This is a genomic window from Lentilitoribacter sp. JB5-8, from assembly GCF_055693385.1.
Window position 1 is genome coordinate 410353 of sequence record NZ_CM146332.1, and the last position, 57671, is coordinate 468023.

Annotated in this window: 51 protein-coding genes and 2 pseudogenes (2 of these 53 only partly in view); 24 read left to right on the plus strand and 29 right to left on the minus strand. The window is 43.9% G+C overall.

Annotated elements, in window-relative coordinates:
- Nucleotides 1–440 carry the 3' end of an agmatinase gene (speB, locus tag ACZ1GZ_RS01980; protein WP_472666747.1) on the plus strand. 535 nt of this gene lie to the left of the window's left edge, so only the last 440 of its 975 coding nucleotides appear in the window; its start codon lies off the left edge, out of view; the stop codon is at nucleotides 438–440.
- 35 nt (nucleotides 441–475) lie between these two features.
- Here speB and ACZ1GZ_RS01985 read toward each other — a convergent pair whose 3' ends face one another.
- The 9 genes from ACZ1GZ_RS01985 to ACZ1GZ_RS02025 form a co-directional block, all read right to left on the minus strand.
- The gene (locus ACZ1GZ_RS01985) at nucleotides 476–1414 is read right to left on the minus strand and encodes a polysaccharide deacetylase family protein (RefSeq protein ID WP_472666748.1); all 939 of its coding nucleotides are present in this window, start codon (nucleotides 1412–1414) and stop codon (nucleotides 476–478) included.
- A complete protein-coding gene (locus ACZ1GZ_RS01990) occupies nucleotides 1411–2499 on the minus strand; it encodes a hypothetical protein (protein ID WP_472666749.1) in 1089 nt (362 codons plus the stop codon). Before ACZ1GZ_RS01990 ends, ACZ1GZ_RS01985 begins: the two co-directional genes overlap by 4 nt.
- Nucleotides 2496–3212, minus strand: coding sequence for an SDR family NAD(P)-dependent oxidoreductase (locus ACZ1GZ_RS01995; RefSeq protein ID WP_472666750.1), 717 nt, complete (start codon nucleotides 3210–3212; stop codon nucleotides 2496–2498). The genes ACZ1GZ_RS01990 and ACZ1GZ_RS01995 overlap by 4 nt, the downstream gene beginning before the upstream one ends.
- Nucleotides 3209–4546 carry an ANL family adenylate-forming protein gene (locus ACZ1GZ_RS02000; protein WP_472666751.1) on the minus strand — a complete coding sequence of 446 codons (1338 nt, stop codon included), beginning with the start codon at nucleotides 4544–4546 and terminating at the stop codon, nucleotides 3209–3211. Before ACZ1GZ_RS02000 ends, ACZ1GZ_RS01995 begins: the two co-directional genes overlap by 4 nt.
- Before the next feature lie 20 nt (nucleotides 4547–4566).
- A complete protein-coding gene (locus tag ACZ1GZ_RS02005) occupies nucleotides 4567–4839 on the minus strand; it encodes an acyl carrier protein (protein ID WP_472666752.1) in 273 nt (90 codons plus the stop codon).
- Between the two features lie 235 nt (nucleotides 4840–5074).
- Nucleotides 5075–5914: an FHA domain-containing protein gene (locus tag ACZ1GZ_RS02010; RefSeq protein ID WP_472666753.1), complete on the minus strand. Its 840-nt coding sequence runs from the start codon at nucleotides 5912–5914 to the stop codon at nucleotides 5075–5077.
- Nucleotides 5915–6619, minus strand: a complete 705-nt coding sequence (locus ACZ1GZ_RS02015) for a hypothetical protein (RefSeq protein ID WP_472666754.1) — start codon at nucleotides 6617–6619, stop codon at nucleotides 5915–5917.
- 20 nt (nucleotides 6620–6639) lie between these two features.
- A complete protein-coding gene (locus ACZ1GZ_RS02020; protein WP_472666755.1) occupies nucleotides 6640–8370 on the minus strand; it encodes a peptidoglycan-binding domain-containing protein in 1731 nt (576 codons plus the stop codon).
- 24 nt (nucleotides 8371–8394) lie between these two features.
- Nucleotides 8395–10074, minus strand: a complete 1680-nt coding sequence (locus ACZ1GZ_RS02025; RefSeq protein WP_472666756.1) for an FHA domain-containing protein — start codon at nucleotides 10072–10074, stop codon at nucleotides 8395–8397.
- A 210-nt stretch (nucleotides 10075–10284) separates the two neighbouring features.
- On the opposite strand from ACZ1GZ_RS02025, the gene ACZ1GZ_RS02030 reads away from it, so the two are divergent.
- The 6 genes from ACZ1GZ_RS02030 to ACZ1GZ_RS02055 all read left to right on the plus strand — a co-directional run bounded on the left by ACZ1GZ_RS02030 (nucleotide 10285) and on the right by ACZ1GZ_RS02055 (nucleotide 19605).
- Nucleotides 10285–12783, plus strand: a complete 2499-nt coding sequence (locus ACZ1GZ_RS02030) for a serine/threonine protein kinase (protein ID WP_472666757.1) — start codon at nucleotides 10285–10287, stop codon at nucleotides 12781–12783.
- 20 nt (nucleotides 12784–12803) lie between these two features.
- A complete protein-coding gene (locus ACZ1GZ_RS02035; protein WP_472666758.1) occupies nucleotides 12804–14366 on the plus strand; it encodes an FHA domain-containing protein in 1563 nt (520 codons plus the stop codon).
- A 45-nt stretch (nucleotides 14367–14411) separates the two neighbouring features.
- Nucleotides 14412–14948, plus strand: a complete 537-nt coding sequence (locus tag ACZ1GZ_RS02040; protein WP_472666759.1) for an FHA domain-containing protein — start codon at nucleotides 14412–14414, stop codon at nucleotides 14946–14948.
- Nucleotides 14945–15751: a PP2C family protein-serine/threonine phosphatase gene (locus ACZ1GZ_RS02045; RefSeq protein WP_472666760.1), complete on the plus strand. Its 807-nt coding sequence runs from the start codon at nucleotides 14945–14947 to the stop codon at nucleotides 15749–15751. Before ACZ1GZ_RS02040 ends, ACZ1GZ_RS02045 begins: the two co-directional genes overlap by 4 nt.
- Nucleotides 15752–16013: 262 nt before the next feature.
- Entirely contained in the window at nucleotides 16014–18641 is a 2628-nt protein-coding gene (locus tag ACZ1GZ_RS02050; RefSeq protein WP_472666761.1) for an ATP-binding protein, read from the plus strand.
- Between the two features lie 211 nt (nucleotides 18642–18852).
- A complete protein-coding gene (locus tag ACZ1GZ_RS02055) occupies nucleotides 18853–19605 on the plus strand; it encodes a hypothetical protein (RefSeq protein WP_472666762.1) in 753 nt (250 codons plus the stop codon).
- Nucleotides 19606–19751: 146 nt separating this feature from the next.
- Here ACZ1GZ_RS02055 and ACZ1GZ_RS02060 read toward each other — a convergent pair whose 3' ends face one another.
- The 4 genes from ACZ1GZ_RS02060 to ACZ1GZ_RS02075 all read right to left on the minus strand — a co-directional run bounded on the left by ACZ1GZ_RS02060 (nucleotide 19752) and on the right by ACZ1GZ_RS02075 (nucleotide 25858).
- Nucleotides 19752–22544 carry a bifunctional aconitate hydratase 2/2-methylisocitrate dehydratase gene (locus ACZ1GZ_RS02060; RefSeq protein ID WP_472666763.1) on the minus strand — a complete coding sequence of 931 codons (2793 nt, stop codon included), beginning with the start codon at nucleotides 22542–22544 and terminating at the stop codon, nucleotides 19752–19754.
- 213 nt (nucleotides 22545–22757) lie between these two features.
- Complete coding sequence (locus ACZ1GZ_RS02065) at nucleotides 22758–23261, minus strand: hypothetical protein (protein ID WP_472666764.1); 504 nt, start codon at nucleotides 23259–23261, stop codon at nucleotides 22758–22760.
- Nucleotides 23262–23280: 19 nt separating this feature from the next.
- Nucleotides 23281–23703, minus strand: a complete 423-nt coding sequence (locus tag ACZ1GZ_RS02070) for a hypothetical protein (RefSeq protein WP_472666765.1) — start codon at nucleotides 23701–23703, stop codon at nucleotides 23281–23283.
- Between the two features lie 205 nt (nucleotides 23704–23908).
- A complete protein-coding gene (locus ACZ1GZ_RS02075; protein WP_472666766.1) occupies nucleotides 23909–25858 on the minus strand; it encodes a putative bifunctional diguanylate cyclase/phosphodiesterase in 1950 nt (649 codons plus the stop codon).
- Between the two features lie 380 nt (nucleotides 25859–26238).
- Here ACZ1GZ_RS02075 and ACZ1GZ_RS02080 point away from each other — a divergent pair, with 380 nt between their 5' ends.
- Nucleotides 26239–27750: a malonate--CoA ligase gene (locus ACZ1GZ_RS02080; protein WP_472666767.1), complete on the plus strand. Its 1512-nt coding sequence runs from the start codon at nucleotides 26239–26241 to the stop codon at nucleotides 27748–27750.
- Nucleotides 27751–27785: 35 nt separating this feature from the next.
- Here the strand turns inward: ACZ1GZ_RS02080 and ACZ1GZ_RS02085 are convergent, their stop codons facing one another.
- The 16 genes and pseudogenes from ACZ1GZ_RS02085 to ACZ1GZ_RS02160 form a co-directional block, all read right to left on the minus strand.
- Nucleotides 27786–28193: a WYL domain-containing protein gene (locus ACZ1GZ_RS02085; protein WP_472666768.1), complete on the minus strand. Its 408-nt coding sequence runs from the start codon at nucleotides 28191–28193 to the stop codon at nucleotides 27786–27788.
- A gap of 131 nt (nucleotides 28194–28324) precedes the next feature.
- On the minus strand, nucleotides 28325–29617 hold the full coding sequence (locus ACZ1GZ_RS02090; RefSeq protein ID WP_472666769.1) for an amidohydrolase family protein: 1293 nt from the start codon (nucleotides 29615–29617) through the stop codon (nucleotides 28325–28327).
- 31 nt (nucleotides 29618–29648) lie between these two features.
- Nucleotides 29649–30593, minus strand: coding sequence for an ABC transporter permease (locus ACZ1GZ_RS02095; protein ID WP_472666770.1), 945 nt, complete (start codon nucleotides 30591–30593; stop codon nucleotides 29649–29651).
- On the minus strand, nucleotides 30590–31639 hold the full coding sequence (locus tag ACZ1GZ_RS02100; protein WP_472666771.1) for an ABC transporter permease: 1050 nt from the start codon (nucleotides 31637–31639) through the stop codon (nucleotides 30590–30592). Before ACZ1GZ_RS02100 ends, ACZ1GZ_RS02095 begins: the two co-directional genes overlap by 4 nt.
- The gene (locus ACZ1GZ_RS02105; protein WP_472666772.1) at nucleotides 31629–33152 is read right to left on the minus strand and encodes an ABC transporter ATP-binding protein; all 1524 of its coding nucleotides are present in this window, start codon (nucleotides 33150–33152) and stop codon (nucleotides 31629–31631) included. The genes ACZ1GZ_RS02100 and ACZ1GZ_RS02105 overlap by 11 nt, the downstream gene beginning before the upstream one ends.
- Complete coding sequence (locus ACZ1GZ_RS02110; protein WP_472666773.1) at nucleotides 33149–34555, minus strand: amidase; 1407 nt, start codon at nucleotides 34553–34555, stop codon at nucleotides 33149–33151. The genes ACZ1GZ_RS02105 and ACZ1GZ_RS02110 overlap by 4 nt, the downstream gene beginning before the upstream one ends.
- Nucleotides 34556–34560: 5 nt before the next feature.
- Complete coding sequence (locus ACZ1GZ_RS02115) at nucleotides 34561–35556, minus strand: BMP family protein (RefSeq protein ID WP_472666774.1); 996 nt, start codon at nucleotides 35554–35556, stop codon at nucleotides 34561–34563.
- A 128-nt stretch (nucleotides 35557–35684) separates the two neighbouring features.
- Nucleotides 35685–36551: a GNAT family N-acetyltransferase gene (locus ACZ1GZ_RS02120; RefSeq protein ID WP_472666775.1), complete on the minus strand. Its 867-nt coding sequence runs from the start codon at nucleotides 36549–36551 to the stop codon at nucleotides 35685–35687.
- A gap of 53 nt (nucleotides 36552–36604) precedes the next feature.
- The gene (locus ACZ1GZ_RS02125; protein ID WP_472666776.1) at nucleotides 36605–37393 is read right to left on the minus strand and encodes a transporter substrate-binding domain-containing protein; all 789 of its coding nucleotides are present in this window, start codon (nucleotides 37391–37393) and stop codon (nucleotides 36605–36607) included.
- A 21-nt stretch (nucleotides 37394–37414) separates the two neighbouring features.
- Complete coding sequence (locus ACZ1GZ_RS02130; protein ID WP_472666777.1) at nucleotides 37415–38119, minus strand: amino acid ABC transporter permease; 705 nt, start codon at nucleotides 38117–38119, stop codon at nucleotides 37415–37417.
- Nucleotides 38116–38793 carry an amino acid ABC transporter permease gene (locus ACZ1GZ_RS02135; RefSeq protein WP_472666778.1) on the minus strand — a complete coding sequence of 226 codons (678 nt, stop codon included), beginning with the start codon at nucleotides 38791–38793 and terminating at the stop codon, nucleotides 38116–38118. Before ACZ1GZ_RS02135 ends, ACZ1GZ_RS02130 begins: the two co-directional genes overlap by 4 nt.
- A complete protein-coding gene (locus ACZ1GZ_RS02140; protein WP_472666779.1) occupies nucleotides 38793–39482 on the minus strand; it encodes an aspartate/glutamate racemase family protein in 690 nt (229 codons plus the stop codon). Before ACZ1GZ_RS02140 ends, ACZ1GZ_RS02135 begins: the two co-directional genes overlap by 1 nt.
- A 3-nt stretch (nucleotides 39483–39485) precedes the next feature.
- On the minus strand, nucleotides 39486–40325 hold the full coding sequence (locus ACZ1GZ_RS02145) for an ABC transporter permease (protein WP_472666780.1): 840 nt from the start codon (nucleotides 40323–40325) through the stop codon (nucleotides 39486–39488).
- Nucleotide 40326: 1 nt separating this feature from the next.
- The gene (locus ACZ1GZ_RS02150; RefSeq protein WP_472666781.1) at nucleotides 40327–41193 is read right to left on the minus strand and encodes an ABC transporter permease; all 867 of its coding nucleotides are present in this window, start codon (nucleotides 41191–41193) and stop codon (nucleotides 40327–40329) included.
- 77 nt (nucleotides 41194–41270) lie between these two features.
- Nucleotides 41271–42563 carry an ABC transporter substrate-binding protein gene (locus ACZ1GZ_RS02155; RefSeq protein ID WP_472666782.1) on the minus strand — a complete coding sequence of 431 codons (1293 nt, stop codon included), beginning with the start codon at nucleotides 42561–42563 and terminating at the stop codon, nucleotides 41271–41273.
- A gap of 57 nt (nucleotides 42564–42620) precedes the next feature.
- Nucleotides 42621–43621: pseudogene (locus tag ACZ1GZ_RS02160) on the minus strand (ABC transporter ATP-binding protein).
- A gap of 253 nt (nucleotides 43622–43874) precedes the next feature.
- Between ACZ1GZ_RS02160 and ACZ1GZ_RS02165 the strand changes: the two are divergent.
- From ACZ1GZ_RS02165 to ACZ1GZ_RS02240, 16 genes and pseudogenes are all read left to right on the plus strand, one after another.
- A complete protein-coding gene (locus tag ACZ1GZ_RS02165) occupies nucleotides 43875–44585 on the plus strand; it encodes a GntR family transcriptional regulator (RefSeq protein ID WP_472666783.1) in 711 nt (236 codons plus the stop codon).
- Between the two features lie 121 nt (nucleotides 44586–44706).
- Nucleotides 44707–44943 (plus strand): acylphosphatase, encoded by a 237-nt coding sequence (locus ACZ1GZ_RS02170; protein WP_472666784.1) that lies wholly within the window; start codon nucleotides 44707–44709, stop codon nucleotides 44941–44943.
- 189 nt (nucleotides 44944–45132) lie between these two features.
- A complete protein-coding gene (locus ACZ1GZ_RS02175) occupies nucleotides 45133–45816 on the plus strand; it encodes a Rieske 2Fe-2S domain-containing protein (RefSeq protein WP_472666785.1) in 684 nt (227 codons plus the stop codon).
- Nucleotides 45813–46702, plus strand: a pseudogene (locus tag ACZ1GZ_RS02180) (aromatic ring-hydroxylating dioxygenase subunit alpha). Before ACZ1GZ_RS02175 ends, ACZ1GZ_RS02180 begins: the two are co-directional and overlap by 4 nt.
- Nucleotides 46699–47406: a glutathione S-transferase family protein gene (locus tag ACZ1GZ_RS02185; RefSeq protein WP_472666786.1), complete on the plus strand. Its 708-nt coding sequence runs from the start codon at nucleotides 46699–46701 to the stop codon at nucleotides 47404–47406. The pseudogene ACZ1GZ_RS02180 and the gene ACZ1GZ_RS02185 overlap by 4 nt, the downstream one beginning before the upstream one ends.
- The gene (locus ACZ1GZ_RS02190; RefSeq protein WP_472666787.1) at nucleotides 47403–48785 is read left to right on the plus strand and encodes an amidohydrolase; all 1383 of its coding nucleotides are present in this window, start codon (nucleotides 47403–47405) and stop codon (nucleotides 48783–48785) included. The genes ACZ1GZ_RS02185 and ACZ1GZ_RS02190 overlap by 4 nt, the downstream gene beginning before the upstream one ends.
- Nucleotides 48786–48809: 24 nt before the next feature.
- On the plus strand, nucleotides 48810–49892 hold the full coding sequence (locus ACZ1GZ_RS02195) for a BMP family ABC transporter substrate-binding protein (RefSeq protein WP_472666788.1): 1083 nt from the start codon (nucleotides 48810–48812) through the stop codon (nucleotides 49890–49892).
- Between the two features lie 67 nt (nucleotides 49893–49959).
- Entirely contained in the window at nucleotides 49960–51495 is a 1536-nt protein-coding gene (locus ACZ1GZ_RS02200) for an ABC transporter ATP-binding protein (protein ID WP_472666789.1), read from the plus strand.
- On the plus strand, nucleotides 51485–52570 hold the full coding sequence (locus ACZ1GZ_RS02205) for an ABC transporter permease (protein WP_472666790.1): 1086 nt from the start codon (nucleotides 51485–51487) through the stop codon (nucleotides 52568–52570). Before ACZ1GZ_RS02200 ends, ACZ1GZ_RS02205 begins: the two co-directional genes overlap by 11 nt.
- A 2-nt stretch (nucleotides 52571–52572) precedes the next feature.
- Nucleotides 52573–53499 carry an ABC transporter permease gene (locus ACZ1GZ_RS02210; RefSeq protein WP_472666791.1) on the plus strand — a complete coding sequence of 309 codons (927 nt, stop codon included), beginning with the start codon at nucleotides 52573–52575 and terminating at the stop codon, nucleotides 53497–53499.
- 210 nt (nucleotides 53500–53709) lie between these two features.
- Nucleotides 53710–54873, plus strand: coding sequence for an ABC transporter substrate-binding protein (locus tag ACZ1GZ_RS02215; protein WP_472666792.1), 1164 nt, complete (start codon nucleotides 53710–53712; stop codon nucleotides 54871–54873).
- 67 nt (nucleotides 54874–54940) lie between these two features.
- The gene (locus ACZ1GZ_RS02220; protein WP_472666793.1) at nucleotides 54941–55141 is read left to right on the plus strand and encodes a transposase; all 201 of its coding nucleotides are present in this window, start codon (nucleotides 54941–54943) and stop codon (nucleotides 55139–55141) included.
- Between the two features lie 34 nt (nucleotides 55142–55175).
- Nucleotides 55176–56252, plus strand: coding sequence for a FecCD family ABC transporter permease (locus tag ACZ1GZ_RS02225; RefSeq protein ID WP_472666794.1), 1077 nt, complete (start codon nucleotides 55176–55178; stop codon nucleotides 56250–56252).
- Nucleotides 56249–57016, plus strand: a complete 768-nt coding sequence (locus tag ACZ1GZ_RS02230; protein WP_472666795.1) for an ABC transporter ATP-binding protein — start codon at nucleotides 56249–56251, stop codon at nucleotides 57014–57016. The genes ACZ1GZ_RS02225 and ACZ1GZ_RS02230 overlap by 4 nt, the downstream gene beginning before the upstream one ends.
- 117 nt (nucleotides 57017–57133) lie before the next feature.
- Entirely contained in the window at nucleotides 57134–57511 is a 378-nt protein-coding gene (locus ACZ1GZ_RS02235) for a hypothetical protein (RefSeq protein ID WP_472666796.1), read from the plus strand.
- A 119-nt stretch (nucleotides 57512–57630) separates the two neighbouring features.
- Nucleotides 57631–57671: the beginning of a DUF1775 domain-containing protein gene (locus tag ACZ1GZ_RS02240; protein WP_472666797.1), read on the plus strand. The gene runs 946 nt beyond the window's last position; the window shows 41 of its 987 coding nt (coding positions 1–41); its start codon is at nucleotides 57631–57633; its stop codon lies beyond the right edge, outside the window.

Consider the following 57671-nt stretch of genomic DNA (forward strand, 5'->3'; position numbering starts at 1 on the left):
TTGAAGATGGGTTTTTAGACCCAAAAAGGACCATCCAAATCGGTATCCGTGGCGTGAAATACGATGCCTCTGATTTTGATTGGGCTCTAAATCAAGGTGTTAGAATTATCGAAATAGAAGAATTTTTCGAGCGGGGCGTTGAATCTGTCATGACAGAGGCTCGAGAAATAGTTGGCGACAACAAGACTTATGTCAGCTTTGATATCGATTCAATTGACCCTGCTTTTGCACCCGGCACAGGAACGCCGGAAATTGGCGGCTTTAATTCGTTTCAAGCCCAGCAATTGGTTCGAAAATTAGCAGGTTTAAATTTGGTCGGCGCGGATTTGGTTGAAGTGTCACCACCTTTTGACCCATCGGGTGGAACAGCATGGGTGGGCATATCAATCATGTTTGAATTGCTATGTGTGCTGGCACCAGTTGTTGACGCTAAGTCATAAGATTTTAACGTAAAACTTGGTTCCACATATCGTTACTAGCTAAGCGGAATATCATTTGTATCATAGCGAGGTAGCGTTAAGGGCTCATCTTCTAATAGATTGGCAGCACGCACTTCGGTGGTAAGCCCCAAAGAGCATTTATATTCTTGCAAAACTGATAAAAGACTTTCATTCCAGCCGCCATATGGAAAACACATCACCCAAAAATCATCGACTGGACTACCGATTTTACGCAAAAATTCCAAAGAGCCTTCAACCTCTTGACGCTGATCTGTCTTGCTTATGCGGTTGAGCCATCTATGTGTTTCACCATGCGAGCCTATATACATCCCAGATGACTGCATGAGGCGGCATTGCGCCTCTGTCATATAAAGTTCTGCAGCAAACGTTGTCTCGTCTACGCTGACATATTTCGAAAACAGATCCTTTGCGATTTTAGTGCGCAATTCATCAGGTAACGCGGTTTGCAGCATACGTTTGACATAGATGGTATCAGCGGTATCAAAACGGTTGGGCTTGGCCCATTCTGCCCGATATGTGTCAACTGTATGAAGATCGTAAGTGTCGCGATGGGCAGAAACCGCTTTGTCAATTTCCATACCCAGTGCAGATGCTTCGGTGACAGATAAAACAAAATGCAAACGGTTCACATCCAAAAGCTCACCCCCTACGACTGAGCTCACCGGTGGGAAAAACGATCCCTCAATCCCCGCATCGAACAATATGGGAAAACAACTCGAATAGTGCTCAATATATCCGTCATCAAATGTTAAAAGCACTGCTTTTGGTGGAAGCTGATCCCCGGTTCGAACACAGTGCACCACTTCTGCCATGGTAACAGGTGTATAGTTTTTCTGAAGATAGGCCACCTGTGATTTAAATTCGTCGGTCCGGCGCGCTTTAATATTTGGATAACGTGTTTGTTCAAGCTGACGAACATAGTGATACATCACAATGGTAAGATCATTGCTCAATTCAAAAGATCCTCTGGCGTTGCGGGTCGGTCCTGATCTGAATCCCCACGGTAGAGCCGAACTTTTTCGCCCTTCGTTTCACCCGCAATTTTTACAGCGATTTCTATTTGAATATTTTTTCTCACAAATGGTGAAAAGTAATTAGGCAAGATTAAATCTTGATGATCTTGCGGATTAACAAAGCCACCCTTGCACAACAACGCAACGTCAACGCCCCAAGACATAAGATCAATATAATCACAATCTTCGGCGATCAACTCAGCACGCAATGCACCGCCACAACGTGACAGACATTCCGCCTCACCAATAACATCGACAATTCTCAACAATGCGCCAAATGGAGTTTCAACACGCCGCCAAACCAAAACTGCAGCTAATGTTCCATCCACAATAACCGATTTGAGAGTATAGCTATAATAGGGATGTTTGAAATATCGGTTTTTAAGATACGTCCAGGATTTTCGCGGCAAGCCCGACTTGGCCAATGCATCAATTTTATCTATTGCAGCCCTCTTGGATCCACTTCCTATCGTTATATCTTCCAGCGTAATGCCATTATCTTCCTCAATCGCTGCTCTTGCGATTTGAGGCACCCCACTGGCTACCGTCTGACCTTCAGGTACTGCTTGCGCAAAAAGCGCAACATGGTCGAACGTACCAAGTTTATAGCCCAATGCTTGATACATAGGGCGCACGATGTTTGAAATACCGATGGCACAGATCATATCTGGCTTTGCACGTTGAAGTAATTTCAACATTTGAATACCAAGACCAGGTGTCTTTGCATCCTCGCGCACTTTCCAAATAGCAAGCGCCATCCCGTTCCAACTTGCGCTCGTATCAAAGCGTCGAAACGGAATAAACCCAAGCACAGCCATGATTTCAGGTGATGTATCTCCGTCATGCATTTCAGCAATCACAAATGTTAAATCTGTTTCGGATGCATCGGGGTGTTCATGTTGCCAACGCAAAACATTAGGGTGAGTGACGAAGATGTGATCCGCACGCCAGTGATTTTTTAAAAACACCACCAAACGTTCTTCGTCAGTCTTTTTCGCAAAACGGATTTGCGTCCGATTACTCATGCAGTGCTTCCACCATCAACGGTAATGACCGATCCTGTAATGGCTGCGGCATCGTCTGAAAGAAGATATAAAACCGCGCCCGCTGCGTCTTCTACACTAGGCAAACCAAGTGGCGCACGACGACGGATCGAATTGAGTTTAACTTCATCAAGACCTGCTGTCATATCGGTTTCCATATATCCAGGCGCAACGCAGTTTACCGTGATTTTTGCTCGACCGAGTTCTCGCGATAAAGAACGTGTAAAACCCTCAAGTCCCGCCTTAGATGCCGCATAAACCGCCAAACCGCTAAACCCGGTGGACGCGATGATCGATGATATATTAACAACACGACCTTGTTGCTGTATCAGCATTGATCGACAACCATATTTGGTCATTAATATCGCAGCTTCGAGATTGATGCGTAACACGTTTGAAATCTCACTGGAATGCTGGGTCGCAATAACACCATCAAGGCCGATACCTGCATTGTTGACAAGCCCATATAATGGACCGTATTCGCGGGTGATCGATAAGATAAGCTTTTGTATCCCATCCAGATCATTAAGGTCATATGCAATGAAATGCACATTCTCAGAAGCTTTCATCAGCGCTTCGTAATCAGCCGTTATTGTTCGCCCAACACCGATAACGCGATACCCTTGAGCTGTAAGTTTTTGAGCAATCGCAAGACCAAGGCCACGCGCTGGACCTGTTAGAAGAACTGTTTTCAACTCTTTTTCCTTATGAGCTTGCCAGCTGAATTTGTTTTAAATTCAGAAACGACCTTCAGCATAACAGGCACTTTATGGCGTTCAAGATTTTTAACGGCGTAAGCTTTAACTTCATCGCAAATCGTATCGGCATTTGTATTACTGTCCACAAGAACTATATCGGCGGCCACCAACGCACCAGTAATGGGATTATTTTTTGCATATACGCGCGCTGCAGCGATTTGCGGGTGGGTTAGTAAGACATGTTCCACTTCTTCAGGATGCACCTTATCGCCACCCACATTAATAATCCCGCTCGCCCGGCCGAGAAAATAAACTCGACCCTGACGAACGCTAACCGCATCACCAGTTTCAACCCATCCATTCTCATCTGAAAAGCATGTATCCTCTCCGAGATAATTAGGCATCACATGGGCATTTCGAAGATATAACCTGCCATCATCAACGCGAATATCAACGCCTTTAGGAGGCTTATCAAGGTAGCTTTCAGGAAAACCTTCCCGACCATCACTAACTGAAAATCCAACACCTGCTTCTGTTGACGCAAAAATATGCACGACCCGCGCACTTGGATAGTGTGACGCCACACCCTTTAGAATGCGGCTGTCGGCAATTTCACCACCCAGGGTGGCTTGCACCAAATTTAATTGTTGACTGCCCGGTGTCATAATAATCTTTCGCCACAGAGTTGGGGTCGCGCTCAAATGTGTGCAACCTTCCTTCACCAAGCGCTTAAGTTTTTCATCAAATGATGCATCGGAATTCGGTGCGATAAGCAACGCACCGGAAAGAACCGACTGAAGAAAAACCTGCATCCCGGCAAAACGGGTATAATCATACAGCATACCCCAGCGCTGGCTCTGTCCGCGCTCAAAGTTAGCATTTGATGTTCGACTAAGGCTTATCAGGCTGTGGCTTACAAGCTTTGGTGCTCCCGTTGTCCCGGATGTTGTCATGATCCAGCGCGTATCGCATGAAGCGCTATTATGCTCCCGATCATGCGCTCTGACCAGTGCATCCAATGTGCTAAATACCGCAGGAGACGCCTCAATATCATCAAACTCAGCAGGTGCATCACATAAGATTGTATGACACTGCGCTTTAAGCGCCAAATTTACCTTGAGCGATGTTTCAAGCGACGGAGAAATTAACAATATGCTATCTGCTACACCATCGAGTGCTGTGAGTATTTGAAGTGCTTGTCCAGCATCTGAAATACTCAGCGCAATCTTGATACCTTTGAGCTCACCTGCTTTTGGAAGAAAACCTATCACTGCATCGCGCGTTAATACGCCATGGGGCGATGAAATCAGCGCACGGTCATCAGGCAGCAAAGCAAGCCGGTCTCTTAGCCTCATGCGGGTTGATTTTCAAAATAGAATTGAACGAATTCACCAAATGTCTGAGGATAAAACGCCTCCTCAGAAAGACTAAAAGGATCATAATCAAGGGTTTCTTCTAACTTTGTTACAAGAATGGCAAAACCTAATGAATCCAGCCCGGTTTCAAGCAACACGGTTTCATCAGAAATTTGAGGCAATTTCGCACCATTGTTCTGCTGTTCGTGGATCTCTTGAATGTGCTTGATAATGTCCTCTGTGAGCGAGGTTTTATCGATGGTTCCCATCTGAAAAGTCTCCACAAATATTTCCAAGGAAAGGTGCAAACTTACCTATCAGAAATAAAACGCTTGTCAAAGAAACGTCGTATAAGAACCTGTCTTAAAGCTCGAATTCATGTGCGAAGCCGAACGTCGCGCAAAACAATCACGAACCAAATCAAAGCAATCAGTATGATTTTAGCAATTGGTGACTAATATAAGCGGCAGAACTTGATTTCCAATTTTGTCATTTCAGCACAGCTTAATTCAATATGAATTGAATCTTGCTACCACCAATACTGAATCTATCGCCATTATTCAGTTGAGCACCTACGCCAATTTTCAGCCTAGTACCATTTAAAAAAGTACCACCAGTCGATCCCTTTGAAGTGTTCTCTCCATCGGCTAGAAAATATTTCTCTTCTTTTTTGACTATTCGACAATGGGTTCTTGAAACAGATTTATCGTTTGATAACACCAAATCACAACTTTCCGGATCACGTCCAAAATAAAAGATACCTTTTGTTTTAAAATGGCGACCTGACTGAAGGTTGACTAGCTTACTAGACGAAGGATCTGTCAGGTTTTTCACAAAAGCGCCTTTAACTTTAGTCGAGACAGGCGTACTTTTTTCACGGGGACGTTTTGTTTGGGGCGATAAGGTGGAAATATCAAAATCAACCCAATCCGAACACAAAGCACCATTAACCCGCTTATTGTGTGCAGGCACTTTTTTAAGGTGCAGAGATGTAAATCCCATCTTTATCAAAATCTCAGATAATCTGCGAAACCTGTAGAGCACAGAGGGCGGTGAATTTGTCGTACTATCCTTAATCTTAAGGCCACAACAGAGCCTACCAATTGTTAGCCCACCCAATATAATCTCTGTTAAAAAAAGATAGACAATCACCACAATAAAAATGGCAAGTATGGCCGCGAGAAAACCATAACTACTATCTAAAAGACCAAATAAATTTTCAACATTTTTTGGAAGATGATCGGATAAAATTATACCAATCACGAATACCAACAATGCGTCTATTGCCAATGCGGCAACGGACAGACGAGCAAGTGCACATTCGCAACATTCTTCGTGATTCATTTATTGCCCCACGAAAAAGATTAAAAGAGCTGTCGCGAGCGTTGCTGCATTAAAAAACACTAATAACCCGGCTCGTTCAGCAACAATTTCAGAAACGGGATTACGCGTATAACGAAAGCTCGTTTTCGTTAAAAAAGTAGCGATCGCAATTCCTATGACGGCAAATAAGAAAAACCCTTGTTTATCCAACGGTTTTCCACCAACAACTCCAAAACAAAAATCCACCGCAAATACAGTCATTATTGCGGCAAAAATTATAAAAGTTCGCGCCAACATAAAACGAATGTAATCGACACGCAGTGTTAAAAACACACAAATGATAGACGTCATCCAAGAAATACTAGCGATCATCAAGGCGAAAATTATTAATTTGATTGAAATGTGGGCATCATCAACAAATGCACCCAAATCCATAGACATGCCTCTATCTGGAGAACTGTTGCTACCAAATGGAAATACAGAATAAATGGAGCAAAAACTGCCAATCAAGGAAAACAAGGCAAAAAACGCATGACCTGGGTTTTCAAATAAAGTTTTTGCGTAATCTAAGACATCCGCACCAAAATTCTTATGAAACCCACCCACCTTCATTGCAGCACGAACGTCAGAAAACTTTTTCCCGAGATCTTTACCTGAGGAAATTCTATTCGTAGCCTTCCCATTTTGCTGCCGGGTTCTAGACTGATTTCTGTTTCTCGTTTGCATTATTTAGCTATCAACGTTGACTATTGAAAACACCGAATGCCCGCAGAGCCGGTTGGATCATCAAGACTGATTGAGCAGCTTTCAGCATTACTTGCAATTTGGAATTCCCCGGTAAACTTGGTGTCCTTCCAATCTTTTGCTGTTTCACCTTTAGTAATACTCACATACTCATATTTATAGGTACCTTGAACACATTCACCCATAATGTTTGACGTTGTATCACCACGATCAAACCAAATCGCACCATCTGGAGGTGTGATGTTAAAATGGCTGATGTTTTCGTCTTCAACAGGGAAGTCAAAATTCACAAATAGATTTTGCTGACATATCTGTGCCTCTTGTGGGGTGCTGACACTGATAGTCGTCGGTTCTGGAGCAGCTTCTATTTTAACCTCTTCCACCACATTCGTTGGTATATCAACCTTTGCAATCTCTTTTTGTTGATCACCCGGTTGGGCAATTTTTATCGGCGATTCTGTCGCAATTTTTGGCGCTTTAGCCGCAGTTTTTGGCTCAGGCTTTGATTCTGCAATCTCAACATTTTTCGGCGCCGATGGGACTTTTATTGTTGGAGTTTCAGGCTCCTTACCAGCAATTTTTATAGGCTTTTGCTCCGGCTCTTTCGGTCCATCCGCAATAAGAATTTCATCTTTAGGCTGTTCGACGTCTATCTCGGTCAATTCTGCCAGGATATTGAGTTGGTTTTTAGCTTTATTCATCCAGGCGGTAGCAGCTTCAATTGTATCAAAATCATCTCGCGTATTTAAACTAACCGGATCACCAGCTTTATCATCTTCATATGTTACCCGGATCCAAAGATCAGACACGCGGTGTGGCGCAAGTTCAATGCCCGCTACTGTGCCAATGAGTTCTGTCGATTGGTTTGATAAATCATCTTCAATTTGAAGCTTAACACGACCATCTGGAAGTAACTCAGCACTTTTGACAACGGATTGATCTCCACTTTGTAGAAAGTCTTTTGAGAACTTGTCGAACTGGGACTTTGCAAGACGAAACTCTGCAATAGTCGGCGTGACAATAACCGGCGCCTTTTTTTCCATTTTTGGCTGCTGAATAGCCGCAGGAATGACCTTGGCATCATATTGCAAGGCTCTCGCTTCGCGCACATATCCAAGTTCAGCGGCTTGTGTGAACAATAAATAACGCTCTTCAGCATTTAAAATTCCAGTTTGACTGGTACCAATTTTTGCCTGAAACTTTTTAGCTGCACGGCGCGAACCTGGACCATAATCACCGTCAATCCGGCTTGTATAATAGCCAAATTTTGCCAAAGCGCGCTGCACATCTTTAATATCCTCTTTGACCTCTGCCCGGATAGCTTTTTCACGTTCGGACGTGATAGTTTGACCTGGGCGGAGAACAACACGTTTGTTACCGCAGCTTGTACAGCCGGAATATTGCATCTCCTGACCATATTTTTTGGCCATATCTTTTTGGAAGGTTTGAGGAGCGGCAACCAAAGCTGCCCCGAAAATAATCGCAGCCGGTGAACCATCTGCAATCCCGTTTGCAATAAGAATAGTCCCGACAACTGGTAAAATTTGTTTTAGCGGTCCCTTCTTAAGTTCTTTGCGAATTCCTTTTCTGGCCTTTCGCAAATCTTTGCCGATTTTTTTAAAAATATTCTGAGATAATGCCGGCGAGCTATCCGGAACGACAATCACGGATGTCGACAATGCCGACGTTGCAAGAATTGCACTTAACAGCGCGCGCGCGATTAACTTCTTCATTTAATTCTCCCCTATGACCAAGGACTAAATTTGTTGCGATAAATTTAGTTCCGTGTCTCCAAATTTTATTTTTCGTGTTCGTTCAATTGATTGCGGCACCTGGCCCACTTGGTTTGAATCCGCGTAAGTACCATTTGCAGAATTCAGATCTTTTAGGCACAGCATTCCATCGTTGTTAAAACCAATTACCGCATGATGTCGCGAAACAGCGTCATCGGTAATGACAAAATCATTACGGATATCTCGACCAATTCGGCAAATTTCAAAAAAATCATCGGAAAAGTCTGCATGCTCGTTGCTAATTGATTGCTGCAGTGTTTGGCCCCGCTGATCAAAACCAGATAACAACCATTTTCGAATTGGGTAATGCTGCGCGGCTTGCTTGGATGAAAGCTTCCTGTTTTCAAACTTGAACTCAAGATTACCTAGTTGAATTTCATCACCATGATGAAGAACAACACCATGAGTTTGAGACGCTTTTCTACCATTCACTTTTGTACCATTTGTCGAATTCAAATCGTGTAAAACCCAGTCTCCCGTTACCAAAGCGATACGCGCATGTTTTCGCGATATAGACGGGTCCTTTATAACAATATCCGCCTCGTTGGATCCGCGCCCGATATTGAGCATAGTTTGTCCCATTTCAACAAAATCTGAGAGTTCAAATTTATCGCTCGTTGTTATGCCCGAGAGTGAAACGATCTGCCTTTCGACCACCTCATCAGCATGATCTGCAGTGAGGTCAATTTCTGTAAGTGGAACATGAATATTTTCAACATCGATATCGCTGAACGAGTTTCGTGTTCTAAAAAACGCGATTGCAAAACCAGAAAATGCAACAAGGGTTGTCAAACCTAATCCAGAAATCTCCAAAAGATCATAGCCAGCATGACAAGCGCCGCTTCTAGAAGAATACGGAATACTTTTTTCGTGAAGAGCTAACAGTACTTCTTTAATGTGAACTGCAAATTCTAGATCACCCGTTTCATTAAATAGTAGATCTCGATCATTGCGAATAGAACTAATAAGATCTTTGCCAGAAATACGAGACCTCGTACCTAAAGTGTTAACACCAATAACGCGGGCACAATTATCAAATAATGGACCTCCGGAATTCCCCGGATTGATATTGGCGCTATGCTGAATGGTTAGCCTTTGAACCGTTGGCACCAATCTTTGCAATGTTCCGCGGGAAATGGTTGGATCGAGATAGGTTTTCACCATCTGCTCATTATCAATAACGTTCTCAGTTAAAGCTTTGGCGACATCATCTGCAACACCAGGGAAACCGATCGCGGTGACGTCTTCAGATTTTGTCAATTCCGTTTCAGCGATTGAAGCTAATTTTACACTGGCGCCTTCAAGTGGAGAAGTTGTTTTCAGTAACGCAAGATCTTTATCCGAATTGAACCAAATTATTCGCGCATCAACGCGCGTAAGTGCACCATCTTTCATGAAAGGAATTCTAATTCGACTAGCATTGTCGATCACATGATGATTGGTAATCAAATATCCCGGATTGGCAACTTTAAAGCCTGAACCATGACCAGTTGAGGTCTCGATACGATAGACGCCTTGCTCGACATCACCATTGCCAGCAAACATGATCGCAAGCAAAATTGTGAGCAGAAGAACAACAGCAGATACTGCCACCCAATGAAATGGCTTACCTTTATTTAACAAAGCTAAATTTGAAACCGTCAACCCATGCCCCAAAATGTAAAAAGTTACGCTTCTTATCTAGCAATGTTTCTCGCCAAGGTGCAATAAAAAAGTTAGTTTCATTTTATGTACTTGCTGAAGTTGTGCGAGCAAAAATTGCATAAATTAGGCATAATGTACTTAATGCTTGATTTTCACATATTACAAATTTAACTTCATCTAGGTGTTGTTGGGGAATTATAAGCGGAACAGATGGATAATCGTAATGCGTTAGAAGCGGGTACAATGCTCCGGCACTACCGCATAGATTCTGTGATCGGTCAGGGTGGTTTCGGCATTACCTACGCCGCCTATGACACTGAATTGCATAGAAAAGTTGCCATTAAAGAGTGTTATCCTAAAGACTTTGTATCCAGAGATGGAACAACTGTTGTACCAACAAGCAGCACGGAAGAAGTTGATTTCAATTGGGCGCTGGGAAAGTTTGTTGATGAAGCAACAACGCTCGCCCTTTTCAAAAACAACGGCATCGTGCAAGTTCTGCAAATCCTAAAAGAAGAGAACAATACTGCTTATATGGTATTGGAATTCATCGACGGCAAACCATTCAACACTTGGCTGAAGGAATTCCCAGGAAAACCGAGTGAACAGCAGCTTAAAAGGGTAATCACACCTCTACTAGATGCACTTGAAGTCGTCCATGAAAATCAAATCGCCCACCGGGACATTGCGCCAGACAATATTTTCATTCGCGGCGATGGCGATGCGGTACTTTTAGATTTTGGCGCGGCACGACAAACCTTCACCCAACAAAGCCGCACAATGAATTTAATTGTGAAGGATGGCTATTCTGCACCAGAGCAATATTATGCGGAAGGAAAGCAAGGCCCTTGGACTGATATTTATGCGTTTGCAGCAACTCTTTATCGGGCTATATCTGGTAAGAAACCAGTTGATGCCATGGCACGTCTGGACGCATTTAATAATGGTGAAGACGACCCACTTGAGCCACTGCAAAAATATGCCGGTGATCTATATTCTGAAGCATTTTTGTCAGCGGTTACAAAAGGTATGACCCCGCAAACTAAGTTGCGCCCTCAAAACTTGTCAGAGTGGCGCGCACTCTTAATGGCCGATTATATCGAGGATGATGATAAAACTGTACTGTTTAATCCCGGCACCTATCAACCAACAAAGGAAAATGATGGGTCAAACTCAAAAACTCCCTTGGGTAAGTTTGCTATTGTTTTCGCACTTTTGATCGCGGCCATTTTAGGTGGTGGTTATTGGTATAACGATCAACAGAATAAAAAGGCAGAAGCCATAGCTCAAAAAGAGCGTAATGAAAGACTTGCAGTTCAAGCAGAAGCTGAAAGACAAGAACAATTACGACGAGAAGCCGCGGCGGCAGCACAAGCTGTTGCACAAAGGGAAGCAGAGGAACGTGAAGCTCGAAAAAGGGCCGAGCAAGCCGCTGCAATTGAAGCAGAAAAACGCCGACAAGAACAAGAAAAAATTCAACTTGCAAAAGCTGCTCAACATGCTTGGGAAACCGTTTCACAACTTGATACACGCCAAGGATATCGGGATTATTTAGCTAAATATAGCTTATCTGCAAACGCAGACAGCGCAGAAGAAGCTTTGCGCGCGCTATCTAACCCGTGGACGCATTTGGTTGACGACAATGGTGCGGCAGAAAGAGGGCGCGCCGTTGCGGCCAACGAAGAGTTTATTGCCGTAGCTGTTGAGGCCCATCATCAAAACAATAACGGAACCCAAGGGGTAATTTACAAATACTCCTGGGGTGGAAAACTAATCTGGAAACAAGAGTTTGGCGATCAAAAGGACGAAGTTTTAGAGGATCTTACAATCTTAGACGATGGATCAATCGTTGTTGTTGGACACTCCAGCAAAGGTGTTTCTAGCCCAAAAACCGGGATCATCCGCAGCTATAGTTCAGATGGAAACCTAAATTGGGAAAATGAATTTTCACGTGATTTCAGTATAAAACTTAATGCAATTACTCAATTGCCAGAAGGCGGCTTAGCACTGGCTGGCACCAAAGAAGATTCTCAAAATAATGCTGAATATGGCTGGCTGGTAAAGCTAAATGATTTTGGTGATTTCCTACTTGAGAAGACATTTGGTGAAGGTGGTAGAAATGGGTTTTCAGATATTCGCTCATTTGCAAATGGCAATCTGGCAGTAATTGGCAACGCGCAACCTGAAACTGAACCCAAAAGCAAATTTTGGCTCTTAAAATTGGATTCAAGCTTTAATGTAATCATGGATCACTCCCCTTCATATGGGGAAATGAGTTCTTTAGAAATCAGCAATGATGGCACATTTTTCGCAGTTGGTAACATTAAACTATCAGAAACTGCGCAATTAAGTATGGCCTCTAAAGTGACACGAGATAATAAGATACAGCCAATTGTCAGCACAAATAAAATGGACACAAAATCCAGTGCAATTGCGATATCACGGTCGAATGAAGTCTTCATTACGGGTCAAACCCTGCAGAAAAATTCCGGCCAGAATGATGGACTAATTACCAAATACAGCTCGGATTTTAAAGAAGTGCTCTGGGAGCGTGTTTTAGGTGGAACCGGGCAAGATATCATCACCGATATAACCGTACTTTCTGATGGAACGGCAGTTGTTGTCGGCAGCAGCGAAGTTCAAAAAAACAGCGGCAGTGATTTCTGGATTATGAGACTTGGCCCATCAGGCCAATATAAATTGAATTAGATTGAATGAGAGTGGACGAAATGGGCAACATTAAATTAACATATGATTTGGGTGGCAAAAGCATACATAGATTGACTTATCTCATGTCTGTTTTTGCGTTGGTTGTTGGTGGATTTTTGACATCCTCACCACTTACTAATGCTGCTGAACTTATTATGCAGTGTGACCACACCCAAGATCAGGAAACATCAGAAAACACATCGTTAAGCTGTGACTTTCGTCTAACTGAACCACGACAATTAGAAGAACTCGCCTTCACCGCAAATGGTGAAGTATTAAAAGGTACTGAATTTCAATCATTTTCCGATGGAGATGAAAAGAGCGCCTGGCTTTTCCTGATCGACCGATCAAACCCTCGTCGCGCACAAACTGTTGCAAGAAATGTTGATCTTGTTAGAGGCCAATTGCGAAATATTTCACCGAAAAGATACATAGGTGTTGCAACATTTGCCAGTGATCTGACAATTGTTATGCCTCCCGCTTCAAATCACGACGGCATGGAAGCAAAGCTTTCAAGCATTATAGCCGATGGGGCAGCAACGGAATACTTTGCAAACGCTCTGGAAGCGATCGAAATTTTGGATAACGTAGACGCCGAACGCAAAGTACTAATCATTATGTCAGACGGCAAAGCGGAAGACACCGCATATTCGCGCGATGACGTTGTAAAGGCTGCAAAAGAAAATGGCGTAACAATAATTGGCCTTGGATTTGCTGAAAGTGCAACGGAAACGCCTGCATTGCAGGAAATAGAAAGACTTGCAGAAGAAACAAACGGTTACTATGCCTCCGTGGTCGGCGCAGAAGCATTCTCTTCTGAATTCCTATCAAGTTTGCCTCGCTACATTGAAAATGGTGGAACCATCAAAGCACCGGTCCAAGCACTTTCTGGCATGGTAGAAGCAGGTCTGTCTGTAACCGTTGCGGGTGGACAAGTATTTTCCACAAAACAAACTGTCGATCTTGGGGAACCTGCACCTGTTGAAGAAGCAGAACCGGAACCAATGCCTTTGTCATTGATTGCAAAAATTTACGCGATTGCGGGAGGTGAAGACGGCAAAGCTGCGTTGTGGGCAGAAGCAAACAAACCTCTTGCCTGGGCCTTATTGATCGCATTAGCCGCTATTATTCTTGCCATCATTTATGTTTTAGCTTTCCGCAAAAATAATGAGGACACTGACTATATTGATTTAACTGATGATGAAAATCAAGACGACTTTCACACAGATGAAAGTGGCGAAAGCGCCTTGGATGATGACGATTCAACACGTGTGGTAGACGCTGTTGATACCGCAACCAGCTATTTTGAAGTCGTTGGAAGTGAAGACACCAAGTTCGAAATTACAGCACAATCATTATCCATTGGCCGTCATTCAGACAATGACATTCAACTCAGTAATGATTCCGTTCACCGACATCACGCGCATTTTCATGTATCGCCTCAAGGGACACCAACAATCCATGATTTAAACACAACAAACGGAGTTTATATCAATGGCGAAAAGAAAGACAAAGCGGAGATAAAATCAGGTGATGTTGTAGAATTTGGCGAAGTCCGTTTGCGCTTCGTGTCAGAAAATTAAAATTATGACCGGCAGCTAAATAGCACTGCCAAGGGAGAAATTAAAATGAGTGATGAAAACGAAACAAGAATTATCAAACCAAGAAGGGATCCTTCAGCAGACGCAAACGAAGCGGCAACAAAACTGCACAATGAAGCGGATAAAATCCAAGAGGATGAACAAGTTACCACACGCGTAATTTCAAGCTCACAGACACTTCAACCGACACATTCTGACGCCCAAGATGAGTATGAACTCACTGCTGGCTGGCTTGTTGTGGTGGAAGGACCGGGCCGCGGTTGCTCCCGTGAGGTCTATTTCGGAATGAACAGTATCGGCCGTAATAACAGCGAACGAATCCCGTTAGATTATGGAGATTCATCGATCTCTCGCGAAGCACATGCCTATATTGTTTTCGATGACAAACAAGGGGACTTTTACATTCAACACGGCGGAAAATCTAATCTTATCCGCTTAAATGATCGTCCTGTTCTTGCACCCGAAAGCCTTAAACGTGGCGACATTATTGAGATGGGAAATACAAAACTGTTATTTGTTCCCCTCTGTGATGAGAACTTTAGCTGGAAAGAAGATGCGGTTTGAGCAAAGTACGCATTGACTTTGCAGGCGCCCAGTCAATAGGCGCTAGAAAAAATCAAGAGGATGCGTATGCCCTGCATCCTTCGCCAGAATGCGATCACCTCATTTGTCTGCTTGCCGACGGCATGGGCGGTCACGAGGCTGGGGAAGTTGCATCAGAATTAGCTGTGAGTACCTTTGCAAATGGAATCACAGTAAATGGTGCACCCGAGCAGGTGTCGTTTATGCCTTTATTGGATAGCGCAAACCGAGCGATCGCGAGCGAAGTTAATGAAAACCCAGACCGAGCCGGCATGGGTTGCACATTTGTTGCATTAGAAATAATTGGCAATGCTTATAGCTGGATCAGTGTAGGCGATTCACCATTATTTTTAATGCGCGATGGCAAAATCAAGCGAAAAAATGCTGATCATTCCATGGCAAGCCGTTTGGATGCAGCCGCAGCGATGGGAGAAATCACCTGGGAAGAAGCTAAGCAATCACCAGATCGAAATGCGCTTTTGTCAGCTCTAACCGGAGATAAAATTTCCCGATTAGACATCACGAAAGAACCGCAAACTTTAAAAGAAAACGACTGGCTGATCCTCGCAAGTGATGGACTTGAAACTCTGGATAACGAGTTCATTGCAACGACTATTGGTAACGTTGCCAGCCAATATGCCAAAGATGTCGTTGATGCATTAATGCAAGCCATTACTGATAAAGCTGCGCCCAAGCAAGACAACACAACTGTTATTGTCGCAAGGCTAACGACACAGGATTTGGTAGAACCCGACGATGTGATCACGCGACCGATCCGCCAATAATATAATCGAAGATCATCCCAACTGCAGCTATTGCTATGTAAGAGAAACCTAACCAACATGCATTGGTTGTATCAAGCTGACCATCACCAACATTCACAACTATAAGTAATATTATCTTAATCGTTCAATATTAACCTAAAAGCATGTTTTTATAACAGCTTAACCTAATGGCCCAACGTGGAGCATTAAGATAAACCCAATCAAGTTCAAATACAGCGCAAGCTTAATCTGCTCGATTTTAATCTCACTTGTTCTCATTTTAATGAGCACAATGTTGAGCCATGCTCAGCAAGTTGAAGGTGGAGAATTAATAGCAGCACTTGCCACTGATAGAACCATCTGGATGCTTTCATGCGCAGTCCTAGTTTTATTTATGCAGGCAGGATTTTTGCTGTTGGAAGCTGGTTCTGTCCGAACAAAAAACGCGATCAATGTCGCACAGAAAAACATCGCAGATTTTATTCTATGCAGTGCGGTTTTTTCACTGATTGGCTATCAGCTTGCATTTGGCACCAGCAATTCATCCTTTTTTGGGTTCGGTGGATTAGATTTAGTGGCAAGCAACGGCAGCATAATGGTGATGCTGATTTATCAGCTTGGTTTTTGTGCAACGACAGCAACGATTGTCTCCGGAGCTGTTGCTGAGCGCATGACTTTCTTGGGTTATTTGCTGTTCACAGCAATAATTGCCGGCATCATATACCCGATATTTGCCCATCAAGTTTGGGGAAATACACTTATAACCAACAACCCAGCTTATTTGGCAGACAAAGGCTTTATTGATTTCGCAGGCTCCTCAGTTGTTCACGGTACAGCTGCTTGGGTGGCACTCGCTGCCATACTCATCATCGGCCCTCGTATCGGTAAGTTTAGCGATGATGGCAAACCTCAAAATATTCATGGTTCATCCTCAGTGCTCGCTCTACTTGGCGCAATTATATTGCTAATTGGCTGGATTGGCTTTAATGCGGGCGCTGTTGAGTTGGATGGGGTGTTACTACCCACCGTCATATTATGCACTATTCTTGCGGCGGTGTTTGGCGCCCTTGCCGGCATGCTTGTTGGGTTTATTAAAGACAATAAGCGATTTGTACCGAGTGCGACGATAAATGGTATGCTAGGTGGACTAGTTGCCATTACAGGTGGAGTGTCAACCGTATCACTGGATGGTGCAGTCATGATCGGAACAATCGGTGGTCTGGTTGCGCTTGTAGGTTCAATCATAATCGAACGAAAACTGAAGCTTGATGACCCACTTTGTGTTGTTGCAGTGCACGGTTTAGCCGGTGTTGCCGGCATTTTAATGATTGCATTTGTTGGCGATATTGCCGCGATGAAGAATGGATCAAGGTTTGCGCAATTCATGGTTCAGATTGAAGGGGCTGCGATAAACTTTATATTCTCATTTGGTATTGCCTTTATTGCTCTTAAAATCATCAGTTTGTTCACGCCATTAAGGGTGAGCCAAGACAGCGAAATAGCTGGATTGAACAGTTCCGAACATGGTGTTTCACTCGGTATTGATGCGCTTAGATCAGCCATTACAGATGGGTTTGCAATAAAAGACGGGAATCCATCAGCGCTTCAAGACTTTAGATTAGATGTAAAAGACGGTGAAGATAACGCGGAAGTCTCTGTCGCATTCAACACCGTGCTCGATAAATATTCCAACACAATCGAAGAACTTGATGGCATGAGATTAAAAGCGGAGATCGCAGATAAGACCAAATCTGAATTTTTAGCAAATATGAGCCACGAAATCAGAACGCCTATGAACGGCATTATTGGAATGGCTGAATTATTAAATTCTACTACACTCGATTCAAAACAAAAAATGTTCACGGATGTTATTATCAAATCCGGCAGCTCTTTGGTCAGCATTATCAACGATATACTGGACTTTTCAAAGTTAAATGCCGGGCAAATGGAACTCGATTGCGAACCATTCCACTTGATCGACACAGTGAGTGATGTCGCAACACTGTTGCAAACAAAAGCCAATGAAAAGAACATTGATATTCATGTTCGCATTAACCCGGAAATTCCGACCATGTTGATTGGAGATTCAGGGCGGTTGCGCCAGATACTGATGAACCTTGTGGGAAACGCGGTTAAATTCACCGACAATGGCCATATTTATATCAATGTGTGCGGCAAGACCGACGATGCTAAAATGGTGAAATTGGAGTTCACTGTCACAGATACAGGTGTTGGGATAAGTGAAGATCAATGCGCTGATGTGTTTAAACAATTCTCGCAGGTCGATACATCAAGTACCCGTAAACATGATGGAACAGGTTTGGGTTTATCAATTGTGTCATCAATTGTTGAGTTGATGGCAGGTAAGGTTGGCGTGATCAGTCAGAAAGGCGAAGGTTCAACTTTCTGGTTCAACATTGATTTACCCAGTGTTGAGAACACAAACCAATCACAAGATATGAGCAGTGTCATCCAGGGTGCGCGCGCTGTTGTTATCGAAGAGAATGCGTTAGACAGCGCAATTTTAGATGAGCAGCTTAAACACTGGCATCTCGATAGTGCCGTTTGTGACAACGCACGTGAAGGCTTGGAGCTTTTACGCACGACCCAGGCCAATGACCTCAACGTGGATGTCATAATTTGGGGATTAGATACACATCCAAATTCAAATTCAAATACAACACTCATTCAAGAGCTGATCTGCGATCCCAAATTACAACAAATACCACTTATCCTACTAGCCCCAATGGGCAGCTCTTTGCCAATGCATTTAATAAGACGCCATCCTTGCACAATACAGCTGGCAAAGCCTTTGCGACCTCATATATTGAAAGCGCAAATAACCGAAACGATGATAAAACAAAACCAATTGTCATCAGATAAATTTGGTAACGAAAGTTTATCGGCTTAGATTATCGGCCAGATACGACGAGCACGATGCTAGCATAAGCGCTCTTAAACAGCACAAGGCTTATATTACGCACAGCTTCTATAATGCATTCCCGTCAAAGCCCCTTCCCAAGCCTGGAAAGTGACAGTATTGTGACACTATAACTTCTCACATAAATAGACCGATCGCATGTGAGACGAAGTGTTGGCCGGAATTGAAATTGTAAACTGCAATGTTAGCTGAAATATGTAAAAAGTTGATCGCTGAGAATGTCGCTGGCGCTGTTCGCTTTCAAGCGATGGATCACATATATTGGCTAAAATCGTCCGGTGAGGAAAAAGACAATCTTGTCCGGCGGGTATCCGTTTTTTTGGCAAAATATAAAGCCTTATCTTTTTTCGACACCAAAGCGATTTGGAGCAGCACCGAACGGATACAGCACGAGAAAAAAATACTCCATTATCTTAATGGAAAAGGGTTCGCGGCTCCAAAAATTGAATATGAAGGCACCGGATTTTTTGTCACGTTAGACGAAGGTGTACCGCTCAACATTATTGATCATACGCGGATCAACCAAGGCATCATTGACGATCTTTTTACGCTTGTACATGAACTCCACAGCCACAACATAGCTCACGGCCGTCCAACGCTAAGGGATATCGTTCTTGATGAAGATAACCAGCTTTTTCTTTTGGACTTTGAAGAAGCCATCATTGATCCGACAGATCAGCAAATGGCGCGTGACATTTTCATTCTGCTAATGGAATTAAGTGACATTGAAAGCATCACCGAAGAGCAGAAAACGAAATCCCTGTTGGCATGGAAGGACAAGACTTCACAACAAGTATGGGAGCAGTTCCTCAAAATTACCCGCTTCCTGCAAACCTTTGTATTCTTGGCGCATTTAGTCCGGTTCTTTAAAAGAAGAAATCGATTAAGCCGACAGATGATCACGACATTAAGGATGTTGAAGAAGATCACTTAACAATTGCACCAAAGCTTTGTCATTTAATTTCTATTCGGTTCAAATCATCCCGTTGCATAAAAATACCTCGCCCATAATGAGCGAGGCATGATTAATCTATCAAATTCACATCCCTTTACCAAAACTTGATCGGGATGATCATAATCTTAGTAATGTGCTGATAATGTATCTGGTGACTTCTGCGCAGGTGGTGCAAACTTCGTTAGATCAATACCCTCAACAGCAGTCTTATATTCTTCAAGCGTTGGCGTACGCCCTAGAATTGCAGACAACACCACAACAGGCGTTGATGCGAGCAGTGATTCACCAGCTTTTTCCGCTGAATCTTCAACAACACGACCTTTGAAGAGACGTGTAGATGTTGCAAGAACCGTATCACCTTTTGCAGCTTTTTCCTGGTTACCCATGCAAAGGTTACAGCCCGGACGCTCAAGATAAAGAATATTTTCATATTCGGTTCGCGCCTCACCTTTAGGCGCATTATCATTAAACTCAAAGCCCGAATATTTCTGAAGAACGGCCCAATCGCCTTCTTCCTTTAACTCATCAATGATGTTGTAAGTTGGAGCGGCGAGAACCAATGGCGCATTGAATTCAACTTTGCCATATTTCGCCTCAAGATTACGCAACATCTGCGCTACAATCTTCACGTCGCCTTTGTGGACCATACAAGAACCAACAAAACCAAGGTCAACTTCTTTTTCTGCTTTATAGAATGAGATTGGTCTGATCGTATCATGGGTATAACGCTTTGAGACATCGATGTTGTTCACATCAGGGTCAGCAATCATAGGCTCATTAATTTCATCAAGATCAACAACAACCTCGGCAAAATACTTCGCATTCGCATCTGGTGTTAATGCTGGTTTTTCACCTGATTTGATCTCGTTAATGCGCTTATCTGCAATATCGATCAAGCCCTGTAACATTTGAGCATCGTTATCCATGCCCTTCTCGATCATGATTTTAATGCGGCTTTTCGCAATTTCCAAAGACTGGATCAAAGTGTCATCTTCTGAAATACAGATCGAAGCTTTCGCTTTCATTTCCGCAGTCCAGTCGGTAAATGTGAATGCCTGGTCGGCAAGCAAAGTGCCGATGTGAACTTCAATGATACGACCCTGGAAAACGTTATCTCCAAATTGCTGAAGCATTTGTGCTTGCGTTGCATGCACAACATCACGGAAATCCATGTGTGATGCCATTTCACCTTTAAATGTCACCTTTACTGATTCAGGGATCGGCATATTAGCTTCACCTGTGGCCAGCGCCAACGCAACAGTCCCAGAATCCGCACCAAACGCTACACCTTTTGACATGCGCGTATGGGAATCACCACCGATAATAATTGCCCAATCATCAACAGTGATGTCATTTAAAACCTTGTGAATAACATCCGTCATAGAATGATAAACACCTTTAGGATCACGTGCAGTGATAAGACCAAATTTATGCATAAATGCCATAAGTTTTGGCGTATTTGCTTGTGCTTTTAAATCCCAAACAGATGCCGTGTGGCAACCAGACTGGTAAGCACCGTCAACAGTTGGCGATAGTACAGTTGCCGCCATCGCCTCAAGTTCCTGCGACGTCATCAAGCCTGTTGTATCTTGCGAACCAACAATATTCACTTTAACGCGAACATCAGACCCAGCATGAAGTTTCACGCCTGGAGTTGTACCAATCGCATTTTTATTAAAGATCTTTTCAACCGCTGTTAGGCCTTGACCTTCATGAGAAATTTCTTTTGAAGGCGCAAACGCTGATTTGTACTCAACACCAAGTGCATCACATGCAAAGCTCTGCAATTTCTTACCAAACACAATTGCATAAGATCCACCAGCTTTCATGAACTCAACTTTTTGCGGAGTGAATGATGCTGACATATCAACTAGCTCTTCATCACCATCCGCTGAATAAAGTTTTTTCTCTTTTGTATTGATGGTCAATACTGTTCCTGTTTCAACGGAATATTTTTGTTCCAAAACAGGGCTGTCATCATTGTTCAAAATAGGCTTGCCATCAGCATCCAGTTTCTTAACCCAGTTTTTAAGATCAACACCGATACCGCCTGTCACACCAACAGTTGTAAGGAAAATTGGTGAAATGCCGTTAGTTCCGGCAACAATTGGCGCAATATTTACAAACGGAACATATGGGCTTGCTTGTCTACCAGTCCAAAGTGCAACATTGTTGACACCAGACATGCGAGAAGATCCCACACCCATCGTACCTTTTTCAGCAATCAACATAACTTGCTTATCAGGATGCTGAAGTTTTAATGCTTGAATTTCCTTTTGAGCGCTCTCAGAAATCATACATTTACCGTGCAATTCACGGTCAGAACGCGAGTGCGCCTGATTACCAGGCGACAAAAGGTCCGTTGAGATATCACCTTCCGCAGCAATATATGTGACAACTTTTACTTCGTCGTCAATGTCAGGAAGCTTTGTGAAAAATTCAGCGGCGGCATAACTCTTAAGTACATCTTCAGCAACTTTATTGCCAGCATCATATGCTTCTTTAAGACGGCTTGTATCAGCGTCATACAAGAATACCTGCGTTTTTAAAACTTCTGAGGCTTGTTCAGCAATGTCAGCATCATCACCCAAAGAAAGATCAAGCAATACTTCAACAGAAGGGCCACCTTTCATGTGAGTTAGAAGCTCAAACGCGAAAGTTTGTGAAATTTCTTCAACTTCCGCCTGTCCTAGAATAATTTCTTTTAAAAATTTAGCCTTTGAACCCGCAGCAGCTGTTGTGCCTGGCAAAGTGTTATAGATGAAAAATTCCAGTGAATCTTTTCTATGCTCATGATCAACATCTTTGATTTGAGCGATGATTTCTTCAAGAAGCGCACTGTCCTCAATTGGTTTAGGATGAAGTCCTTGTTCTTTTCTCGCGTCAATTTCGTTCAAATAATCTGTATATAAGCTCATGAGTATCCTGCTAAATTTGTGCCATTGAAAGTTTGGCCGGTGGTGGGCAAACCCAGAATTTGTTGGCTTCACGCCTCACGCGCATGGATATTTCACTTCATACGCTCTGGCAAGGCTAATATCGCAATAAAATACGCGAAATCGCACCCTAGAGCTGATTGTTACAGCTTTAGGGTGGAAATCCTATCGACTATATATACCAATTATGTGGGATTAACCCACGACATAAAGCATATGCTTGCTTGATGAATTGGTTGGTTTTCTCTTTCCCAAGGAAAACCGATGGGCAAAAGAAAGCCCGGCATGGATGATTGCAGGATCATTTCTGCCAAAGGCAAGAGACTGTATTGCTACTCGCGCATTTTGTGTTTCATCGCGTCGCATATAATGCAGCATACTGATAAACGCCTCCTCATCCGAAGTCGCATATAGCTTGGCATTTGGGCACAATGGGTCTTGCACATGTAATCCTTTTGGTCGGCATCTGGAAACAGCCTGAATAACCTTCATCAGCGCATAAGCCGTCGACAAGCCGATTCTTTCACCCCAACGTTCTGCTGCAATCATATAGGCGTGCTGCCAATTGTGTTGCTCTGGTATTTCATAACTTTTTGAAAAATGACGCAAAACTGCCAACAAGCCCAATTCAAAATCATCATAAGGCAAATTTTTAAGCCGTATTAAATCATCAGAAACACTAGCGAGTTGAGTTTTCATTATATTTTCTCCCAATCAACTACTTGCTGATTGATTTAACGATCGACTTAAAAACACCCTCTGTTTTTGCATCATCGTTGATCAACTCAGACAATTTATCGATTGCCGTTTTTACTGCTTTGGTATCTGCACCTTCACAAAGCAACATAAGAGGGACATTTGCCATTGTGTTTTGTCCCTTAAAGACGCTTATGATTGCTTCCATCAGATAGCGCTCACAATCCAAAAGACTTCGTGCGCATTTTTCACATCCTGGATTTATAAACAAAAATGGGTTCTCTCGACTGACACGAACAGTCTGCAATACCCGCAACATCGCAAAGCCGATATCACGCCCTTTTTCTAAACCATATTCACCCTTAGAAATGCTCATCGCAGTTTCCCAATGAGATTGGCTGCCTTCGGCAAAAGCGAGCAGAAAATAACGAAACGCCTTTAACATGTCCCGTTCTGATTTATGGAGAAATCGAGTTGCATTGCTAGTCGTCATGACATGGCTTTCATAAATTCATTTTAACTTGACTAATTTTGTCATGTTTATTCTTAAAAGCAAATATGATTAAAATAGTCAAGTTTTATTTTGCGATCACGTTCTATGAAAATCAGAACCTAAAAAAGTACAAATGGCTATGAGTTTAGAACATCAACTATTGCAATGCACGGAGTGGGGTCACCGTTTCTTTGATAAATTGCGATACTTTGTGTTCGGGCATCGGCTCTGAGAAGAAGTAACCTTGAACAAGCTGTCCACCGCAGCTATCGATCACATTCAGCTCATCCTCTGTTTCAACGCCCTCAATGACACATTGCAAATTCATATCTCGGCTCAATGCGAGCAAAGATTTGACAATCTTGTAACTCGCCGGCTTTTGATCAATTTGTGCGACAAAACTACGATCGATCTTTATTTTTGTAAGTGGCAATGCGTGCAGGTGGCTAAGGCTTGAGAAACCCGTACCAAAATCATCAAGTGCAATGCCGCAACCCAATGACTTTAACAGCTGAATTGAAGATTGTGCTTGCTCAAAATCAAACATCGTTGCAGTTTCCGTGATCTCAAGATCAATTCGTTTGGGATCAATGTCTGATTTCCGGATAATATTAAATATCTTCATCGCAGCCGTTGGTGAAGAGATATCTTTTGCAGAAAGATTAAACGATAATCTGATATCTTTTGGCCAAGTAGAGGCAGCATCAAGCGCTTTATTTAGAAGCACCTCTGTGAGCCGCGTTATCAGCCCGGTTTTCTCAGCGATAGGTATAAATTGAGCCGGTGACACCTTACCCAAAATTGGCCCATCCCAACGCGCTAACGCTTCAAATGCGACGGTTCGCGATGTATCAAGATCAACAATGGGCTGGTAGAAAACAGCAATCTCCTGCTCCAAATTTGCATCTGACAAAATGAGTTCAATTTTAGAATCGGCTTCAATTTCTTTAATGTGCGAGTTGCAAAATATCACTACATCGCCACGATTGGTTTTCTTACCGTGATAAAGAGCATAATCAGCGCGCTCATATAATTCATTAGAGCTTGCGGCCAAGTCCGGATAAACAGCAAATCCAATTGACCCGGAGATCTGAACGCTTGTGTCTTGCAAGCTAAATGGGGTGCGCAACATGGTGCAAATCTCGCGCCCCAACTCCAGCAATTCTTCATTTTTGAGCTGATTTCTGATGATCAACGCAAACTCATCACCACCCAAACGCGCAATTGATATATTTTGCTCAGCCAGATCCGAAAGACGCGCACCTACCTGTGTTAAGAGACTGTCACCAATAGCATGGCCGTAAAGATCATTAATCGGCTTAAAGCCATCAAGATCAATTATACCAACTGTGAGCTGATTACCGCGTCGTTCAGCCTTTGAAAATTCCAAATTCAAATGGGTAAAAAACTGTCTGCGATTTGCAAGCCCGGTCAAATGATCTAGATTAGCAAGTTTCGCATTTTCTTTATTCACCGCCTCAAGTTCAACCCGGGCGTCAATCATATTGGCAAAATTGCGTGATTGAGCCGTGGTGACCATCAATAAAGTCACGGTCACTAGAACCATGTTTCCAGAAATAATTATGAAGGACGCAATACCTGTTGTGCCGAAAAACAAAACAAAGGGCACATTGACGCTCAGCGCTATGATAAGCGCTGCAGAACGAAGTTGCTGCAAACATATGATAACGCCCACACCTGTGATTGCCATAAAAAATGCAATGTGACCCTGCATGAAGCTATTCCCATATGGAAACAGCATCAACGACCACGCGGTCAGCATCATGGTAAAAGCACCCGATAAAATATTGGTACGTATCAACATTTTATGTGCTGATTCAAAACTCGGAGCAATCTTACGAGATCTCAACCAGCTTAAAATTCTGATCCCACAAACAAAGGTAATTCCTACGGGAATATGAAAGGATAACCAATTAGGTGCCTCACCATAAAAGCTCACAGCCAGCGCCCAGGTATTGATAAGTAATACCGTATACATCAGCGGAACTTGTGTTGAAAATAATGCAAATTGTGCCTTAACAAGCTCTTTGTTCTTTGTATCCAGAACAAATTGCGAGACAACAAACTTGAGCGCGGCTCTAACCAATAATTTTATTCCCCGCACGCTTCTTCACAACCGACTTTGAAGACTACACAATGCAAATCTCACCCTCACCCTATAAGATGTTGATTAATCAATACTTTAAAAACGTTGCAAAGACTTGTAGACGGGCTGTGACACATAAGATCTTAGAAACTTGATATAACATCGTAACATCACATACTTTTAATCAGTCCCTACACAGCACTATCAAACGCGCACCACATGGACCAAAGTATGTGCATGGCGGACAAGAACTGCAGCACTTGACCCTAATAGATAAAACCTGTTTTGCTGTGATAATTTGCTAGCCATTAAAAGCCCCAATCCGCTAAAGAGAAGGAAATAGAACTCAACTTTAGTCCTAAGCGGTCGGGAGGCATGTCATGGCAAATCCACTTTATGATGAGTTGTTTGGTAGACATAATGGGAGTTCCACTGTCTTTTTGGAACTATCTGATGGGCAAACCATAACCCATGACGATTTTTTAAAAACCAGCGCACAATTTGCAAATACGTTTCGAAAGCTTGGCATAAAAGCAGGAGACAGGATTGCTGTACAAGTTGAAAAGTCCCCGCAATGCTTGGCTATTTATGCCGCATGCGCACAAAGCGGTGTAATTTTTCTTCCGCTTAATACCGGTTATACAGCCAGTGAAGTTGAATACTTTATCGAAAATAGCGGTGCGCGTCTGGTCATTTGCGATGATAAAAACCATACAGAATTAACACCCATCGCAAAATCGTTAAACTCATCCATTGAAACCTTAAACATTGATGGTACGGGTTCACTAATACAAAAAGCCAAGTCAGAGCTTGAAGAATTTGATACCGTTGATCGCACACAAGATGATTTAGCGGCAATCCTGTATACCTCCGGCACAACAGGGCGCTCAAAAGGCGCTATGTTGACACAGGAGAATTTGCTTTCAAATGCAAAAACATTAGTAAAATCTTGGAAATTTACGTCCGATGATGTCTTATTGCATGCATTGCCGATTTTTCACACGCATGGGCTTTTTGTTGCGACAAACATCTCATTGCTAGCGGGCAATGAAATGATATTTCTACCCAAATTTGATTTGGACAAGATATTATCGTCGTTGCCCAAAGCAACAACCATGATGGGTGTCCCAACATTTTATACCAGACTGCTAGGTGATGAACGTTTCACATCGCAATTGGCCCAACATATGCGCCTGTTTGTGTCAGGCAGCGCGCCGCTGCTTGCCGAAACACATATTGAGTTTGAAGCTAGAACCGGCCACAGAATTCTCGAACGTTACGGCATGACTGAAACCAATATGAATACGTCCAATCCCTATGATGGAGAGCGGCGAGCAGGCACAGTTGGTTTTGCCCTTGATGGAACGGATTTAAAAATCACAGATAGTGAAACGGGAAAGGAGCTTCCTGCTGGAGACATCGGGCTGATTGAAGTACGCGGTCCAAATGTATTTAAAGGCTACTGGAATATGCCAGAAAAAACCGCTGAAGAATTACGCCCAGATGGGTTTTTCATCACTGGTGATTTAGGAAAAATTGACAATGATGGATATCTGCACATCGTTGGGCGCAACAAGGATCTAATAATTTCAGGTGGTTTTAACATCTATCCCAAAGAAATTGAATTGCTGCTTGATGACGAAACCAATGTGCTTGAAAGCGCAGTTATTGGTGTTCCACATCCGGATTTCGGCGAAACCGTTATTGGTATTTTGGTTGCCAAACAAAACACTAATATCGATCTGAACAGCGTGCAGGAGAATATAGCAAAATCATTAGCGCGTTTTAAACAACCCAACAAATTGATTGTCGTTCCAGAATTACCACGCAACACAATGGGAAAAGTTCAAAAAAACGCGCTCAGAGAGCAATATAAAAATCTCTTCATGTAACCTATTAGGCAATGCATGATTTAAACAGCCAAATGCTATTCGCAGATATTCTCTTTAATAAAACAATTGGATCCAATACAACCATTCCAACCAGCATCTTTCACCGATTGAGATTTTTCACTAAAGGTTCCTTCAATCACATCAACGGACTTTATTTTATCAAATCTGAATATCCGTTTAGAGGCATAATCACGGCCTTTGGTGCAGCCCCTATGCTGCCAACCATGCATGTATAATTTGCCATTATTGCCAATCGCGACTTGGTGAACATCTATAAGACGCGGCAAACAACCCTTGCTAGCATCTTGGTCATAAACCAATTCAATCGTTTGGCCACTTTCTGCAGCTTCACATAATTCAGCTTCAAATTTTGATTGCGCGGACACACTGGAATAAGAAAGTATCAGCGCAAACATGGCTGCTAAAATAGATGTAAACTTCAATACTTGCCCCTTTTCATAATCAACACAGATCATCTTATTCAGCTTTTCACATTTTGAAAAGCTGAGGCGGGAAAAGCGATCCCACGAACCGTAAAATAGAAGAAACACATCAAACCTAGAGGACGGCAAGCCTAGTGATTTCCAGGCACATAGTCGCGCGCCATATCGATAACACTCGGGCGTCCACTCAAAGACAACTCGCTTATTCTTGCAGGCGTTTGGCTTACAACTTTGCCACGTTTAAGAACATATAGGCGTGTCGGTTTTAACCGCAATGCTTCCACCACATCATTTACCTGCAAAATAACAAGATCAGCGTTGCAGCCAACTTCCAATCCGTAATTTTCCAGCCCCATTGTTTTAGCGGAATTCGTCGTAATGGCATTATAAATTTGTTTCTTGTCTTCAATACCACCCATCTGCGCCACATGAATGCCCATATGCGCGACTTCGAGCATGTCAGCTGATCCCATCGAATACCAGGGGTCCATGGTACAATCCTGCCCAAGAGAAACATTTAGACCTGCCTCCATCAATTCACGCACCCGGGTTAATCCACGACGCTTAGGAAAAGTATCGTGTCGACCCTGCAACATGATATTGATAAGAGGATTAGGAATTACATTCATTTCCGCCTCAGCCATGAGTGGAATAAGTTTTGACACATAGTAATTATCCATTGAATGCATGGATGTTAGGTGCGATCCAGCGACCCGCCCCTGCAATCCAAAACGAATTGTTTCAGCAGCAAGCGTTTCAACGTGCCGTGAGTTTGGGTCATCTGTTTCATCACAATGCATATCAACCGCTAAACCACGATCAGCCGCAATTCGACAAAGTGCTTCAACGGATTGGCGACCCTGATCCATCGTGCGTTCAAAATGCGGAATACCGCCGACGATTTCAACACCCATATCAAGTGCTTTGTTTAATGCTGCCACGCCATCGGCTGCGCGGTAATATCCATCCTGAGGAAACGCAACCAATTGCAAATCAATGTAAGGTGCCACGCGTTCCCGCACCTCAAGCATAGCCTCTGCTGTGACCAATTTTGGATCAGAGGTATCAACATGACTGCGAATGAAGAGCAAACCCTGGCTAACAGCCAAATCACAATATCTCATAGCTCGATCAACAAGCTCTTCCTTTGTCACAATCGGTCGCAGCTCTCCCCAAAGTGCAATGCCCTCAAGCAATGTTCCGGAAACATTCATCCGCGGTTTTCCAAGCGACAAAGTAGCATCCATATGAAAATGTGGATCGCAAAATGCCGGACTTAACAACCGACCCGACGCATCAATTTCTTGGCCGGCTTTACCATCGATCTTTTTTTCGATCGCTGCGATCTTTCCCCCTTTTATCCCAACATCAAATCCTGTTTGACCCGTTGTTAAATTGGCATTGCGGATAATAAGATCGAACATGTCTATCTCCAGTTCATTAAAATACGGGGCTTTATCGTTCACCGCGTCTAAACGGCTGCATGAGAGCTTGTGGCACGCGTGCGCGCCGGGCCATGACGGCAAGTGCTGTGATGGATAAAATGTAAGGGATCATCAAAAAGACCTGATAGGGTACGACACCGCTTAAAACCGTTTGCAAGCGGAATTGAAAACCATCAAAAAACGCAAACAACAACGCACCTAAAAGCGCATGCGATGGTCGCCAAGATGCGAAAACCACCAATGCTATACAAATCCAACCCCTGCCCTGGACCATTGTTGGGAAGAAACTGTTGAACGCTGATAGTGTTAAAAACGCCCCACCTATTGCCATTAAAGCGCTACCAAAAATGACACAGCCATAGCGAATGACAATGGGATTAATACCTTGTGCTTCTGCAGCATGCGGGTTTTCACCTGTCATTCGAATAGCCAGGCCTAGCGGCGTTTTAAAGATAATATAGGCCAGAACAAATGCCAAAACGATTGCTAAATATGTTGGTGGCGTTTGTGTAAAAAATGCAGGCCCAATAAACGGTAGAGATGAAAGACTGGGGATATCAATTGGCTGAAAGGCTTCAACCGTAGGCGGTGTACCAGCTACTGGCACCAAAAGCCTGAAAATATAATAGGAGAAACTTGAAGCAAACAACGTTACGCCCAATCCACTTACATGTTGAGATAACCCAAGTGTAACGGTAAAAAGTGCATGTAATAGACCGAAGACACCGCCTGAAATGGCCGCAATTAAAATACCGGTCCAAAGATCTGCTCCGTTGAAAACCGCCAACCAGCCAATCATGGCGCCAAAGGTCATGATACCCTCAATACCCAAATTTAAGACACCAGCTCTTTCGCACAATAAAGCACCCAACGTTCCAAAAATGAGAGGCGTTGCTATTCGCAAAACGGCAGCCCACAGCCCCGCTGATGAAAGTATGTCAATAATCTCACTCATCTGCGTATCCTATACTGGGTGAAAAATATCGCGACCAACATTGATAAGAGCGACAAGGCAACGGTGACATCTGCAATATACGTTGGGATTTCCATAACGCGGCTCATGCCATCTGCGCCCACAAACATTGTTGCGATAAACAATGCTGCTAAAATCACCCCAATTGGATTTAAGTTAGCAAGCATCGCAACAACAATACCGGAATATCCAAATCCAGGTGACAGCTCAGTTGTTACATAGCCTTGCACACCCATAACCTCTACGGCTCCCGCAAGACCTGCAAAACCGCCAGATATCATTGCAACAAATACCAAGGTTCTGCCCAATGGCACGCCCGCAAACACCGCAGCTTCAGGATTAAGACCTGCAGCACGAGATTGCAGGCCAAATACGGTGCGCGTCTGAATAAGATAGATAACAATTGCAAGCGTGATAGCGATAAATATTCCGATATGTAAGCGCGAACGAGATAACACCCGCGGCAACATTGCTTCATCTGCGACTGGGAGCGACTGCGGCCAACCAAAAGCCAAAGGGTCTTTCAGCACTGTATCAATCAGCATCGAGACAAATAAGATCGCCACAAAATTTAACAATAACGTTGTAACAACCTCATCCACTGAAAACCGTAATCGTAACCAAAGTGGAATGAGAAGTAAGATCATGCCCGCAATGGCACCACAAGCCAGCAAAATTGGAATTTGAATGATTGCAGGCAATCCTCCAACAAGTTGCGAGCTAACCGCGGAAACGGTGATCGCGCCTATATAAAGCTGCCCCTCTGCACCAATATTCCATAGTTTTGCACGAAATGCGATCGCGGCTGCCAAACCAGTCAGCATCAACGGAATAGCTCGAGTAAGGGTCTCAGTTGTTGAAAGCCGTGAACCAAAAGCACCTTTGACAATATTCCAATAGGCTTCAAATACCGGCGCACCAGCCAGTGCAATTAAGACACCTGAAAGTGCAAGAGCCGCTATCACCGCAATGATCGGAGTTGCTAAAATTAGCATTAATGGTTGGCGTTCACGCCGCTCAAACCTCATCGCGCACCTCCTGATCTGCCCATTCACCAGACATCATCAAACCCATTTTGCGCGCATCTGCATCCTCAGCGCTCACACTTGGTGATAAACGTCCACCAACAATGGCTTGAATGCGATCAGCCAATGCTAAAACTTCATCGAGGTCTTCTGAAATCAAGATTACACCTGTTCCATCTTTTCGCGCGTTTAATATCCGTTCATGCACCGCCGCTACAGCACCTTCATCAAGACCACGCGCGGGCTGAGCCGCTAACAAAATCCGAGGCTGTTTCAAAAGATTTCGGCCTAATATTAACTTTTGCATATTACCGCCCGACAGCAGCCTAATGCGTTTCGTTGAAGTCGCACCACGCACATCAAATGCGTCAATCACCTCATCAGCAAACTGCATGCCCGAGGCACGATCAACCAGACCATTTTTAGAAAACTCTGGCAGACGCTCAAGGATAGCATTTTCCCAGATGGCCATCTCACCAATAACACCTTCATGGTTTCGGTCCTCAGGAATTCGGCCAATGCCGAGCTCAACGACATCTGAAACCGTTAAATCTCCGACATCTTCATCAAACAATGAAATGGTACCCGCGGATCGTTTTGCCGTACCACTGAGCAATTGCGCAAGCGTTGCTTGGCCATTACCCGACACACCAATAATGCCTAACACTTCACCTTCACGAACATGAAAATCAACCTGTTTCAGGCGTTCCACGCCATCTTGCAACACTGATACACCACTTGCATTTAAGATGACATCTCCTGGCTTGGATGCCTCGCGCACTGGCCTCTTCACTTCCCGCCCGACCATCAATTCGGCAAGTTCGGATTTGCTGGTATCTTCAACCTGACGCTCAGCAACAGATTTACCCCCTCGCAAAACAAAAATACGATCAGCTGTTGCCATCACTTCATCTAATTTATGTGAAATGAAAATCAGGGATAAGCCCTGTTTGGCCATATCCTTAAGTGTGGAGAACATCTGTTCAGCTTCAATATTTGTCAGCACCGCTGTCGGTTCGTCCAAAACCAAAATTTGCGCATCATTATAAAGCGCTTTTAAGATCTCAACGCGCTGTTGTTCACCAACTGACAAATCTCCTAACCGCGCATCAGGATCAACAACAAGCCCAAAACGTTTTGAAATTTCAAGCAATTTTTTGCGAGCCGTTTTTGTATCAGTTGCGAAAGACCAAATGCCTTGGGTGCCTGTAATTACATTTTCAAGCACAGTAAGATTTGGCGCGAGCGAAAAATGTTGATGCACCATACCAATGCCGGCGCGTATGGCTTCACGCGGTTTTCCTTGCGGCAGCTCAGCGCCCATAACAGAGACTTTTCCTTCATCCGGCACATAGTGACCAAACAGGATATTCATGAGCGTGGTTTTACCAGCGCCATTTTCGCCAAGAAGAGCAACTATCTCTCCTTTTCCAAGGGTTAGCGAAATATTGTCGTTGGCTAGGTTGTCGCCAAAACGTTTGCTCACACCAGATATTTCAAGTGCATTTTCTGTCATCGATCCAATCCGGCGATAGAGTATTTATGTTGCCAGCGTAACTCAGTTTCCATTCGTGCAGCAAGACTTAGAAGTAGCTTCTCACAGCCCATTGGTGCTAAAAATTGAATTGGAAGCGGAAGCCCATTTGCATCCTCTCCAAACGGCATTGTTAATGCGGGAAACCCCGACACATTTGCAAGCGTCGCTAAGGGTGAAAAAGCCTTCATTCGCTCAAAGTGTAAATCAATATCAGAATGGTTGACCGGAAAAGATCCAATCGGTTTTGGTGGCGTTGAGAGCATTGGGGTCAAAAGACAATCAACATCTTCAAACACACGCCAAAGATCTCGGCTCACTAAAACCATTCGATTAAGAAGCTGCCACAACTCAACACCGCTTATATGCTTGCCTTTTTCAATGGCTGCTTGCGTAATTGGTTCAGATTCAGAAAAGTCCCAACCCGTAGACTTTTCAAGCTCTGCAAGATTGGTAACAATGATGGCCGCAAAAATGCGCGCACTTTCTTCAACCATATGCGATATTTGCACCCAGCTTAAAGGAACAACTTTATGCCCTTCAGCTTCCAAGAACCGCCCTGCCGCTTCAACTGCATTTAGTCGTTCAGAGTGAGTGGGATAACTCTCTCCAGTCTCCAAAAGCATGCCAATCCGGAGCCTTTGATCTTTTATTTCCAGAGGCGATGGATTTGGATATGGCCCTTTTACATTGCCAGAAATTGCATTGAAAATTTGAGACATATCGCGCACTGATCTACAAACAGCCAATTCACTGGCGATACCGCCCAAATGATTGGTAAACTGTGGACCTGATGGCACAGCACCACGACTTGGCTTTAAACCGATGAGACCGCAACATGCAGCGGGTACACGTATTGAGCCACCAGCATCTGTTGCATGTGCGATTGATACAATTCCTGATGCAACAGCGGATGCTGCACCACCGGATGAACCACCGGCTGATAAGTCAGGGTTTAAAGGGTTCCTGCATAACGGACCAACGCTCGGCTCGCTTGCAAGTGAGAGCCCAAATTCAGGACTTGTGGTGGTTCCAAAACAACACAATCCTGTCGCTCGGAACCGCGCTGCGAGATCTGAGTCTAAAGTCTCATCCATCGGAAGAATTTGCGATCCGGCGCGAACAGCAAACCCTTTAAAAGGGCCACCTAAATCTTTTGCTAAAGTTGGAACGCCGCAGAAAATCGCATCATTACTTTGCGAAGACGCAAGGACAGCTTGATCAACATCGTGGGCGGCTTGCATACCTTTGTCTGCAGAGGCGTAAACGACGGAACCTAAATGCGCATTTTCATTCAGCTTATCAAGCGAGGCTGCCATAGCCTCGCTCGCTGTTAGTTTATGACTACGAATTGCTTGCGCAAGTACAGTCGCGTCAGCTTGCATGGAACTTAAGCTGGTTCATCCATGTTTTGCGGAACTTCAAACGTTCCAGCTTTAATTTGCGCGCGAACACTTTCCATCTCAGCCTCAATATCAGCAGGTGCTACACCCTTCACATAAGTGATGTCGCTGCCACCTTCTTTCATCAAGCCATAGGATGTGTAATCACGGCCAACAGGTTTGCCTGCTGTTACGTCCGCAATTGCAGCGTTTAAGATTGGGCGGAAGTTCCACAATGCATTTGCAAATACAGTGTCTGGGTAACGTGATGTGTAATCGATCAAAGATCCGATAGACTTAATCCCGCGCTCCTTGGCAGCATCGGCAGTACCGATACGCTCGCCAAATAAGATATCAGCACCCGCATCGATTTGCGCCAAACCAGCTTCGCGCGCTTTTGGTGGATCGAAAAATGTACCGATAAAGGTTGTAAGGTGCTTTGCGTCTGGATTAACAGCCTTCACACCTGCAGCAAACGCGTTGATCAACATATTCACTTCAGGGATTGGGATAGCACCAACAGATCCAACAACATTTGATTTCGTCATCTTACCAGCCAACATGCCAGCAAGGTAAGCACCATCAAAATTCCATGTCCCAAATGTTCCAAAATTATCGCCTGAGAATGTACCACTTGAACCCATGACGAACGCAGTTTCTGGATAATCTGCAGCAACAGTACGTGCTTGTTTTTCAACCGGGAATGTCTCACCGATGATGAGCTTTGCACCCTGTTCCGCATACTCACTCATCGCACGTGGATAATCTGTTCCGGATACACCCTCTGAGAAGACATATTCAATCGCACCTTCTGCGGCTGCATCTTGTAGCGCTTTATGAAGAACTGAGTTCCAAGCGTTCTCAACTGGAGAGCCATGGATACCAGCTACTTTGATAGGGCCCATCGCACGCGCCATGGGCATAAATGCACTGGCACCAAGCGCCAATCCGGATGCAAGCACCGTCCGACGAGATAGGTGAATACCGTTTTTGTTTTTTGACATAAAGCTGCTCCTATTTATTTAAATCATAGCGAGACTATGGTTTGACTAATTTAGTGTCAAGCTGTTTTGCTGCTCAAATTTTCAGCAATTATTATGATCAAATCATCACAATTAACTCAATGTTATCATCACCCTAGCTCAAAGGTAGTAATGCCAAATATATATTCAATTTTTACGTTTGGAAAATTTCCGCGATACATTCTTGCTGTTGTGAAAACCGGATCCAGCTCGAGCTCCTCGGCAAGCATAACAGCTTGTGCATTTGGCTCAGGCACATCGAGTGTTATCAAAGATGATGGCGGCACCACAGCAACCAGTGAACAGAGCAATTGCTTTGCAGTTGGAAGGTCTTGTGCAAATAATGGACCAACCTTATAGCCGTCAACACACTTACGAATTACTCCAAATCCTGTGATGGAACCATCTTGTATTGCGACCATGCTTTGGCGATATTCTGGCGCCTCATTGTTTAGCCACGCCCTTAAAAATTGTATACGCTCAACTCCAAAACAAAGCTTGTCGAGCTCTGTGACCTGATCAAGATCACTTTCCAAAAACGGTCTGGTCTGAACACCAACACCCGCCATATTTAATGAGCTTAAATTCTGGTCGGAAACAACGCCTTGATAGCGAATATTCTCATATGCATATCTATAGCCACTTTTGCTATAGTTATCTTGCTGTTCTACAACACCATCTAAACCAATTGTTCGGCCTTTAAGATATGCCATTCCAGCATCCCAAATCTTAAGACCTAATCCCTGGCCACGATATTTAGGATCGACAATATAAAACCCTAAAAAGCCATAATCTGTTCCGTATTTCACAACAGAAATAGAACCGATGATCTCGCCATCCACAACACCAATGAGAAAACCAGAAGGGTCAGCTTTATAAAAAGCCGCAAGGTCTTTAAGCCCGGGGTTCCAACCTTCATTGGTTGCCCATTCAACAGCTGTTTGAAATTCTAAAGGTGTCGCTACTCGAATGTCCATGGGAAGATATAAGATATAAAGCCCCCGGCAAAGGCAAGGGGCTTTTGGGGAATTTATAGGCTTGGCAACGGAGGAAGTTTCTGACCCAACCATTTTTCAGACATGGTGTTTAAATCACCGCCGAGCTTCTTGTGAAGAATGAAAACATTTACCCACTGAAGCAAATCAATGTCACCTTTTTTAAGGCCGATAAATGCAGGCGATTCTTTTATGATGAACTTCGTTTCAATCGATAGATCAGGGTTATCTGCAGATAGTTTTGCAGCAACAGTATTTCCAGTAACTAATACATCTACTTGACCGGACACAAATGCAGATAATGAGGCTGCGTTATCACCAAAACGAATAATTTCCGTACCTTCAGGTGCAGCATCTGTGATTTCCAAATCTTCAAGCGTGCCACCTGTTAAACCAACTTTTTTGCCAGCCAAGTCAGCAACAGATGAAACAGCCATATCAGCGCTAGCAAAAGCACCAGAGAAAAACGGAGCATAGGCAGATGAGAACCAAATTGATTTTGCACGTGAAGGGTTAGCACCCATTGATGAAATCACAAGATCCACTTTATCCGTTTCTAAAAACGGAATCCGTTGCTTAGACGTCACCGGCACCAATTCAAGCTCAACACCTAAATCTTCCGCAATCAACTTTGCAACATCAACATCATAACCTTCATATTCACCTTCAGCCCCTAAAGAACCAAAAGGTGGGAAGTTTTCTGGAATTGCGATCTTAATTGTGCCTGCGGATAAAATATCAGAAAGCTCGGCATTGGCTTGGCCAACAACGCCAACAGCAACAAATGCAGCGGCAGAAATCAGTAGTTTTAGTTTTTTGAACATAGGTATCTCCTTTGTGTTCAGCTAGGGTTTGGGAGGTTGCACACGACCAGGTAGATCAGCCCTTGCTTCTAATCGGCGCGCGAGCTGCGCCAGCGGAAAGCAAAGACCGAAGTAAATTAATGCCATAAGCGGAAAGATGATAAAGGGTTCTGTGCCATCAACGGGCGCGTTGGCCCAACGTTTGCCAATCGCCATCAAATCGTGAAATCCAATGATATAGGCTAGCGAAGTGGCTTTGATGATTTGCACCATAAAACCAACCGTAGGCGGGATAGAGATCTTAAAGGCTTGTGGGAAGATAATAAGACGAAGTATTTTGAAAAATTTAAAACCCAGCGCCTTGCCACCTTCCCATTGCCCCACTGGAAGCGATTGGATGGCGCCGCGCCAAACATCGGCAATATAAGCGCTTGCATAAAGCGTGAGCGCTGAACTTGCGGCAAACCACGGGTCGATATCGATATTAAATAATCTTGGCGCACCCAGCCCGAATAAAAACAACAGCATGAGCAGCGGGGTTGATTGGAAAAGCCAGATATAACCAATTGCTATTTTGTTAAAACGTTTATCAGGCGCGATCCGCATGAGTGTAATCAATAAAGCCATTATGCCTCCGCCAATAAAAGCAATCAGCGAAAGATAAATCGTATATTGTGTCGCTTCGATTAACTGGAAAAGCACAATCCCATAGGGTTTGCCAAAGGCTGAGATAAAGATGTCTTTCATCGCAGCACCTTCCAAGGAAAGAGCTTGTCATGTAACCAAGCAAGACCTGCCTTAAAACTGACAGCAATACCGATATAAAGACATGTCAGCGTGATAAAGACTTCAAAAGATCTGAACGTTCGGCTGTCGATAAATAAACCTGCATAGGTGAGATCACGCACACCAATTTCCGAAATGATGCCAGTCGTTAAAAATAGGAAAATGAACTGACTGTTTAGTGAGGGAAAACTCACAGCGATTGCTTGCGGAAACAACACCTTCCAAAATGTTGTTCGCGGCGGCAAACCCAAAGACGCAGCGGCTTCACTTTGATGATGTGATATGGAACGAAAACTCGAGCGTAGTATTTCTGCAAAATAGCCGGAAAAGTTCAGTGTCAGCGCAAACACCGCATGTGCCCAAAATGGCCATTCATAACCAAGCAACAATGGCAAACCAAATGCGACAAAAAACATTTGAACAATTAGCGGTGTATTACGAATAAACTCCACATATCCTGCCGATATATATTTGATTACAGGCACATTCCAATAACGGCTTAACGCAAGAAATGTCGCGAGGATAAACCCAAAAATTCCAGCTAATATTGTAATATAGATGCTGGTTCCAACACCCTCGGCCAAAAGAAACAGATATTCAGGTTCGCGATATATTTCAAAAAATCGAAATTCCATTAGCTCGCACTTTTCAAGTTAGAAGCTGAAGGATCGGTTAGCGCATAATTTTGCGTCAACTCACATAATTGAACCGCTGCTTGCACCCCATCGATAACCGGTTTACCAAATTCTTGGGTCAATTCCTGAGCCATCTTCGCCATCCCGGCGCAACCCAGCACGACACTATCAATCTTATCCTCGTCAAAGGCTCGAGCGATTTCATCCCGCAAAGTATTTTTGACCGCGCTATCATCTGCCTCCAAATCTAAAACTGGGATGCCTGATGCTCGAACTTTCGCGCATCTATTCTCAAAACCATATCTATTAAGATTGTCTTCAATGATCGGGATAGAAACATCTAGCGTGGTGACAACGGAAAAGCGTGCACCCATGAGCATGGCAACATGAAACCCCGCTTCGCCAATGCCAATGACTGGCATTTTTGCGCAGGCTCGCAAATCCATCAAACCCGTATCATCAAAACAAGCAATGATCACGGCATCGTACCCACCAGATTGATGTTCAAAAACATCAAACAAGCCAGGTAATGCGGCCTCACCATCTTCAGGTCCTTGAATTGATTTCGGTCCATCAATTGGATTAACTGCTGTGATCAAAGTATCTTTTGAAGCAGCTTCTTTTGCTGCCTTACCAATGGAGGCGGTCATAGAAGCAGTGCTATTCGGATTGATCACAAGAATATCCATCGCCTAGACCATCCCGCTATTTGCGTCCGAACCAAGTCGCTTTTTTCGTCTTTGCAGATAAACTGCAACGCCCAAAAAAGTACCGATCATGAGAAATGAAAAGACCGTCGTTAATGTACCCAGCGCATATAGGACAGGCGTTGTCACATTGGTGGTCATACCAAAAATTTCAAGCGGCAATGTGTTATAGGATCCGGCAGTTAATAGCGTTCGGGCGAACTCGTCATAGGAGAGCGTAAACCCAAACAGCGCAACACCAATAAGACTAGGACCGATAATCGGCAAAACCACAAAGCGAATGGTTTGCCACGGGCTAGCGCCAAGATCACGCGCGGCTTCTTCATAGGACTTATCAAAACGGTTAAACACCGCGAACATGATCAACAAGCCAAAGGGTAGCGTCCAGGTGAGCTGAGACCCCAGACCGGATGTTGTCCAATGCACATCCCATCCCAGCTGGTTGAAAATGAGACCAACCCCAAGTGAAATTAAAATGGATGGAATGATGAGGCTGGTGATGACGAGATAAAAGACAAATCCTGAACCTTTAAATTTTTTGCGAAACGCCAAACCGCCCATAACAGAGACGACAACTGTGATGACCATCACCATAAAACCCAGAGCAAAAGAGCGTCTGAACGACCCCCAAATATCACCCACTGCTTGTTGCTCAAACAGGTTATGAAACCAATGCAATGACATCCCGTTCATCGGGAAAGTCAAACCACCATTGGGTCCCTGCAAAGACAAAATTGCAATGGTGATTGTCGGGCCGTAGAGAAAGAGTATGAAAAGCGCGAAAACGAAAGTTAGGACATAAAAAGAAAGGCTGCGGCGCTCCATATCAAAGCTCCTTCCGAATATTAACAAACCGCAACATGATCCCAATTGTGATCAAGACAGTTAGCAGTAAAACCACAGCGGTGGCGCTCGCAGATGGATATTGTAGCAATCCCACATCATTTGAAATCAAGCGCCCGACATTTGCAGATTGGGACCCACTCATAAATCGAACAGTGATGAAGTCGCCCATCACCAGCGTGACGACGAATATGGAACCGATCATGATGCCGGGCTTACAAAGCGGGATAATAACATTTACCAAGGTTTGAAAACCGCTAGCACCAGCATCGCGGGCAGCTTCTAAAAGACTATGATCAATCCGCATCATCGTATTAAAAATCGGAACCACCATGAACAATGTGTATAAATGCACAAACGCTAATATAACGGCGAAATCCGAGAACAATAACCATTCAACGGGTTCACTGATTAAACCAAGCTGGATTAGGGTTTCATTGGCAATTCCATTACGTCCTAAAAACGGAATCCAGGATATCATGCGAATGATATTCGACGTCCAAAACGGGATCGTACACAACAAGAAAAGTGCGATCTGCCACGTGAGGCTCTTAATATGAAATGCTAAATAATACGCGACGGTAAAACCGATTACCAAAGTGATGACCCAGGTTATAAATGCGTATAAGAACGTTTTGAAAAACACCGAATATGTTACGGATGATGAAAATAGAAATTCATAATTATCCCATTGGAATGCGGGATATATTGAAAATTCGGTTGCACCCCAAAAGCTCACAATCACGATCATAATGATTGGCAAAATAAGAAATAGAACAAGAACTATGGCTAAAGGCGATGCGAGCATCCAGCCAATTAAATTGTTTCTTTGCGCTAAAAACTTATACATAAATGGACTGATCCGAACTTGGAAAATTAATGGCATCCAGCCCCGCAGGAGATAACCCGCGAGGCCAGAGATTTGAATTAAGCAGCGATAAATTCGTTCCACTTACGAACCATATATTGGTTCTCATCCATCACAGAGTTCCAACATGCAACCGCACCCATACGATCGATGAATGAACCACCATCACGAACAGCGCCGGCTTTTTCCATCACAACACCTTGTGGGTTAACAATGTCGCCCTGCGCTGGTTTACCTTCGTACCAGAAGCCCCACTCGTCTTCAGACATGAAGTTCTTCGAAGTTTCAGGAACAGCTGAATAGTAACCCTGACGCATGAGGTAACCACCGACCCAGCCAGATAGGTACCAGTTGATGTATTCGTAAGCAGCTTCAAGCTCGATGCCAGACAAGTTAGCAGACAAGCCAAGACCACCACCCCATGAGCGATAGCCTTCTTTAAGCGGCTGATAAACGCATGGAATACCTTTTGAACGAACGGCAGTAATCGCTGGTGACCACATCGATTGGATGACAACTTCGCCAGACGCCATAAGGTTGACCGATTCATCAAACGATTTCCAGAATGCGCGGAATTGGCCTGCTTTTTTCGCTTCGGTGAAGATCTTGAACGTCATATCAATTTCTTCTTTTGTCATATTGCCTTTATCGCCATATGTGTAATCGCCAAGCGCTTCAACAACCATGGCCATATCCATGATACCAATCGATGAAATATCAAGAATAGATGCTTTGCCTTTGAATTCTGGATTCAGCAATTCAGCCCATGTATCAATTGGACGGTTGATCAAATCTGGGCGAATACCAAGTGTATCAGCATTATAAATTGTTGGGATAAGTGTCATCCAGCCTGTTTGTTCTTTTGCAAACTCTTTACCATTGACGCTATCGGTAAATCCTACCGTGTGAGGTGCTGTACCTTGCGCGATTTCGCTTGTTGGCGTTAATTTACCGGATGTAAATGTCCCAGCGATCTTGTCATAGTTTTTGATCTTTGACACGTCCATCGCCTGCAGATTTCCTGTTGGCCAAACCTTTTTACAGATCCAGTATTCGATGTCTGCAATATCAAAGCTCTTAGGCTGAGTGGCAGCGCGCTGTGTTACGCTATCACTATCAAGCGCAGTCATTTCAAGCGTAAAGCCAAGATCTTCCTTCACCTTTACTGCAACGTCATTTAGATTTGAAACACCAGTACCAAACTGGCGAAGCGTGACGTTCTTAATGTTCTGCGCCCAAATAGTTGGAAAGCCTGTGATGGCCCCAGAACCAAGTGCTGCACCGGCTGTTGCTGCTGTTCCCTTCAGAAGCGATCTTCTTGAAAGACCCTTTTTTTCATTTTGTGTTGTCATTTTAGTTCCTTCTTTTGTTTTAGTTTTGGCCCCAAACTCTAAAGGCCAGGTCTTCACTTAATTCGACAACGCGCGAACATCCTCAGCCTTCCAACTAAGGTAGACGCTGTCCCCGATTTCGAATGGATTTTGGAAAAACGTTTGATCAGACAAATTTACGGAAATTTCGCCAAGCTCATCAGTTTTTGCAGAGACTTGAACATTGGTTCCCAAATATTCAATCTCTTCAATTTTGCTGACATAACTTGCAGCGATATCTTTTGCTGACTTCTGTTTTTTCGAAGTCATAATTTTATCACTTCGAATGGCCTTGAGTTGCCCATCATGGGAGATCACATTGTGGCCACCCATAAAACGAGCAATAAACTCAGTTTCAGGCTTGTTAAATACATCAATGGGAGAGCCCGCTTGCTCGATTTTCCCATCATGCATCACCACGATATTATCAGCCAATGCCATCGCCTCATCCTGCGAATGGGTAACGTGCACAAAAGAGATGCCCAAGCTGCGCTGAAGCTTTTTCAACTCCACACGCATCTTAAGCCTTAAAAAGGGATCCAGGGCAGACAACGGCTCGTCGAGTAAAAGGATGGATGGCCGAGTTATCAGCGCACGTGCAAGGGCCACGCGCTGTTGTTGCCCCCTGAAAGCTGTTCGGGAAAGCGCTCAGCATATTGGTTCATGTCAACCAATTCGAGCATAGCTTTCGCCTTTTCATGTCGTTCAGACTTATCAATATTTTTGATTTTCATGCTGAAAGCGACATTGTCTAAAACGCTGAGATGCGGAAATAGCGCATAGTTTTGAAACATCATCGCTGTACCGCGTTCAGCAGGTGCAAGATTTGTGATATTCTTACCGCCTAAAATGATATCGCCTTCTGTTGCGATTTCATGCCCGGCGATCATCCGCAAAGTTGATGACTTGCCACACCCCGATGGCCCTAGCAGACAAGTATAGCTAGCCTTGGGAATTTTAAGCCCAATATTATCAACAGCCTTTACATCACCGTAAAGCTTGGTCAGTGCCACCAATTCTAGTTCAGTATCTTTACTCATAACACCTCTGCAACTTCGATAGTGTTTATCTTGCACGAACTATGCCAAGTGAAAGGTGATTGAACTAAGCCATTGATATTATTGAATTTTAAAAAAGATAACTATTTTTACGACTCTCAAAAGACAAAGAAATGCCTAAAATTTATACAATATGATTAAAGATTGTATACAATATAGAATTGATATTGTTGACACTTTGGACTAGCTATGGTCATAAGGATAAATCTTATCACAAGTTACTATCTGGATACCTATGGGCGCGCGAGCTTCACACTACCAAAACCTGACCGATCTGCCCGAAGGCAAGGCAAGAGATATCTATATTGAGTTGCAAAAAGCAATTTTATCACATGCTTTACTGCCCGGCGTTAAGCTATCCGAGGATGAAGTGGGGGATCTATTTGGTGCCAGCCGAACCATTGTAAGAACAGCGTTACAAGCGCTATCACATTCCCAACTTGTTTCTATTGAGAAAAACCGCGGAGCGTTTATCGCCCAACCGTCTGTGAAGGAAGCGCAGGAAGTATTTGAAGCACGCGAACTCATTGAGCCGCGTGTTGCCGGCATGGCCGCTAAGATCATCACGCCAAAAGACATCGAGATCTTGCACAATCATATCGAAGCCGAACATGCGGCGATGGCCGCAGGTGACAGAGGTGAAGCCCTATCGCTATCAGGGTTTTTCCATGTCATAATCGCCGATATCGCAGAGCATGAAGTCTTTAGCAAGATTGTGCGGTCACTCATTTCTAGATCATCACTGATTATCGCTCTTTATTGGAAACGCTTGGATACCACTTGCGAAAGCCATTCCCATCACGCACTCTTAGACGCCTTTGCCAAGAATGATGTGCAGGCAGCCGAAGAGATTATGAAAAGCCATATTGTTGATCTTCACTCAGGTCTGGATTTAAAGAGCCACCCGCAAACAAAACAAAACCTGGCATCTATACTGAAGAAATAATTTTTACACAGACAAAACTGATTTATGCGCGATGAGTTCCTTCTTTTTAACAAAAACTCAAAGCAGATCATGTTGCCTTTTAGTGGGTTCGTGATAATTTCGTCACAAGAAGGGTCCAGCTATGCAAGATGTAATCACACAAAACTTTAAAATGCTTGGCGATTTCGAAACAGAGAAGTTTCAGCTATGGATGCTTCATCGTGCAAATGTTTTAGATGTGAATGTGACGGTAAAATCTGCCAGCCCATCCCTTATGGAAATTTGCGCATCAGGCCACCCAATTCTTATAGAAGCATTTGAAATAGCTTGTAGCCTCGGCCCAATGGAATCAACCGTTGAGAGTATCGTTGCGGCCTAATAGATCAAAAAACGACACATAATCGCTCTTGCCTAAAAATTGCGCAAAAATTTGCGTGGTGAATTTATTTGCACAATAGGCTGGACAGCGGCAATAATCTGTGGGTAAATTTCAGCCGATCATTAATTGGGGCTGAGTAAAACGGCAATATTAGCAAAATGTGTATTGCGTTTTCTTCAAGGATTTCAAATGGCTAATGTCGCTATTGGTTTAAGTCAGAATTTGCCGAATGGGCGTGTTATGCGCGCTATCGTTCATGAGCAAGACCTTGTGGTTTGGCGCAGCAAATCTGGCAATTTGTCTGCTTGGGATAATCGTTGCCCACATCGTGGCATGCGTTTATCCCACGGATTTGTCCGTGGCGAAGCACTGGCATGTGTTTACCACGGCTGGCATTATGACAAGAAAGCCACCTGCCGATATATCCCAGCCCATCCAGAATTAGAGCCGCCTGAAACGATCAAAGCACAAGCTTACAGCTCAACCGAAAAAGGTGGTATAATTTGGGTCAATATTGACGGTCACGCAACCGAACCATCCATTGACGACAATCTTTCTCCACTTCGTTCTATTAGTTTTAATTGCCCGATTGATGTTGTCCAAAATGTCATTGGCAATTCGGATCTTCCAAATTTTGGCACCGAGCTAGACAATATCGATATCGATAAACCAAGCAGCGATCGCTGGGTGCTTCATTTTAACGAAACTAAAGCAATCTTACATTTATTTTTTCAAATGCTGCCAAACCAATCTTGCTCCATCCACGCTTTGTTAAGCGGCGAACATCAGGCTAGTTTGAAGAAAAACATGTCACATTTTTTAGAATTTATTCGCCGTGCGGCTGAACAACAGTTCAAGGCGACAGCGATATGAGCGCATTAGATCAAGCAAAACAATATTGGTATCCAATTGGTATGCTTGCCAGCATTCCAACTTATCCTAAAACACGACAAACCAAGCTTTTAGGGATGGATATCGAACTCTCAAAACATTCCGATGGTCGTATAATTGTAACCCATGGGGAAAAAATTGGCTCACAAAACAAGCCTATGACCATCTTTGGACCAGCCCTTCAGCAACACCAAAATCTCTTTTTGATGTCCCCGAAGCAGACGAAAAAGATCGCAGATTTGTGCCATGCGGTGTTGTTCGAGTGAGATGCTCGCCACTTCGTGCAGTTGAAAATTTTTTAGACATCGCGCATTTCCCATTTGTTCACACAGATATTTTGGGCTCTGAACCACACACAGAAGTTGAACCTTATTCAGTTGATATCGATGATGATAAAGACGAAGTCATCGCCACAAAGGTGAAATTCTACCAGCCACAAGCCGCAAAATCTGCCAGTGATGGCATTATTACAGATTATGTTTATCGCGTACCTTCGCCGATGAACGCTATTTTGTACAAAACCTGCCCAACGCGTGATGATGTGCAGGATGTGATTGCTATTTTCGTGCAGCCGATCGACGAGGAAACATGTGATGTCTGGCCATGGATGGCACTTTATGATGACGAAAGTACAATGGCGGATATGATTGAGTTTCAACAACTAATCTTCCTACAAGACAGATCCATATTGGAAAATCAGGTTCCCACAAAATTGCCGCTCGATCCTAAAATGGAAATTCCAACACGTGCTGACCTGACCTCCATCGCATATCGACGCTGGCTAAAGCGACGTGGCGCACTTTACGGGGCACTTTTAAACCCTGCTGAAAAACCTACAGACACGAGCAATTCGGTGGCCGCGGAATGAGTTTTACCCTGTATGATTATGCTCTGTCGGGCAACTGTTACAAAATTCGACTTTTCGCCAGCATTCTAAAAATAGAGTATAGCCGCATTGCCGTTGAGTTTTATCCAGCAGCTGAACATCGATCTGAAGAAATGCTCGCGATTTCACCCGCCGGCACGTTACCCATCTTAAAAACAGATGACATGGTTTTAAGCGAAACCTCTGCTATGCTTTACTGGATGGCAAAAAATTATAACGCCCCTGATCACTGGTGGCCGGAAAACGAGATCACTGTACAAGCACAGATTATGCATTGGATGGGCTTTGCATCAGACTTAACTGCTACCATCGGTCAAGGTCGTCTTCATGCACTATTTCAAACACCGATTGATAAAGACAAAATGATCAAAGGCGGACGGGCGGCTTTGCGCAAAATTGAAGCCCACCTGACCGAACAATCATTTGACGGATTTTCATTCCTGACAGGTGACAAACCAACGATCGCGGATATTGCCTGCTTTCCCTACGTCGCGTTAAGCCCTGATGTTGGCGCGAATATCGGCTTGGATCACGATGATTATCCGGCAATCCGCAATTGGATTTATGCAATTAAATCGCTGGAAGGCTTTATCCCCATGCCAGGCATTTATGCAATGCATGAGCTTAAAGATCATGAAATCGACTACGGCGCACAAAAACCTTCGACCGCAGGAGCTGGCAAATGAGTTACCTTTTGCTAAAATCGTGCGAAGCTATTGTTACCTGCAACCATGATGGACAAATCCATAGAGGTTGTGATCTTCTTATCAAAGATAACCAAATCGAAAAAATTGCAGTCGATATTGATGTCAGTGATTTGCCTGATAACCTCGAGATCATTGATGCAACCGGACACTTTATCTATCCTGGATTAATCAACACGCATCACCATTTCTTCCAATGTTTTGTGCGCAACAATGCTCACCTTGATTGGACAAAATATTCCGTCATTGAATGGCTGGATTTAATTTACCCGATATTTTCTCGCCTCGACGAAGAGTGTTTTTATCACTCCTCAATTGTAGCCATGGCGGAACTGATCAAGCACGGATGTACAACAGCATTTGATCACCAGTATAATTTCCCGCGCCATGCTGGTAAAAACATTGTTGATCGACAGTTTGAAGCAGCTGAATTGTTAGGCATGCGTTTTCATGCAGGACGCGGTGGCAACACTTTGCCAAAATCTGAAGGCAGCACTATCCCTGATGAGATGCTCGAAACGACAGATGAGTTCATTTCTGACTGTGAGCGCTTGATCGATAAATACCATAATCCTGAAAAGTTCTCGATGCGCCAAGTCGCTGTTGCGCCTTGCCAACCGGTCAATTCTTACAAAGAGACATTTGTTGAAAGCATCAAACTTGCTCGTGATAAAAACGTGCTGTTGCACACGCATTTGGGTGAAGGTGAAAGCGAAGTTATCAAAGAGCGCACAGGCATGCGAACCGTCGACTGGTGCGAAGATATTGGCTTTTTGGGGCGCGATGTTTGGCTGGCTCATTGTTGGGAACTAAACGGTTCTGAGATTGAAAAACTCGCTTCGACACAAACCGGCGTGTCACACTGTCCTGAACCCGTCTATCTTGTTGGCGCGGAAGTCACACCCATTGCCGAAATGGCATCAAAAGGCGTACGCGTGAGCCTCGGCGTAGATGGCGCTGCATCCAATGACAATTCAAACTTAATGCACTGCATCCATAGCTCATACATGCTTCAAGCACTTGTTGCTGATCAACATGATTTTGTTGTACCGCAGCCGAAAGAGTTTTTAAACTTTGCCACAAAAGGTGGAGCCGATTGCCTGGGCCGATCTGACATCGGCTTGTTAAAAGAAGGCATGGCGGCAGATCTGTTCGCCATCAATATCAACAAACTAGAATATGTCGGAGCACGGCATGCCCCAGAAAGCCTAATCGCAAAACTGGGTATCGGAACTTCGGTTGATTTGACCATCATCAATGGGAAAGTTGTGTGGCGAAATGGTGAATTAATTGGCCTTGATGAAGACATGCTGGTGGCTGAAGCCTCGGCACATGTAGAACGCGTAATTTACAAACAATAAGAACCCAAACAGGAGAAACCTAACATGAAACTTAACAGCTTAAAGAAAATGGCGCTTGCAGCAGCAATGTCGGTTGCAGCTTTTGGCGCAACTGCGAAAGCAGAAACGCTTGACATCGGTGTATTACTTCCATCACCAATTGCCGATGTGGGTTGGTCGCATGCCCTTGTGGAAGGCTTTAACACAGTTAAAGAAAAATACGGCGATAAAGTTAACCTCAACATCGTTGAAAACATCCAAGAAGGTCCAGATGCAGACCGCATCATGAACAAAATGGTTGGCGATGGTAACAAGTTTTTATTGCTCGGTTCATTTGGTTATATGAATGGTGGCTTGAAGCTTGCTCAGCGTAACCCTGACATGTCATTCATTCATGCATCAGGCTATAAAACTGCAAAGAACTTCTCACCGTTCACAGCTAAATATTTCGAAGGTGCTTATCTGATGGGCATGGCAGCTGCGGAACTTACCAAAACAAAAAAACTTGGTGTTGTATCTGCTTTTGCGATCCCAGAATTGATTTCGACCATTAATGGTTTCACCTTAGGTGCACGCTCAATTGATCCAGAAATTACTGTCGATGTGATTTGGATTAACTCCTGGTTTGACCCTGCGAAAGCACAAGCATCTGCAAAGGCATTAATCGCACAAGGTGCTGACATCTTGTTCTCAAATGCGCAAGACACCCCTTCTGTTGTATCCGTGGGTGAAGAAGAAGGTGCATATGTGTTTAATTTGAATAGCTCGATGAAAGAATATGCGCCAACGAAATATCTTGGCGTTGTGAAAACCGATTGGGCACCTTTCTTCACAGCATCCGTAGAAGCACATATGGCAGGTAGTTTTGATGGTCAAAACCAATGGCTTGGCATGAAAGAAGATGTCGTTGTGAGCGAGGACTGGAACTCAGATATCAGCGCAGAAATGATGGCAAAGATCAAAGCCGTTGAAGCTGAAATCGCATCTGGGGCACGTCACGTCTACGATGGTCCAATTCTAAACCAAGCGGGCGAAGAAATCGTCGCTGCTGGTTCTCGCCTAGAAGACGGCGCTATTTTGGGCATCGATTGGCACGTTCAAGGTGTAAACTCACCTCTACCAAAATAATAATCAGATGCCCCGGTATATAATATCGGGGCATTTCACCAATCTCGGATGAACGGAACGAACCACAATGCACAATGATCAATCTTCGCTATTATCTTTGCGAGGCCTTACAAAAATATATGGTTCATTGGTTGCCAATGATGCGGTTGATTTAGACGTATCTCCTGGTTCAATTCATGCGGTACTAGGTGAAAACGGCGCCGGGAAATCAACACTCATGAAACTTGCCTATGGCGTTGTTCCGCCTGATGCAGGTGAGATTTTTTGGCAAGGTGAAAAAATAGATCATTGGAACACATCAATTGCCCGCGAGCTCGGCATCGGCATGGTTTTCCAACACTTTTCTTTGTTTGAAACACTTTCCGTTGTTGAAAACATAGCTCTGACTATCAAGGGCACACGTAAAGAGCTCATCGAACGCATTAAAGACGTGAGTCAAGAATACCAACTTGAGATCGAGCCCGATGCCATGGTGAGCTCTCTTTCTGTTGGTCAACGACAGCGCGTTGAAATCATTCGCTGCTTGTTACAAGATTTAAAACTTCTCATTTTGGACGAACCAACTTCAGTTCTGCCGCCACAGCATGTGCGCTCCCTATTTGACGCGTTGCGAAAACTCCAAGACAATGGTGTTGCGATTTTATATATTTCTCACAAGCTTGAAGAAATTCGTGAGCTTTGCGACACCGCAACCATTTTACGAAATGGTAAGGTAACCGGTGTCATTGATCCGAATAAAAAGAGCGCCCATGAATTGGCAACTTTAATGATTGGTCGAGACATTCCAAAAATCGAACAACGCCAAAGCACTAACAAAAGTGAAAATGCTGTCCTAAACATTACAAATTTGTCGGTGAAAAACTCAGATCCATTTGGGCCAGAACTTAAAAATATCAATTTGTCAGTGTTCGGCGGAGAGATCGTTGGCATCGCCGGTGTTTCCGGAAATGGTCAACAAGAGTTGGGCCGGATAATCTCTGGCGAAGATATAAGACGTGATCTCACCCCATCTTCAATCGAAATTTTAGGCCAGTCCGTCACCGATAAGGATGTGACTAGCCGTCGGGACTTGGGATTTTCATTTGTACCGGAAGAAAGATTAGGCAGAGGTGCTGTTCCACCAATGAGCCTTAATCAAAATACACTGCTCACAGCATTTAAAGATGGCATGTTGAAAAACGGCTTCATACAAAACAGTGTCGTGACCCAATTCACTCAAAAATGTATTAACGATTTTAAGGTCAAATGTTCTGGCACATCTGCTGCCGCAAACTCATTATCTGGTGGAAACTTACAAAAATTTCTGGTTGGCCGAGAGTTGATGCTAGCTCCAAAATTCCTGTTTATGTCACAGCCCACCTGGGGTGTTGATGTGGGGGCGGCAAACGAAATACGCCAAAAGCTTATTAGCTTACGAGAGAGTGGTGTTGCGATTTTGGTTATATCAGAAGAGCTAGAAGAGCTGTTTGAAATCACCGACCGAATTTATGTATTACGCAGCGGTCGGCTCTCACCATCGCTGACAACAAGTGAAGTCACACCCGATGAAATTGGTGAATATATGATTGGTGAGACGCGCGAGGAGACCGAACATGCAGTTTGAATTTGAACGGCGCGTAACGCCATCAAGACGCGTTATGTTGGCCGTCCCTTTCATCACAATCGCCATCACTGTTTTTCTAAGCGGCATCATGTTGCTATTGCAGGGCAAGTCAGTTGGCCTGACATTTTATGCGTTTTTCATCGAACCTTTTGAAAGCGCCTATTCAATATCTGAAATTTTTCTAAAATTTGGACCGCTATTATTAATCGCGCAAGCACTTGCGATCGGTTTTCGCGCCAAAATTTGGAATATCGGCGCTGAGGGTCAGATGATAATGGGCGCCATCGCTGCTGGATCCGTGCCGGTATTTTTGACTGATTCACATTCAATATTGATATTACCTGCAATGATCGTTCTCGGCGCATTGGGCGGCATGGCCTGGGCAGCAATCGCTGCGTTTTTAAAGACCAAATACAATGCCAACGAGATTTTAGTTACATTGATGCTGACGTCCATTGCCCTGCAAGTTTTATATTATCTTCTGCTTGGCCCCTGGAAAGATCCAATGGGCTTTAATTTCCCGCAGACTGTTATGTTCCAAGATGCAGCTCTATTTCCCCCAATCGTCTTTGGTTACCGGTTGAACTGGTCGCTGATCATTCCAATCTTGTTCACTATTTTTGCCTGGATTTACATGGAAAAGCGCTTCGGAGGGTTTCAGCTTGTTGTTGGTGGCCTTGCCCCACAAGCAGCAACTTATGCCGGTTTCAGCTCAAAAGGTGCGGTTTGGAAAAGTCTTCTGATCGCAGGCATGGCAGCAGGACTTGCAGGCATGAGTGAAGTCGCAGGTCCTATCGGACAATTACAACGTTCAATCACATCTGGATATGGTTACTCCGCCATCATTGTTGCCTATTTAGGCGCTCTCCACCCAATCGGCATTATCTTCGCAGCTTTCTTCTTAGCGGTTATTCATATTGGTGGTGATATAGCACTCGTCTCAGCAGATCTGCCCATTAGTTCAGTTCACATCTTCCAAGGCCTTTTGCTCGTAACGTATCTAGCTACATATACATTTGTAAATTACCGCCTTAAGCCAAACAAGATCAAACAAGAACAGATGGAGGGTGCATAATCATGACACCTATCGAGTTTTTTCTTGCAGGCACAATGAGCGCTGCGACGGTATTTCTCTTAGCAGCACTTGGTGAATTAGTTGCCGAGAAATCAGGAATGCTGAATTTAGGCGTGGAAGGCATGATGGCTGTAGCCGCCGCTGTTGGTTTTGTTGTCACCTATCAGACCGGAAGCCATTTGCTAGGTTTTGCTCTGGCGGGCATAGCAGGGGTACTTGTGTCGCTGGTTTTCGCCGTTGTTTCCATCACGTTTTTAGCAAATCAGGTGGCGACTGGATTAGCCGTTGGAATATTGGGATTAGGGCTTTCAGCTTTGATTGGTAAAGAGCACGAGAGCTTAACCATCACGCCGCCCGGCCCTATCAACATTCCGATCTTAAGTGACATACCCTTTTTGGGACCCGTGTTCTTTCAACAAAACATTGTTGTTTATCTCACAATTATTCTTGCCATTATGATTAGCTATTGCCTTAACAAAACTCGCCTGGGTCTTGCAATTCGTGCAGCTGGTGAAAACCCTAAGGCAGCTGAAGCTCTTAGTTACAAGGTTAAGCTCATTAGATATGGAAGTGTTGCCTTTGGTGGCCTGTTAGCTGGTTTTGCAGGTGCATATGCTTCAACCATCTACACACCGCTTTGGGCGGATGGTATGATTGCTGGGCGCGGATGGATTGCTGTTGCACTGGTCGTGTTTGGCACTTGGAAAACAGGACGAATTTTCCTTGGCGCTTATTTGTTTGGCATGGTGTCATTGGGTGAACTTGTTGCACAATCGTTGGGCGTGGGCATCCCATCACAACTCTTGTCAGCAATGCCATTTATCGTAACAATTGTTGTCTTGGCTGTCATCTCTTCCAATGGCGCGCGGTTACGCTTGCATGCACCTTACGCACTTGGTGAAACCTATGATGGTTCAGAACCACGTTAGATAATCATCAGACGACTATTATGGCTGAAACTGCGCTGAGCAAAAAATTGTTCCGCGTGCACGCATCCCTTTAACATTAAAATCAGCTGATCTTGAAAGATTTTCATTTTAAACTTGACTCTAATAGTCATGTTTGTTTACTTGCATTTATTAATATGAGTTTTTTACTCAAGTTTTAAGTCGAGCCTTGAACTCGAATTGGAGAATGCAATGATTATCAAATTTTCTCGCCCAAATCTGGGTCGAGTTATCCCCCTCATGCTGTCGGCTTTCATGGCTATGTCCGTGATCGAGGCATCCGCTATGGAGCAAGAAACCATCACCGTGACGGATATCGCGGGACGGACAGTTGATGTTAAAAAAGGTGTTGAGCGCGTTATCCTTGGTGAGGGTCGAATGATCTATTCCATCGCTGTTCTTGAGCGCGAAAACCCTTTTGAAAATGTGATCGGCTGGAAAGACGATTTAATTCAATATGACCCAGATGCATTTGAAAAATACAAAGCTAAATTTCCTAGCATCGAAAAAGAGATCAAGAATTTTGGCAGCCCCTATTCGGGTGATTTCAGCATAGAAAGCGCGATTTCACTAGATGCTGATTTGGTAATCTTAAATCTTGGCAACCTGCTCAAAGCACAAGAAACAGGGGTGATAGATAATCTTGCCAAAGCTGGAATTCCAGTCATCTTTGTAGACTTCCGTCAGCGCCCCACACAGAACACAGTTCCAAGTTTACAATTGCTTGGTCGCGTATTTGACCAAGAAGAAAACGCCCAGGAATTTGTTGATTACTATATCAAACAAATGCGCCGTGTGACCAATGTTGTTGATGGTTTGGACAATGATACGCGTCCACTTGTGTTTCTTGAAAACGCAGCCGGATGGAACCCTGATAGTTGTTGCAGCACATTTGGCAGTGCAAATCTTGGGCGCCTAATTGATGAAGCTGGCGGTCAAAATTGGGGATCTGTAAAGCTTCCTGGTTTTCGCGGTAATGCAAGCTTTGAAGCCGTTCTCGCAGACAAGCCGGAAATTATCATCGGTACTGGTGCAAACTGGTCTGTTGCACGCCCTGCAGTAACGGCTGTTCTGCTTGGCTATGATGCCACAGACGAAGCGGTTCAGGAAAGATTGCAAGGCCTTGCCGAGCGTAATGGTTGGTCCACAATGGATGCTGTGAAAAACAAACGCTTCCATTCCGTCTATCACCAATTCTACAACAGCCCCTATCATTTTGTTGCGTTGCAAGCATTTGCAAAATGGTTTCACCCAGACGAGTTCACCGATCTGGACCCAGTAGAAACCTTTGAGGAACTCCATGACAAGTTCCTTCCAATACAAGCAAGCGGTGTGTTCTGGGCTACCCTCCAATAACACCCTACCAACGCAACAAAGCCAGTCTGGATTTTATATGCAGACTGGCATTTTTCTAGGACCTATTATGATCAATAAAAAATATTCAAAAGCTCAAGCCATTTCATTGGTCAAAAAAATAGAAAAAAGCCGTGCCAATGGAGTCCGAGTATTTAAAGCCTGCCAAGATGCAGGTGTAACGGACACAACATATTATCGATGGCGCGAACAGTTCAAACGTCTGCTCATGACCGCAAACAACGACAATTCCGTTGGTTCGGCAAATTAATCTTTATCGCCCTTATTGCAGTAAGTAATCTAAAATGAACATTCAATTTGCAACAGATGAATTGCTAGAGGGTGATACAAGCACCCAATTTATTTTTCGATCTTTCAAACGAAAAATCTTCATACTTTTGGCTGTTTTTCTACTCATTATAAGCTTCATTATTGATGTAAGCTGGGGCCCAAGTTTCATGCCGATCGGTGACGTGCTTACGGCTATAATTTCACCCAGCGAAACATCAGTTCAAACCAATGTCATCATCTGGGATTTACGCTTACCTATTGCCATCATGGCAATCTTGGTAGGTGCAATGCTCGGATGTGCAGGCGCAGAAATGCAAACAATCCTGAACAATCCACTGGCTGATCCTTTCACCTTGGGAATTTATTCTGCCGCCGGGTTTGGAGCAGCTCTTGCGATTGTATTTCAAGTAAATCTCATACCATTTGCAGGTCAATTCTTAGTCACCGCTAATGCATTTGCCGTAGCATTATCAACCTCATTTATAATCTATGCATTTACGCGTATGCGGGGTGTCACAACAGAAACAATGGTTCTTGTTGGCATCGCATTAATGTTCACTTTCAATGCTCTTTTGGCTCTCATGCAATATGCAGCATCTGAAATTCAACTCACGCAAATTGTATTTTGGATGATGGGCTCTCTGTCGCGCGCTAGTTGGCCAAAAATTGCTGTTTGCGTCGCCATGCTAGCAATTTGCATACCCTATTTTATGTCGCGAAACTGGGCACTTACAGCATTGCGCATGGGCGATGATAAAGCAGCAAGCTTAGGTGTAAATGTTAAACGCCTGCGGATTGAGATGCTCATCATAATTTCCCTTTTAGCAGCAACGGCTGTTTCATTTGTCGGAACGATTGCATTTGTTGGTTTGGTAGGACCACACATTGCACGCATGATCGTTGGTGAAGATCAGAGATTTTTCTTGCCGCTATCGGCCATATCCAGTGGTTTGATGATGTCACTCACATCCATCATAAGTAAGGCGATCAATCCAGGCGTGGTCTACCCTATCGGTATGATCACATCATTAATTGGCGTGCCCTTTTTCATCAGCCTAATTCTCTCAGTTAGAAGGAAAAGTTGGCAATGAAACTTCAAATCAAATCACTTTCATTTAATTATCCCGGCAAAAAAGTACTGCATGATATCAATCTTACTTCAAATCGTTCCGGCGAGGTCATTGCTGTAATCGGGCCAAACGCGACAGGAAAATCAACCCTGTTTCGATGCATCGCCGGGTTGTTAAAACCTGCAAATGGCAGTGTCTTGCTTGATGAAAATACCCTTCAAAGCATAGGGCCATCAAAATGGAGCCAAGATGTATGCTTCACCCCGCAAATCTTTTCATGTAATGCAGCTCTCACTGTATTTGAAACCGTTCTGCTTGCTAAAAAACACATGCATGGATGGAAAGTTCATCAAAATGATATCGACGCAGTTTCAGCGATTTTGTCCCAACTGAATATCGACCATTTATCGCAATCCTATATTAGTGATCTTTCCGGCGGCCAACAGCAAATGGCTTCCCTGGCGCAGGCATTTATACGACAGCCAAAAGTGTTTTTACTGGATGAACCTACCAGTGCACTTGATCTAAAACATCAGCTTGAAATCATGCATACTGTGCGCAAAGTCACACGTGATAGAAACATCACTACATTTGTAGCGCTTCACGACTTAAATTTAGCCGCACGATACGCAGACAGATTAATTCTTATGCGAGATGGGCGTGTCATTGACGATGGAACAGCCACCGATGTTTTCAACTCACCAAAATTAGCGGAAACTTACGGCGTGAATGTTGAGATCTATGAGACAAATAGCGGAGTAAAAGCCATATCTGCAAGTTTGTGACGATCCAACAAACCCACCAACAAACCCGTAAGATTTAATACTGCGACAAATCGGTTTGTTGCCAACCAATCAACTAAAAGCTAATGGTGCATCAAAGGTCTTAAGACGGAATACTTGATGAATACACGTCGTCACATATGTCACGCTATTTCCATCATCAGCATTTTCGCGATGATTTGGATTGGCCTTGCGCATCGACCCGTTATTTCATCAACAACCGCTTCTGATATCGAACTTGCTGCCTACACACTTCCAGATGGTTCCGTACCCGTCATATGTTTCGGCGGAGAAGGCGATGGAAAGAGCAGCACGTCTCAAGGCTGCCCGGATTGTACAATTGCTGGTGCGGTTATCATTCCCGAACGGTCTCAGCAATTTGCTGGTGCGATTAAAGAAATTGACTTTGTTATCGCACCAAACCGTGAGTTTTCTCTTCCGCAAACAATCCAATTGGCAGGCGCTCCACCAACTGGACCACCTAGTCTCACGATATAAATATTTCACTCCTGATCGCCGAGAAGAATTCGGGTAGATCCAGAGTGCTCTAATCACACAAATAAATATTTATTCGGACACATGATCAAACAAAATGATCTGTGTCTTTGGAGACAATTATGAAACTTTTCATTTCAAAACTAAGTACTGCAGCTCTTAT

Excerpts from the sequence above, each read along its gene's own strand:
- ACZ1GZ_RS01990 (WP_472666749.1), bottom strand. The coding sequence starts at position 2,499 with ATGAGTAATCGGACGCAAATCCGTTTTGCGAAAAAGACTGACGAAGAA.
- ACZ1GZ_RS02005 (WP_472666752.1), bottom strand. The coding sequence starts at position 4,839 with ATGGGAACCATCGATAAAACCTCGCTCACAGAGGACATTATCAAGCAC.
- ACZ1GZ_RS02010 (WP_472666753.1), bottom strand. The coding sequence starts at position 5,914 with ATGAATCACGAAGAATGTTGCGAATGTGCACTTGCTCGTCTGTCCGTT.
- ACZ1GZ_RS02015 (WP_472666754.1), bottom strand. The coding sequence starts at position 6,619 with ATGCAAACGAGAAACAGAAATCAGTCTAGAACCCGGCAGCAAAATGGG.
- ACZ1GZ_RS02020 (WP_472666755.1), bottom strand. The coding sequence starts at position 8,370 with ATGAAGAAGTTAATCGCGCGCGCGCTGTTAAGTGCAATTCTTGCAACG.
- ACZ1GZ_RS02030 (WP_472666757.1), top strand. The coding sequence starts at position 10,285 with ATGGATAATCGTAATGCGTTAGAAGCGGGTACAATGCTCCGGCACTAC.
- ACZ1GZ_RS02035 (WP_472666758.1), top strand. The coding sequence starts at position 12,804 with ATGGGCAACATTAAATTAACATATGATTTGGGTGGCAAAAGCATACAT.
- ACZ1GZ_RS02040 (WP_472666759.1), top strand. The coding sequence starts at position 14,412 with ATGAGTGATGAAAACGAAACAAGAATTATCAAACCAAGAAGGGATCCT.
- ACZ1GZ_RS02050 (WP_472666761.1), top strand. The coding sequence starts at position 16,014 with ATGAGCACAATGTTGAGCCATGCTCAGCAAGTTGAAGGTGGAGAATTA.
- ACZ1GZ_RS02055 (WP_472666762.1), top strand. The coding sequence starts at position 18,853 with ATGTTAGCTGAAATATGTAAAAAGTTGATCGCTGAGAATGTCGCTGGC.
- ACZ1GZ_RS02060 (WP_472666763.1), bottom strand. The coding sequence starts at position 22,544 with ATGAGCTTATATACAGATTATTTGAACGAAATTGACGCGAGAAAAGAA.
- ACZ1GZ_RS02065 (WP_472666764.1), bottom strand. The coding sequence starts at position 23,261 with ATGAAAACTCAACTCGCTAGTGTTTCTGATGATTTAATACGGCTTAAA.
- ACZ1GZ_RS02070 (WP_472666765.1), bottom strand. The coding sequence starts at position 23,703 with ATGTTAAAGGCGTTTCGTTATTTTCTGCTCGCTTTTGCCGAAGGCAGC.
- ACZ1GZ_RS02080 (WP_472666767.1), top strand. The coding sequence starts at position 26,239 with ATGGCAAATCCACTTTATGATGAGTTGTTTGGTAGACATAATGGGAGT.
- ACZ1GZ_RS02090 (WP_472666769.1), bottom strand. The coding sequence starts at position 29,617 with ATGTTCGATCTTATTATCCGCAATGCCAATTTAACAACGGGTCAAACA.
- ACZ1GZ_RS02095 (WP_472666770.1), bottom strand. The coding sequence starts at position 30,593 with ATGAGTGAGATTATTGACATACTTTCATCAGCGGGGCTGTGGGCTGCC.
- ACZ1GZ_RS02100 (WP_472666771.1), bottom strand. The coding sequence starts at position 31,639 with ATGAGGTTTGAGCGGCGTGAACGCCAACCATTAATGCTAATTTTAGCA.
- ACZ1GZ_RS02105 (WP_472666772.1), bottom strand. The coding sequence starts at position 33,152 with ATGACAGAAAATGCACTTGAAATATCTGGTGTGAGCAAACGTTTTGGC.
- ACZ1GZ_RS02110 (WP_472666773.1), bottom strand. The coding sequence starts at position 34,555 with ATGCAAGCTGACGCGACTGTACTTGCGCAAGCAATTCGTAGTCATAAA.
- ACZ1GZ_RS02115 (WP_472666774.1), bottom strand. The coding sequence starts at position 35,556 with ATGTCAAAAAACAAAAACGGTATTCACCTATCTCGTCGGACGGTGCTT.
- ACZ1GZ_RS02120 (WP_472666775.1), bottom strand. The coding sequence starts at position 36,551 with ATGGACATTCGAGTAGCGACACCTTTAGAATTTCAAACAGCTGTTGAA.
- ACZ1GZ_RS02125 (WP_472666776.1), bottom strand. The coding sequence starts at position 37,393 with ATGTTCAAAAAACTAAAACTACTGATTTCTGCCGCTGCATTTGTTGCT.
- ACZ1GZ_RS02130 (WP_472666777.1), bottom strand. The coding sequence starts at position 38,119 with ATGAAAGACATCTTTATCTCAGCCTTTGGCAAACCCTATGGGATTGTG.
- ACZ1GZ_RS02135 (WP_472666778.1), bottom strand. The coding sequence starts at position 38,793 with ATGGAATTTCGATTTTTTGAAATATATCGCGAACCTGAATATCTGTTT.
- ACZ1GZ_RS02140 (WP_472666779.1), bottom strand. The coding sequence starts at position 39,482 with ATGGATATTCTTGTGATCAATCCGAATAGCACTGCTTCTATGACCGCC.
- ACZ1GZ_RS02145 (WP_472666780.1), bottom strand. The coding sequence starts at position 40,325 with ATGGAGCGCCGCAGCCTTTCTTTTTATGTCCTAACTTTCGTTTTCGCG.
- ACZ1GZ_RS02150 (WP_472666781.1), bottom strand. The coding sequence starts at position 41,193 with ATGTATAAGTTTTTAGCGCAAAGAAACAATTTAATTGGCTGGATGCTC.
- ACZ1GZ_RS02155 (WP_472666782.1), bottom strand. The coding sequence starts at position 42,563 with ATGACAACACAAAATGAAAAAAAGGGTCTTTCAAGAAGATCGCTTCTG.
- ACZ1GZ_RS02165 (WP_472666783.1), top strand. The coding sequence starts at position 43,875 with ATGGGCGCGCGAGCTTCACACTACCAAAACCTGACCGATCTGCCCGAA.
- ACZ1GZ_RS02170 (WP_472666784.1), top strand. The coding sequence starts at position 44,707 with ATGCAAGATGTAATCACACAAAACTTTAAAATGCTTGGCGATTTCGAA.
- ACZ1GZ_RS02175 (WP_472666785.1), top strand. The coding sequence starts at position 45,133 with ATGGCTAATGTCGCTATTGGTTTAAGTCAGAATTTGCCGAATGGGCGT.
- ACZ1GZ_RS02185 (WP_472666786.1), top strand. The coding sequence starts at position 46,699 with ATGAGTTTTACCCTGTATGATTATGCTCTGTCGGGCAACTGTTACAAA.
- ACZ1GZ_RS02190 (WP_472666787.1), top strand. The coding sequence starts at position 47,403 with ATGAGTTACCTTTTGCTAAAATCGTGCGAAGCTATTGTTACCTGCAAC.
- ACZ1GZ_RS02195 (WP_472666788.1), top strand. The coding sequence starts at position 48,810 with ATGAAACTTAACAGCTTAAAGAAAATGGCGCTTGCAGCAGCAATGTCG.
- ACZ1GZ_RS02200 (WP_472666789.1), top strand. The coding sequence starts at position 49,960 with ATGCACAATGATCAATCTTCGCTATTATCTTTGCGAGGCCTTACAAAA.
- ACZ1GZ_RS02205 (WP_472666790.1), top strand. The coding sequence starts at position 51,485 with ATGCAGTTTGAATTTGAACGGCGCGTAACGCCATCAAGACGCGTTATG.
- ACZ1GZ_RS02210 (WP_472666791.1), top strand. The coding sequence starts at position 52,573 with ATGACACCTATCGAGTTTTTTCTTGCAGGCACAATGAGCGCTGCGACG.
- ACZ1GZ_RS02215 (WP_472666792.1), top strand. The coding sequence starts at position 53,710 with ATGATTATCAAATTTTCTCGCCCAAATCTGGGTCGAGTTATCCCCCTC.
- ACZ1GZ_RS02220 (WP_472666793.1), top strand. The coding sequence starts at position 54,941 with ATGATCAATAAAAAATATTCAAAAGCTCAAGCCATTTCATTGGTCAAA.
- ACZ1GZ_RS02225 (WP_472666794.1), top strand. The coding sequence starts at position 55,176 with ATGAACATTCAATTTGCAACAGATGAATTGCTAGAGGGTGATACAAGC.
- ACZ1GZ_RS02230 (WP_472666795.1), top strand. The coding sequence starts at position 56,249 with ATGAAACTTCAAATCAAATCACTTTCATTTAATTATCCCGGCAAAAAA.
- ACZ1GZ_RS02235 (WP_472666796.1), top strand. The coding sequence starts at position 57,134 with ATGAATACACGTCGTCACATATGTCACGCTATTTCCATCATCAGCATT.